We start from the raw sequence: 55070 nt of genomic DNA, 5'->3' as shown, positions 1-55070 counted from the left end.
AGCGCCCGTACCGCGGGTTTCAACACCATCGACATCGGCCTGATGACCCCGGCCGCCCTGCTGTTTCTGATGATGCTGATGTTCATCGGGGCGGGTGCCACCTCCACCGGTGGCGGTATCAAGGTGACCACCTTCGCGGTGGTGCTGCTGGCGACCAAGGCGTTTCTGACCAAGCGCCCTCATGTCACCGCCTTTGGCCGCACCCTCTCGTCCCAGATAGTGACCCGATCGCTGGCCATCATCATGGTCAGCACCATGGTGTTGATGCTGGCCATGTTCCTGCTGATGCTCACCGAGCAGTTGCCCTTCGACAAGATCATGTTCGAGACCATCTCGGCGTTTGCCACCGTGGGGCTCTCCACCGGCATCACCGCCACCCTGAGCGAGCCTGGCAAGCTCATCCTGGTGCTGGTGATGATCTGTGGCCGTCTCGGCCCGCTCACTCTGGCCTTCATGCTGGCTCGCCCGGTCGAAACCCGCATCAAGTACCCGGAAGAGACCGTCTACACCGGCTGATGACACCGGGGCCCGTCGCGGCCCCGGTCACTCGCGCTGCCGCGCCTTGAGCCAGCGCCCCGGGCTCATGCCAAACTCCCGCTCGAACGCCCGCCCGAAGGCTGTGCCCCCGCTGTAACCCGCCCCCAACGCCACCTGGGTAATGGACTCCCCCGCCAGCAGCAGCTGACTGGCCAGCACCATCCGCCAGCGCGTCAGATAGTCCAGCGGCGTCTGCCCGGTCAGCGCCTGAAAATGAGCGGCGAAGCGGGCGCGCGACATGCCCGCCTCCCGCGCCAGGGTCGCCACCGTCCAGGGCTCGTCCCCGCGCTGATGCATGACCGCAATGGCCCGTGCCAGTCGCGGGTCGGAGAGACCGGCCAACATCCCCTGCCGACAGAGCCCCTGTTCCACCAGATGGCGCAGCAAGAGGATCAGCAGCACTTCCAGCAGACGGGAGAGGATCGGCGGCTGACCGTAACGCTCGGCGAAGGCCTCCTCGAACAGCAGGGTCAGTACCGGCGCAATGGCCGGGATCGTCTGCAGCGGCAGCACCAAGGTATCCGGCAACGCCAGCTGCAGTGGTGAGTCTCCTGCCGGCCCGAACGACACGCTGGCACACACCAGGTCGCAGCCCGCCAGCTGGCGGGGTTCGAGCCTGTGAGCCTGCCCCCTGGCGTAGAGGATCAGGGTCGGCTCGGTCAGCAACAGGGGTTCACCCCCCTCTTCGCGCAGCAGCAGTTCGCCACGGCGCAACAAGTGCAGATGGCCGCCGGCGGGATAGTCGCTGCTGTGAGAGTGCTGACACAGGTTGCCGGCGAAAAAGAGACTGGCCTGGGGAGCGGCATGGGCCAGCAATATCGAGAGTGGATCCATATTTGAGACGCCTGGTAGTCAATGATGGACTCTGGGTGATAAACCGTACCATTAAAACCGGCATAGTGTCTCCCGTACCCAACCCAAACAGGAGCACATCATGAGTCGCATTCACGCCGTCGTGCAGCCCAAACCGGCAGCCGCCCCCACCTTCGCCGCTCTTAAAAGCAGCCTGGGCATGGTCCCCAACCTATACGCAACCCTGGCCCACTCACCGGCCCTGCTCAACGGTCTGCTCGGCTTTGCCGACGCGCTGGGCAAGGGTCGGCTCAGCGCCCGCCAACGGGAGCTGCTGGCACTGGCCATCGGTCAAGCCAACGCCTGCCAGTACTGCCTGTCGGCCCATACCCTGCTGGCTGGCCGGGCCGGTTTCGATGACGACGCCATCCGGGCTGCCCGTCTCGCTCAGGCGACGGATCCGCTCGATCACGCACTGTTGCAGCTGGCGGTCGCCCTGGTCACCCAGCGCGGTGTCATCAGTGATGCGCAACTGGCCGCCGCCCGGGCGGCGGGCGTGGATGATGAGCTGATGATGGAGGTGCTGGGGCAGGTGGTCATCAATACCCTGACCAACTACGGCAATCATCTGGCGGAAACCGACATCGACTTTCCGCCCGTCACGCTCACCCCATGACAGAGGAGCAAAAATGGAACGTCATGACCGAGGTTTTCTGATCGCCCTCGCGGGGGTGGTACTGACCCTGCTCTGGATCGGCGTGTTCAAGTTCACGCCGACCGAGGCGGCGGCCATCCGGCCGCTGGTGGCAAGCCACCCGCTGATGAGCTGGCTCTATGCCGTGCTCTCGGAGCAGGCAGTCTCCAATCTGATCGGGCTGGTCGAGATCCTGATCGCCGGCGGCCTGATTGCCGGTCTGTGGCGGCCACGTCTGGGCTACTGGAGCAGCCTAGGGGCCATCCTGACCTTCCTCGTGACCCTCAGCTTTCTGCTGACCCTGCCGGGCGTCTGGAAGCTGGTCGACGGGGTGCCGGTCACCGAGTTCTTTATTTTCAAGGATCTGGTGCTGCTCGGCGTTGCCTGGCACTACCTGAATTTGAGTCGCGCCAGACTGGCCGACGCCTGACGACAATGCCTTTTTGCGCCCCGCCAGGGGCGTTTTTTTTATCAGGCGGCCCTGGCTGGCCGCTTGCTCCCCCGCTTGCCAGCCCCTGTTGTGCCACCACTCGCCGGGCTGCGCTTGCGTTTGGTGAAGCGACGCTTGTCGGCCCCGGGCGCCGCCTTGGGCAGGGCGCTGAAGCTGGCCCCCGAATCCTGCCTGGCGCCGTCGATCAAACCGTTCAGCTGCTCGGTGAGCGGCCCCATGAACTGCTGATAGCTCGCCTGCCGCTCGGCAATCCGGCCGAGGTGCTGCTCCCACAGCGCCGTCATGTCCGGGGTGGTGGCCGTGGCCGGCAGGGCCTGGATCAACGCCCGCCCGGTCGGGGTCGCTTTGATGCTCTTGCCTTGACGCACCAGAAAGCGGCGCTTGAACAGCAGGTCGATGATGCCGGCCCGGGTCGCCTCGGTGCCGAGGCCGTCGGTTTCGCGCAGGGTCTTGCGGATCTCGGGATCCTGCACGTAGCGGGCGATGCCGGTCATGGCGGCCAGCAGGGTGGCATCGGTGAACGACTTGGGCGGCTGGGTCATCTTCTCCAGCAGCTCCCCCCGCTCGCACAGCAGCTGTTCGCCCTGACGCAGGGCCGGCAGGGTTCCCGCCTCCTCCTCGTCATCTTCCTCCACCCCCAGCAGCGCCTTCCAGCCCGCCTTGAGGATCCGCCGCGCCTTGGCCTGAAACTGCCCGCCGGCGATGCGCAGCAGCACCTTGCTGTCGTTGTACTCGAACGGCGGGTAGAACTGCAGCAGATACTGGCGGGCAATCAGGCCATACAGCCTGGCTTCATCGCCACTCAGGCTCCCCTCGTTGCCGTGCTTCTCGGTGGGGATGATGGCGTGGTGGGCATCCACCTTGCTGTCGTTCCACGCCTTGCTGCGGATCTTGCCGTCCGCCTCGCTCACCGCCCTGGCCAGCGCCGGCGCCGTGCTGGCGATGGCCTCCCGTACCTGGCCGGCTCGATTGAAGTGCTCGCTCGGCAGATGGCGGCTGTCGGATCTGGGGTAGGTGATGAGCTTGTGCCGTTCATAGAGGCTCTGGCAGACGTCCAGCACCCGCTTGGCGTCCATGCCGAACCGCTTGGCGGCATCGATCTGCAGGCTGGAGAGGTTGTAGGGCAGCGGCGCAGCCTGCTTGCGGGCCTGCTCCTCCACCTCTTCCACCAATGCGGGTTGACCCTGGATCCGCTCCACCACCTTGGCGGCCAGTGCCCGGTTGAGCACTCGCCCCTCCTCGTCCAGCCAGGGCAGACAGGCCTCGGAAGGCAGCCACTTGGCGCTGAAACGCTCGTTGCCCTCGGTCTGTAGATGGGCCAGCACCTCGAAGAAGGGTTTGGGCACGAAGGCTTCTATCTCGAGATCCCGCCGTACCACCAGCCCCAGCAGCGGTGTTTGTACCCGGCCGACCGAGAGAAGCTCGCTGCAACCCCCCTTGCGACCAAGCAGGGTATAGGCCCGGGTCATGTTGATGCCGTAGAGCCAGTCGGCCCGGCTGCGGGCCAGCGCCGACACCGCCAGCGGCACGAACTCCTTGTTGTCTCTGAGCTTGTCGAGGGCGCGGCGCACCGCCGGCGGGTTGAGATCGCTGATGAGACAGCGCAGCACCGGCCGGGTTTTGCCATAGCCGAGAAAATCGATCACCTCGTCCACCAGCAGCTGCCCCTCCCGATCCGGGTCACCTGCGTTGACCACGCAGTCGGCCTGCTTGAGCAGGCGCTTGATGACGGTGAGCTGGGTCTTGGTCTTCGGCTTGGCCACCAGCTGCCACTGGCTCGGGATGATGGGAAGGGATTCCATGCGCCACTGCTTGTAGGCGGCATCGTAGGCATCGGGCTCGGCCTGCTCCAGCAGGTGGCCGATGCACCAGGTCACCACATCCCCCTGCGCGGTTTCGATGAAGCCCTCCCCCTTCTTGTGGGGCTTGGGCAGCACGTCGGCAATGGCGCGCCCCAGACTGGGCTTCTCGGCGATGAAGAGTCGCATGGCAAATACCTGAACACTGTATATGCGAACAGTATATACCGGGCCCAAGGCAAAGCCCAAGCCCCTGCCAGGCGCGAGACGACAGGCTGCTGCACAGGCAAGAGAAGGGAGCAGGGAGTCATGGCCCAACGATAAAAAGTGGAGAGAAAGTGGCGCAGCGGCATCAATTACGCCTCAAACGAGGAGCAAAAAGACGGTAAAATCGCAGGATGTTAAATTAAATTCAGCTAAATGATAAATAACAAAATAATAATTGCATTTAAAATAACAATACAAAATATAAATCATGATAGAGGTCAATCAACTACCTCTCCATGGATACTACTATATTGGTAATATTTGAACGTAGGAAAACGCCGTCATGCTTGGAAAACTGTTGAGAAAAACCTGGTTCTGGCTACTGCTGCTCGGGGCCCTGCTGGGCGTTGCAGCGCTGGGGGTCACGGTGACCGTCATGCACAAGACCAGTTCCACCGAGTTCTGCGTCTCCTGCCACTCCATGCAGACCCCGCTGGCCGAGTATCAGGGCAGCGTCCACTTCCAAAACGTGAAGGGCATCCGCGCCGAGTGCGCCGACTGCCACATTCCGGGTGATCCCACCTCCTATCTGTGGACCAAGATCCGCGCCGTGAAGGACATCTATCACGAGGCGATCGGCACCCTCGACACGCCGGAGAAATACGAGGCCCACAAGCTGCGCATGGCGCAGTCGGTGTGGGACGAGCTGAAGGCCAACGACTCCGCCACCTGCCGCAGCTGCCACAGCTACGCGGCGATGGACATCCTGGCTCAGCGCCCCAACGCCCGCGCCGAGCACCCGGTCGCAATCAAGGAGGGCCAGACCTGCATCGACTGCCACCGCGGCGTCGCCCACATCATGCCCGACATGAGCGGCCTGGCCGCCGCCGGTGCCAGCGAGCTGGCGCAAGCCGCCGCCCAGACCCCGGCCAACGTCACCACCCGTTACGCCATCGCCACCACCCCGCTCTATCTGGATGCCAGCGCCAAGACCGACGAAGGCACCCTGATGCCCTCCACCCAGGTGGAAGTGCTGGCCAACGACAACGGCCGCGCCCAGGTGCGCATCGACGGCTGGCAGCAGGACGGGGTGAGCGAGGTGTTCTACGCCGCCCCCGGCAAGCGCATCCTGAGCACCCTGCTCGGCGACAAGGCCAAGGCACAGCTCACCACCGGCAAGAGCGAAACCGACAGCGCCACCAACCTCACCTGGCATCAGGTCAGCCTGACCGCCTGGGTGGATCAGAGCCAGCTCATCGGCGATCAGGGCAAGCTGTGGCAGTACGCCTCCACCCTGATGTCCAACAACTGTACCGGCTGCCACGGCCTCACCGCACTGGATCACTTCAACGCCAACCAGTGGATCGGCGTCATCAAGGGGATGGAATCACGCACCTCCCTGACCCCGGAACAGGCTCGCATGTTGACCCAATACGTCCAGAAACATGCCAGTGACATGAACGCGGCGCACTAAGGCTGGCACAGAGGAAATCGTCATGACTTTTTTTACCGATAAGCAAACCAATCTCTCCCGCCGCAATCTGCTCAAGGGGCTGGGCGCCTGCGCCGCCCTGCCGCTGCTGGCCGGCGTCTTCCCGAAAAGCGCGCTGGCCAAGGCCATCAGCACGGCACTTGAACAGTTCCCGACCCTGGTGCCCGCCCAGAAAGGCATCCTGACCGGCGCCCACTGGGGGGCCTTCGAGGCCATCGTCGAAGAGGGCCGCATGGTGCGGGTCCAGCCGGTGGCCGATGATCCGGCCCCCAACGATCTCATCGACATGGCGCCGTTCCAGGTCCACGCCAAGAACCGCATCAAGTACCCCATGGTGCGCAAGAGCTGGCTGGAGCAAGGCCCGGGGGCAAAACCCGAGCTGCGCGGCGCCGACGAGTGGGTGCGGGTGAGCTGGGAGAAGGCCATCGCCCTGGTGGCCGGCGAAATCAGCCGGGTGCAGAGCGACTTCGGCCCGCAGGCGATCCACGCCGGTTCCTACGGCTGGAAGAGTGTCGGCATGTTCCACAACAGCCGCACCCTGCTGCACCGCCTGATGAACCTGGCGGGCGGCTTCACCGGCTATGCCGGCGACTACTCCGCCGGCGCCGCCCAGGTGATCATGTCCCACGTGATGGGTTCAATCGAGGTATATGAGCAGCAGACCGCCTGGCCCAACGTCATCGAGCACGCCGAACTGGTGGTGCTGTGGGGGGTCAACGCCCAGGTCACCCTGAAGAACAGCTGGAACATGCCGGATCACGAAGGTCAGGCCGGCTTCAAAGCGCTGAAAGATAAAGGCACCCGCATCATCAGCATCGACCCTGTCTACAACGAAACCGCCAAGCTGGCCGGGGCCGAGTGGATTGCGCCGAACGCCTACACAGACGTGGCCATGATGCTGGGGGTGGCCCACACACTCTACAGCGAGCAGAAGCACGATCAGGCCTTCCTCGACCGCTACACCACCGGCTTCGACAAGTTCCTCGCCTATCTGCTCGGCAAGGAAGACGGCCAGCCGAAGAGCGCCGAGTGGGCGAGCAGCATCTGTGGCGTCGATGCCAAGGTGATCCGCCAGCTGGCCCTCGACATGGCGTCCAAGCGCACCATGATCATGGCGGGCTGGGGCATGCAGCGGCAGCAGCACGGTGAGCAGCCCAACTGGATGCTGGTCACCCTGGCCGCCATGCTGGGCCAGATCGGCCTGCCGGGCGGCGGTTACGGCTTCAGCTACCACTACTCTTCCGGTGGCAGCCCCACCGCCAAGGGCGGCATCCTGGCGGGCATCTCCGCCGGCAATGCGCCGAAGAACGGGCCGGCGCCGATCCCGGTGGCCCGCATCGCCGACTGTCTGGCCAACCCCGGCAAGACCATCGACTTCAACGGCCGCAAGGTGACCTACCCGGACATCAAGCTGGTCTACGTGGCGGGCGGCAACCCCTTCCACCACCACCAGGACACCAACAACCTGGTCAAGGCCTGGCGCAAGCCGCAGACCGTGATCGTGCACGAGCCCTACTGGACCGCCACCGCCAAGCACGCCGACATCGTCCTGCCGGCCACCACCAGCTACGAGCGCAACGATCTGGAGATGGGCGGCGACTACTCCCAGCGCTACGTCTTCCCGATGCACCAGTGCGTGCCGCCCCAGTTCGAGGCGCGCAACGACTTCGACATCTTCCGCGACGTGGCCGCCAAGCTGGGCCTGCAGGAGCAGTACACCGAAGGCAAGGACGAGATGCTGTGGCTCAAGCAGATGTACGACGGCATGGCCGCCCAGGCCCGCGGCGCCCGGGTGGCGCTGCCGCCGTTCAACATGTTCTGGGAGTCCAACAACTACATCCGCTTCCCGGTGCCCGAGGCGAACCGCCAGTGGATCCGTCACGCCGATTTCCGTGAGAACCCGCTGCTCAACCCGCTCGGGACCCCGTCCGGCAAGATCGAGATCTTCTCCAGCACGGTGGCCGGCATGGGCTATGCCGACTGCGCCGGCCATCCCAAGTGGTATGAACCCAAGGAGTGGATCAAGAGCAAGGAGGCGACCCGCTATCCACTGTCGCTCAACACCTCCCACCCGACCCAGCGGCTGCACTCCCAGCTCGACAACACCCCGCTGCGGGACAAGTTCGCCATCGCCGATCGCGAGGCGATCCTGATCCACCCGGACGACGCCAAGGCGCGCGGCATCCAGGATGGCGATCTGGTGCGGGCCTTCAACGACCGCGGCCAGATCCTGGTGGGGGCCCTGCTCTCGACCGACATCCGCCCGGGGGTGGTGCGGGTGTGCGAAGGGGCCTGGTTCGATCCGGCCAAACCGGGCGAGGCGGGAAGCCTGTGCAAGAACGGCAACGTCAACTGCCTCACCTTCGACGAGGGCACCTCCAGCCTGGCGCAGGGCAACTGCGGTCACATGGCCCAGCTGCAGATCGAGAAGTACCAGGGCCCGGCCCCGGTCAACACCGCCCATGCGGTGCCGGCCAACGCCTGAGCAGAGGACTGAGCAACAAAAGCGGCGCCATCAAGGCGCCGTTTTCTTATCGCGGTTTGTGGTGTGACTAAGAAGTCACTCTCAACCATCTACTCTTCCGCATACTCCACCCGCCTTGCAGCCAGAGCGCAGACCAGGTGGCTTAGAAGTCCCCTTCCACCATGTACTCTTCCGCACACTCCACCAGCTGGGGCCAGAGTTCTTCCGGCACCCAGGCATCCGGGTCATCTTCATCCCCGTCGTACTGGCTCCAGAAATAGCGGCGCAGGCCGGAGGCGAAGTCATCGCTCAGCTCGGCCAGCTCGGAGAGCGGCCCCAGCCAGGCGATGCGGCGCAGGCCGGAGGCGAGATCGTTGATGGCGTCCATCAGGCCGCGATCGTCGAAGCTCTGCTCCACCAGCAGGGTGAAGCGCTCGCGCGCCCGCTCGGTCTGATCCTCATCCAGCTCGCCCACGTCGGCCAACAGGTCGACGAAATCTTCCAGCAGGAAGGCAATCAGGCTGTCGCGATCCTCAAACCACTGGATCTGGGCCCCCTTGGTGCCCAGCACGGAGGCATCGAACGAATCGTCGAGGTGACACAGTGCCCATGGATCATCGGTCATGGTTCTCTTCCTCAGGCTAAAACAGGTGCCATATCTTATGCCTAGCTCTCCACTCTTGCCACCTTGGGCAGCGAGAGGGAAGCAGCCAGCCCGCCCAGTTCGGCGCGTCCCATGATGAGGCTGCCGCGGTAAGCTTCCGCCAGATCGGAGACGATGTTGAGACCCAGGCCCGAGCCCGGCACCTTCTCGTCGAGGCGCACCCCGCGCAGCACCGCCTTGGCGATCTGATCCTCGCTCATGCCGGGGCCGTCATCCTCGATGCGCAGGGTGATCCAGCCCCCCAGCTCGGCGCTGGAGATGCGCAGCCGGCCGGCCGACCACTTGAAGGCGTTCTCCAGCAGGTTGCCCACCATCTCGTCGAAGTCCTGCTCCTCCACCCCGACCGCCAGGGTGGCCGGCACCTGCAGGTCCACTTCCCGGCCCGGATAGAGGCGGGAGAAGGCGCGGCAGATGTACTCCACCCGCGCCCGCACCGGGGTCGACACCCCGAGGATCTTGGCGGCGCCGGTCACCCTCGCCTTGCCGAGGTGGTAGTCGATGTGGCGCTGGATCTGATCGAGCTGCTCGCCGAGGGCGGCCTGATCCTCCGGTGGCAGCTGGGCCACCTGATTGCGCATGATGCTGAGCGGCGTCTTGAGGGCGTGGGCCAGGTTGCCGGTGTGGGAGCGGGCCCGCTGCAGCAGCTCGCCGTAGTGGTGCAGCAGTCGGTTGATGTCCTCCACCAGCGGCTGGATCTCCAGCGGATAGCGCAGCCGGAACCCCTCCTGATGGCCCTGATGGACCCGGCTCAATTCGCGCCGCAACAGATGCAGCGGCCGCAGGCCGTAGACGATCTGGAACATGAAGCCGAGCACCAGCCCGGTCGCGGCAAAGCCGAGGCCGAGGAACAGGCTGATGCGGGTTTTCTTCAGGGTCTGGGTCAGGGCGCTGCTGTCCTTGGCCATCACCAGGGTGAACACCCGATCCGAACCGGGCAGCAGCACGGTTCGGGTCATGATCAGCAGTGGCTCCTTGTTGGGCCCCTTGCCGACGAACAGATCAGGGTCGCCGAAGGCCGACTTCAGGCCGTGCACGTCGAGGTGCACATCCCACAGGGAGCGGGAGCGGCTGACCACGCTCTCCCCCAGCTCCAGCTGCCAGTAGTAACCGGAGTAGGGCTGGCGGAAGCGGGGATCGGCCATGGGTTCGGTGACCACCGGCAGGCCATCCGGCTGGATCTCGAGGCGGGAGAGCAGATCGTAGAGCTGCAGACGCAGGCCGTCGGCCTCCGCCTCCTGCCAGTAGTTGCGCATCATGGTCTGCAGGCTGAAGCCGGTGGCAAACAGGAACAGGCCGCACCAGACCATGGCGATGACCACCAGCCGCCCCCGCAGGGTGCGCACCAGCCTCATTCAGCCACTCCTGCGCAAGGGGGCATCAAGTGCCGGCTCATTCGTTGATCCGGTAGCCAAGACCGCGCACCGTCTCGATGAGATCGGCGTGGGTCTTCTTGCGGATCCGGCCGATGAACACCTCCACCGTGTTGGAGTCGCGGTCGAAATCCTGGGCGTAGATGTGGTCGATCAGCTCGCTGCGCGACACCACCTTGCCCCTGTGCTGCATCAGATAGCCGAGCACCCGGAATTCGTGGGCGGTCAGCTTGATGGGGGTGCCTTCGTACCACACCTGGGAGGCCGCCATGTCGAGCCGCACCCCGCCGATCTCCAGGATCGAGCTGGCGTTGCCCGCCGCCCGCCGCACCAGGGCATGGACCCGGGCCACCAGCTCGGCCACCTGGAACGGCTTGGTGAGGTAGTCGTCGGCCCCGGCGTTGAGCCCCTCGATCTTCTCGTGCAGCTGGCCACGGGCGGTCAGCACCAGCACCGGGGTGTCGATCCCCTTGCTGCGCCACTCTTTCAGTACGCTCAGGCCGTCGCGGCCCGGCAGACCGAGATCCAGAATGATGGCGTCGTAGGGTTCGGTCTCGCCGAGAAAGCCGGCCTCGTTGCCGTCGTGGCAGAGGTCGGTCACGAAACCGGACAGGCGCAGCTGTTCCGCCAGCTGGCCAGCCAGGGTCTTCTCATCTTCAACTATCAGAATTCGCATAAATGGGTATCCAAAGCAGGGTTGTGCCGGTACCGGCGGCGGTTGGGGGGACGAACCGGACGGTGGGTTCGCGGGCTCACGCCGTTACTCCTCTTCCGGGGGCGGACGCGGTTCGAACAGCCGCTCCAGATGGTGACCCTTGAGCCACACCATCTCCAGGTTGTCGGCCCGATAGCCCACCTTGATGACGCTGTTCTCGCTGTCGATCAGCTTGAGTTCGTACAGCCAGATGCCGTCCTCCTCCCCCAGATCGACCCGCAGCACCCGTACCGGCAGGCGAGAAGCCACCTCCATCACCTCATGAAAGGGGCGCACCCGTCCCTCGCTGACCGCCTGCTGCAGCAAGGCCTCGTTCGGCGTGGCCGCCTGTGCCAGTGCCGGCAGCAGCAACCCAAGCAGAGACAGGGCTCTATTCATGGATGATTCATCTCCCAAAACCTAACATAATGCCGTTTATAGTCTGCCAGCCATGAATCCGGAATGAATATGATCCGACGCAGTTTCCTGCTGATCCTTTGCCTCTTCTCCACCCTCGGCTGGGCGGCCGAAAGCCGTCTCGACATGGCCGGTCTGGTCAAGCTGCTGGTGGCCCAAGGGTATCACGACATTCGGGAAGTGGAGCTGGAAGGGGACAAATTCGAGGTGGAAACCCTGGATGCCCAGGGGCAGCGGGTGCGACTCCTGGTGGACGCCCATACGGGTGACATCAAAAAAGAGGCCGACTAGGCCTCTTTTTTATGGCAGGTTGCCGGGGCGGCGCACTGCCGGCCTCATGCCTCCCTCAGTTTCTGCGGCCGAAGCCGGCGCCAGGGGCGCAGCAGCTTGTCACGGCGCGGCACCAGCAGGGCGCAGGCCAGCAGCAGATAGATGAGCGGCTCCTGCCAGCCGCTCTTGAGCGACCACCAGTAGTGCACCGGCACCAGCAGGGCCACCGCATAGATCCAGTTGTGCAGCTTCTGCCAGGCCGGCCCCATGCGCCGCAGCAGGGCCGGGATCGAGGTGAAGCTGAGCGCCAGCAGCAACAGCAGCGCCACCATCCCCACCACGATATAACTGCGCTTGACCAGCTCGCCGCCAATCAGCCGCCAGTCAAACTGCAGATCCAGCCCCAGCCAGACCATAAAGTGCAGACCGGCCCAGGCGGCGCACCAGAGCCCGAGCGGGCGGCGCAGCTTGATGATCTGCCCCTGCCGCCAGCGTTTGGCCAGCGGCGACACCAGCAGGGTGAGCAACAGCAGATTGAGCGCCCCCTTGCCCAGATAGTGGGTCAGTCCCTGTACCGGATCCCCTCCCAGCAGGCCGCCGGGCACGGCCACCAGCAGCCAGAGCAGAAATCCCAGCGAGGCGAGGTGTACCAGCGCCCGCAGCAAGGTGATGTGACGCGCCGTCAGTCGCAGAGTCATGATGTCAGCTCCTTTCGTCTCAATACCACTTGCGCAGATCCATGCCCTGATAGAGGGACGCCACCTCGTCGGCATAGCCATTGAACATCAGGGTCGGCTGGCGCTTGGCGCCGAAGATGCCCCCCTCGCCGATGAAGCGCTCGCTGGCCTGGCTCCAGCGCGGGTGATCCACCGCTGGATTGACGTTGGCGTAGAAGCCGTATTCGTTGGGGGCCAGCAGGTTCCAGGTGGTGGGTGGCATCTCCTCCACCAGCCGGATGGAGACGATGCTCTTGATGCTCTTGAAGCCGTACTTCCAGGGCACCACCAGCCGGATCGGCGCACCGTTCTGGGCCGGCAGCGCCTTGCCATAGAGCCCCATCGCCAGGAAGGAGAGCGGATGCATCGCCTCGTCGATACGCAGCCCCTCAACATAGGGATAGTCGATGCCACCGCCGAGGGAGCGGGAAGCCTGACCGGGCAGCTGCTCCGGATCATAGAGGGTCTCGAACGCCACGAACCTGGCGCGGCTGGTGGGCTCGGCCCGGCGAATAAGGTCCGCCAGCGCGATGCCGCTCCAGGGCAGCACCATGGACCAGGCCTCCACGCAGCGCAGCCGGTAGATGCGCTCCTCGAGCGTGCTCTTGTTGATGAGATCCCACACGTCCAGGGTAAATGGCTTGGCCACCTCCCCTTCCACCTTCAGGGTCCAAGGCTCGGGCTTGAGGTAGTGGCCGTTGCGGGCCGGATCCCCCTTGTCGGTGCCCAGCTCGTAGAAGTTGTTGTGGGTGGTGGCCTTCTCCTCCGGCGTGAGGATCAGCCCCTCCGGCCGGGCGGCAGCGTGGATGTTGAGCGCCCGGGTGGCGACCGGTGCCGGCTTGTCGCCAGAGAAGAGATCGAGCACCCCGGCCTGGGTCGGCAACGCCAGGGTGGCGGCGCCGAGCCCCAGCCCTTTCAGGATCAGGCGACGATCCTGATAGACGGCTTCCGGCGTGACGTCCTGTTCGATGAGGTGATGGGCAGAGCGGCGCTTGAGCAACATGGAAAAACTCCCGGGGCGATGAGGGTAACAATCATAAGACCCGCCCCGGCCGAGTTTTATTTCACGGAAAATTACATGAACTGATAGAGGGGCAGTGCCTTGGCCATGGTTCCGACCAGAAACAGCACTACGAACACCAGCAGGGGAACGATCACATTTGGCACCATCAGACTCACTCCATGAGCAGGACAGGGCCTCTAACTATGGTGCAGACTCGACCGCCTCACCATGAATTTTTTTCGCGAGCGCAAGCGTATTCCTGAGTTGAAATGAGTGATGCAGATCACACACAATTCCGCCCCTGCTTGCCGCCCCCCCTGCGCGGGGTAGGCTCCCCTTTTTCCGGATTTCACTACTGAAGAGTCACGCCATGAGCCCATTGATCGCCATCGCCATCACGACCGGGATCCTCTCCGCCGTCTGGGGCTGGGTCGCCGTCACCCTCGGCCTCATCTCCTGGGTCGGCTTCCTCGGCTGCACCAGCTACTTCGCCTCCAGCGGCGGCTACAAGGCGCTGCTGCAAACCCTGCTGTGCAATGCCAGCGGCATGCTGTGGGCCCTGCTGCTGATCCATGGCGACGCCTGGTGGGGCGCCGGGGTGGCGGGTTACCTGATGACCGGGGTGGTGGCGACCCTGATGTGCGTGCAGGCCAGGCAACAGTGGCTCTCCTACATTCCCGGCACCTTCGCCGGTTGCTGCGCGACCTTCGGGGCAGCGGGAGAGTGGCGGCTGATCCTGCCCTCCCTGGTGATAGGTGCGCTGTTCGGCTACCTGATGAAGGCGAGCGGCCTCTGGCTCTCCCATAAGACCCAGAAAACCCAGGCCACGGCTGGCGTCACCGACCCGGCTTGAGCCGGCCTAACGTGACCGATTCGGTCTAAAACCAGAGGGGCGGCCCCTCATCAACGGGCCGCCCCTCTGTCATTTATCCCTTCGACTTGAAGTTCGCTGCTTCTATGCCGTGCCGGTTCAACAGCTTGTAGAAGTCGGTGCGGTTTCTGCCCGCCATGCTGGCCGCCAGGGTGACATTGCCCTCGGTGGTGCGCAGCAGCCGGATCAGATACTCCTTCTCAAACTCGGCCCGCGCCTCGTTGAACGAGGGGATGCCACCACTGCCGCCACTCAGGGCAGACTCCACCATGGCGGCGCCGATCACCGGGCTGCAACAGAGGCTGGCCAGCTGCTCCACCACGCTGTAGAGCTGGCGCACGTTGCCGGGCCAGGCCGCCGCCGCCAGCAACGCCAGCGCCTCCGGCGAGAAGCCGAGGGCGGCGCATTCGCCGTGGCGGCTGCGATACTCGTCCAGCGCCTGCCTGGCCAGCAAGGGGATATCCTCGCTGCGGGCACTGAGGGGCGGCATTGTGATGTTGGCCACGTTGAGCCGATAGAAGAGATCTTCCCGAAAGCGCCCCTCCTCCATCGCCGCCACCAGATCCTGATGGCTGGAGCTGATGACCCGCACCTCAGGCGTGCCCTGGCCGTACTCCTGCAATACCTGCAGCAACTTGGCCTGCAGTGACTCCGACAGATCCCCTATCTCGTCGAGAAACAGGGTCGCCCCCTTGGCCTGCTCAAACAGGCCGGACTGGCCATCCTCGCCGAACAGCTGCAGATCCAGCGCCGCCCAGGGCAGCGCGGCACAGTTGATCACAAACAGCGGCTGATCACGCCGGCTGCTGGCCTGGTGCAGCGCCTGGGTCATCACCCCCTTGCCGGAACCGGAAGGGCCCATGATCAGCACCGGCACCTCCATGGTGGCGATGCTGCTGGCCTGGATCAGCAACTGCTCCATCTGCGGGTTGCGGGTCAGGATCAGCGACTGCCACTCCTGGCGCTGCTTTGGGCGCGTCAGGCTCAGCGCATGCTCTATGGTGGCGAACAGCTCGTCCTTGTCGATGGGCTTGGTCAGAAAGCTGAACACCCCGGAGCGGGTCGCCTGAATGGCGTCCGGGATGGTGCCGTGGGCAGTCATGATGATGACCGGCAGCCCCAGCCACTGGGACTGGATCCGCTCGAACAGTGCCAGCCCGTCCATGCCGGCCATGCGCAAGTCGCTCAGCACCAGATCGGCCCGTTGCTGACGCAGCCGGTCCAGCGCCCCCTCGGCGCTGTCGGCGGTATCCACCTCATAACCCTGGCTGCGCAGACGCATGCTCATCAGCTTGAGCAGGCTGGCATCATCATCAACCAGCAGGATGCGACTCATTTCAGCGCCTCGCCGTTGCCGTTCAGCTTGCGCTGATTGAGCTGTTCATCGATGGCGGAGAGCTGCTCGATCTGGCGGCGCAGACGCTGCACCTCCTGACTCTGATCGTCGCGCCGGCTGTCACGGGCCAGCAGCTCCTCGCCGAGGGCAATCCAGCTGCGCAGGAAGGCCTGGGCATCCAAGCCGAGCTCGGGCAGCAGGCTCTTGAGCTTGTCCAGACCGGCTCGCCGGCTGGCCACCGATTCGGACGGGTGGGTGTTGACCATGGCCAGGCTGACCCGGCTCTCGAGGTCGGTAGCCCCCTTGAGACGCTGGCGCTCCTGAGCCCGTTGCTGGGCATGGCTGGCCAGCAGCCAGTCCGAGTATTGCAGGCGCACCTGCATCTCCTTGTTGGCAAACTCCATCCGCTTGGCGAGGGCAAGATCCGGCGACGCCGCCGGATCACGCGCTGGCAGCAGGGAACAGCCTGTGAGCAGGCTCATCATCAATACCGGAACAACACATTGTTTCATCTTGGGCTTCACTTCAACGTCAACCGGAAACAGACATCCGCCTGTTCATCTTCAACCAATACCAACTCGCCGCCAAGGCTCATCGCCGATTCCCGGGCGATGGAGAGCCCCATTCCGGAGCCTTTCAGCAAGCCCTGGCGCACAATACTGCCCTGCTCGAAGGGTTCGAAGATCCGCTCCCGTTCGGCCACGGGAATGGCGGGCCCCTCGTTGGCCACCTCCAGCCAGCTGCCGTTGCCATCCTGCCCGGCACGGATCCAGATCTGTCCCCCCTTGGCGCCGTAGCTGACCGCATTGGAGAACAGATTATCGAGGATCAGCCGCAAGCGATATGGCTCCGCTTTCAGCGTGATCGGATCGGTCGGCAAGTGTACACTGATTTGTTTGGATTCCAGCGCCAGTCGGTATTCTGCAGATAATTCTGACAGCAGGGGCGCCAGCGCCACCGGCGTCAGGGTGAACACCTCCTGCTGGCTGAGCCGGTTGAAATCGAGCAGTCGCTCAATAAGGGTCTGCAGACGCCGGCTGTTCTCCTCCAGCATCTGGCAGATCTCCTGCTGATCCTGGGTGAGCGGCCCTACAAGCTGCTCGGAGAGCAGATCCGCCCCCTCCCGCAGCACTGCCAGCGGGGTCTTCAGCTCGTGGGAAACGTGGCGCAGGAACTGGTATTTCTGCTGCTCCAGCTCCTTCAGTTTGTCGTGCAGCCAGCCGATCCGCTCCCCCAGCAGCACCAGTTCGGCCGGCCCGTCCACCGGCCGCTTGTCCGGCTCCACACCGGCCCCCAGACTCAAGATCCGCGACTCAATCTGACGCACGGGGTGGATGATCAGGTAGGTAAACAGCAAGACCAGCAGCAGGCTGAGCACCGCCACGAAGCCGCTGACCCACCAGATCTCGGTCATCAGGGCGGCGATGGTGGCCCGCACCTTGCTGACGTGATCGTCTACCTGGCTGCGAGTGATGATCTCGAGCTGCTGGTTGGCCTCGTTGAACTCGTCAAACTTGGGACTGTTGGATTCGGCCTTGGCACGGGCGAGATCCTGCAGGCTGTCGAGCCAGACGAGGGCCTGCTCGATGCCGCCATAGGCCTCGGCGTCAGGAATGGAACTCTGGTGGGCGGCCAACTGGTCGCGGTAGCTCGCCAGCTGCTGCTGGTAACTGGTCAGGATGCGCTCATCCCCGAGCACCGCATAACGGCGCAGGGTGCGCTCAAGATCGATGGCCTGGGTGGTCAGCAGAGTGGCCCGGCGGGTATCGCGCACCGCCCGCTCCAGCTCGTCGCTGGTCAACTGGCTGAGGTGGTCGAGGGCCTGGCTGTCATGCCAGATCATGCCACCCAGCGGCATCAACACCAGGACGAACCCCATCAATACCACTTGCAGCAGGGAGCGTGGGCGTACCTTGGTCATCTTGTGCGGTCTCACTTCATCTGGGGTGGGTCAGCATATCCGCACTCCCCCAAAAAGCAAAACCGGCCAGAAGGCCGGTTCATGCTCTCTTCCGGGGTCATGCCAGACCCACGGATACCACACAGATAATCAGGATCATGGCCAACGCACCCGAGGCGGTCAGCAGTGCCCATTTCAGTTCCACACTCATGCAAATCTCCTTTCTTGCCAAGATGATAGAGCCTGATCACAACAGACGAACAGATGTTAATGCATAGTTAAGCCGATAACCGTGAGCTGTGTAAGAATTTCAGATGAGCCCTATCAAAGGACTGATGACATGTTCTATCTGTGTAGCATAGGGTCGAATCTTGACCCCCACCAGCATGTCGGCCAGGCGGTTGCCGAGCTGCTTGCCCACTTTGGCCGCCTGCGGCTCAGTTCGGTGATCCAGACCAAGCCGGTCGGCATGCATTCAAGCCATGACTTTCTCAACTGCCTGTTTGTCGCCGAGAGCGAGCTGGCTCAGCCCAGACTCAAGGCACACTTCGTCGCCATGGAGCTGGCCCACGGCCGGGATCGCAGCGATCCGCACTGCAAGGTGCGGGACCGCCCGCTGGACATCGACATCCTGGCCAGCAGCGAAGACGACGACTTCTCCGCCGCCCGGGTTGACGCCTACCTCGACGAGCTGTTGGCAGAACTCTACGGCAAAGGAGAGGTGCACGACCCCAAGGTGACCCTGCCGCTGCACACCCGGCTGATGGCGGGCAAGGTGATCGAGGAGGGGCAGGTCGGCCTGGCCCCCGTCGCCCTGCAGCGCGACATGGCCATCCCCTGTTGATGGCTAGATGACGGCCAGACCGCGGCCACCATCCACCCGGATGCTGGCCCCGGTCATGTAGTCGTTCTGCATCAGCAACTGCACCGCCTGCCAGATGGGCGCCAGCCCCCCTTCCCGCGCCAGCGGCGTCTTCGCCAGCACCTGTTCACGCCACTCATCCCCATGCTCGTCGAGAAACAGAATGGGGCCAGGCTCTATGGTGTTGACCCGGATGGCCGGCGCCAGCTCGCGGGCAAAGCTCATGGCGAGCGAATGGGCCCCCGCCTTGGTGGCCACATAGCTGGCGAACTGGGGCGCCGGGGCGTGGATATAGATGTCGGTGATGAGGATGATGCTGGCGTTGGGATGGCGCGCCAGCTGAGGGGCCAGCCCCCGGTTGAGCTGGAAGGGGGCCGCCATGTGCACCCGATAGAATTGATCAAACTGGGCCAGCTGCGCCGCCGGCTCGCTCGCCTGCGGCTCAAAGGCCGAGGCGTTGTGGATCACCAGCGCCAGATCCGGCTGGGAGGCCAGCACCTCGATGAGCCGGCCCACCTCTTGCTCCCGGTTGAAGTCGGCCTGCACCAGCGTCACCCCTAGCGCCCGCAACCGTGCCAGCTCCGGTCGCTCGCTGCGATAGCTGCCGGTTACCTGCCAGCCTGCCGCCACCAGCTGTTCACACAGATAGAAACCGAGCCGACGGCCACATCCTGTCACCAATGCACGCATAATCCCTCCTCTCTTATCCGCAGGAATGCCTATCGATCCCCACGGCACAAGCCATTGGCCGTTGCCGCCATCCGGCGGGCATAGTGGCCCCATCATCACCTTACGGAGCCACTTCCATGTTGCAGATCCGCGATCACATGAGCCGTCTGACCCACTCCCTCACCCCGCAGCTCGGCCTGGCCGAGGCGCTGGACCGACTGCATGACGCCGGCCTGAGCGGCCTGCCGGTGCTGGACCCGCAGCAGCGGCTGATCGGGTTTCTCTCCGAGCAGGATTGCATCCCGAGCCTGCTCACCGGCAGCTATCACTGCGATACCCGCACCCGGGTCGAGGATCTGATGAACCGGGCCCCGCTCTCGGTCAGCCCGGATGACAGCATACTGGAGCTGGCCCGCCAGATGACCGGGGCCAAACCCAAGGTCTATCCGGTGCTGGAGGGGAACCGGGTCGTTGGCATCATCAACCGCCGGCAGGTGATGCAGGCCCTCAACGCCCAGATGAAGGCCTGCCTGCCCACCTAAATCTGGTAACGCCCCTTGTCGCCGATATCGAAGTGCAGGGGCATCCGCCACTTGGCCAGCGCGAGCAGGCAGAGCAGCGCGCCACACACCAGCGCCACCAGGGCGGCGGCCCAGCCGATGCCGGTCAGCTCCAGCAGCCACAACAGGGGTAGCAGCAGGGACACCGCCCTGATCCCCGGAATGGCGAAACAGAACTGCTCCTTGAAGGCCAGCCCCGCCAGCGTGGCCAGGGCCGCTCCCAGCACCAGCACATCCGGCGCACCGCTCGCACTGAGCAACAGGGCGCCCCAGCCCAGCCCCTGCAGCAAGAAGCGAATGCGCTTGTCATAGACATGCAGGCACAGGCCGCATACCCCGCTGGCCACTGCCAGCGCTGTCAGCCACTGTGCCGGCGTCAAAAAATCCTGCCCGATCAGCAAGCTTGCCCCTCGACACAGCAGCAGCAAGGCTGCCAGACTCAAGCCCAGGCGATAGAGGCAGACCGACAGCCTGTCGATGCCGTCCAGCTCGCTTTCAATTTCAGGGTTTGCCATATACAGTCGCCTCTACGAATCAGGGGCAACCCAATATACTGGTATCAGGTGCCAAATAATCTTCAAATGGGTTCAGGAGAGGTAGTTTGCGTGTAATCCACCTGCTTTGGCTACTGTTCCCGCTCAGCCCCTTTGCCAGGGAGCTGATCGTCTGTGGCACGATGGAACCCCCGCTCAAATACCTCGATGCCGCTCAGCAGCCCAGAGGGCTCGATGTCGACATCGTCACCGCCATCTTCGGCAGACTCAAGATCCCCATCAAGATCGAGCTGGCCGATTCCGGTGCCCGTCTCACCCGCAACGCAGAGACCGGTGTCTGCGATCTGGTGATGACCCACTCCTACAAGGCGGAGCGGGAACGCTACCTCATCTACCCCCAACAGGCCCATATCCGCCACAGCTGGCACTTTTTCGTGCGCAAAGCCGACCTGCTGAAGATCCGCTACGAGACGCTGGCCGACCTCAAACCCTGGCGCATCGGGGTGACCAAGGATTTCTCCTACACCCCCGAGCTGGCCGCCGCCCTCACCGATCCCTCCTATCACTTCCAGGAGATCACCATGAACCAGCTGCAGCTGCGCAAGCTGCTGGCCGGACGGATCGATACGGTCCCCATGCCGCTGGTCACCGCCTTCGCCCAGATCAGGGAGGAGGGACTGGAGGGCAAGCTCGACTACCTGCCCAAACCGCTCAAGAGCAGCCCCTACTTCAACACCTGGGCCCGCGCCCGCGCCGACCAGAATACCTCGGCCCAGATGGCGGCCTATGACGCCGAGCTGCTGCGCATGAAACGCGACGGCCGGCTCAAGGCCCTCTACGACAAGTACGGCATCCCCTATATCGAACCCTGATCGGCCGGTCAGGGCTTCATAGCCCGCAAGCTCGAGTTTTGCAGCGAGACAAGCGTCTCGCACGGGAGTGGATCTCTACATCCCTCTCATGCAACCCGGCTCAAGGTTTCACATCCCGCAGGATCGGGTTCTGCAGCGAGATCAGCGTCTCGGTGGACTGTATCTCGTCGATGGTCTGGATCTTGTGGATCAGCACGGTCTGCAACTCGTCGATGGAGCGGGTCATCACCTTCATGAAGATGCTGTAGTGGCCCGTGGTGTAGTAGGCCTCCACCACCTCGTCCAGCGCCTGCAGCTTGGCCAGCGCCGACGGGTAGTCCTTGGCGCTCTTGAGGTTGATCCCGATGAAGCAGCAGACGTCGTAACCCAGCTTCTTCGGGTTCACCTGCACCCGCGTACCCTCGATGATCCCCGCCTGCTTCATCTTCTCCACCCGCACATGGATGGTGCCCGGGCTGACCAGCAGTTGTTTGGCCAGCTCGGCGTAAGGCAGCCGTGCATTCTCCATCAGGGCGGTGAGGATGGCCTGATCGAGATTATCGATCCGATAATTTTCCGGCACTTTTTTGCACTCCCTTTGATGATTCATCATTAATCACCCGTGTATTTTGAAGAAAAAAATACACAAAGCCTATTTCTATTATCGAATATTGAATTTAGTTGGCGATCTGTTGAAGAATCCTCACATCCAACGGGTTCAAGACAGGTATTCAGCATGAAACAGCACTACATTCGCAGCCAGCAACAGATCAGCTTCGTCAAAGAGATGTTCTCCCGCCAACTCGCCCAACAACTGGGTCTGATGGAGGTACAAGCCCCCATCCTGAGCCGGGTCGGTGATGGCACTCAAGACAACCTCTCTGGCCACGAGAATGCGGTGCAGGTCAAGGTGAAGACCCTGCCTGAGCACAGCTACGAAGTGGTGCACTCACTGGCCAAATGGAAGCGCCAGACCCTGGGCCGCTTTGGCTTCGGTCCGGGCGAAGGCATCTACACCCACATGAAGGCACTGCGTCCGGACGAGGATCGCCTCACCCCCATCCACTCCGTCTACGTGGATCAGTGGGACTGGGAGAAGGTGATGCCGAGCGAGCGCCGCGATCTGGCCTACCTGCAGGAGACGGTGCGTGGCATCTGGGCCGCCATCAAGGCCACCGAGCGCGCGGTTTGTGCCGAACATGAGCTGACCCCCTTCCTGCCGGCCGAAATCCAGTTCGTGCACAGCGAAGAGCTGCTGACCCGCTACCCGGATCTCGACGCCAAGGGGCGCGAGCGGGCCATCGCCAAGGAGCTGGGTGCCGTGTTCCTGATCGGTATCGGCGGTGCCCTCTCCCACGGCGAGCGCCACGACGTGCGTGCCCCGGACTACGACGACTGGAGCAGCCACAGCGAGCTGGGTCTGGCCGGTCTGAACGGTGACATCCTGGTGTGGAACCCGGTGCTGCAGGACAGCTTCGAGATCTCCTCCATGGGGATCCGGGTCGACGCCGAGGCGCTGCGCCGCCAGCTCGCCATCACAGGTGACGAGGATCGCCTGCAGTACGACTGGCACCAGGATCTGCTGGCCGCACGGATGCCGCAAACCATCGGCGGCGGCATCGGCCAATCCCGTCTGGCCATGCTGCTGCTGCAAAAAGAGCACATAGGTCAGGTCCAGGTCGGCGTCTGGCCGGCCGAGATGAAGGCCGCCGTGCAAGGCATGCTGTAACGAATGAAGGCCAGGCCGGCGCGATCGCCGCCGGCATGGCGACAAGCAAGTGGCCGTCGGGGTTGAGCGAGCGCAACCCCGGCAGGCTGTAAGAGGCAAGACCGGCAGCGGCCTTGCTTCGCCATCGGGGGCTTGCCCCTGCGACCCGCTCAACCCACGTCAGGTCGCTTCACTACATTCCTCCCGGCAATCTTCGGATTGCCGTTTTTTTTACGCCGAAAACCGGTATTCGAAACCGGCTCCGATCTGGCACTGGCGCGGCAAATCCGCTTTCCTGCTGCCGGTGCAGTGGCAGGCAAACAGCTTCTCCACCGCCTCCTCCTGCAGATAGGCGCCAAGCGCCGCCGCCCGCTGCGGACCGGAAAACTTCAGGTGCAGACCACCGATGACGGCGTGGATCCGCTCATCGCCACACACCTCCCTGGCCCGCTCGATAATGTTCTCGACCCCGGCGTGACCACAGCCGATAAAGACGATCAGCCCCTGCTCACTCTTGTAGGCCAGCGCCGAATCGTCGCTGATAAGGTCTTTCTCCACCCGTCCGTCCCGCATGATGTAGCCAAGCAGCGAGGGGGCGGCCTGGTCGCGCCGCGCAATGCTGCCGAGGAACACCAGACGCTCCGAGAGCCACACCGGCTCGGCCGAGCAGTGGGGGAGCAAGCCTCTGGCCGCCAGCGACTCCCGTTCCAGCACTCCCGACAGGCGATAGAGGTTGCGCCGCCAGAAGGGAAGCGGCAGGAAGTAGCCCCGCTCGCAGAACACGTCCGGGCAGGCGATGAGAGGAATGGGGGTCGGATAGACGGGCAGCGAGCCTACCCCGCCCACATGGTCGTAATGACCGTGAGAGAGCACCACATGGGTGAGCGAGGCGAGATCGATCCCCATCACGGCGGCGTTGTGGCGCAGCGCCCGGCCACGGCCGCTGTCGAACAGCACCCTGAGGCCGTCGCACTCCAGCAGCAGCGACAGCCCCTTCTCGGGCAGACAGCCAGGCAGATGGACATCGTCATCCACCAGTACGGAAAAGGTGAGCATGCAATTACCCCTCAAAAAAACGCAGGCTCGGGGCCTGCGTTTTTATCAGCGATCCAGTTATTGGGTCATGGTGAGGCCGTTGCTGTCGGCCCCCAGCAGCAGTTTCTTGCCGGGGACGATGCGGCCGGAGAGCAGCGCCTGCGCCAGCGGGTTCTCCACCTTGTGCTGGATCGCCCGCTTGAGGGGACGCGCACCGTAGACGGGGTCGAACCCGGCGTGCACCAGCTTGTTCAGCAGCGCTTCGCTCACCTCCACCTCGTAGCCCTGAGCCTCCAGCCGGCTCATCAGGCTCTTGAGCTGAATGCGGGCGATGGACTTGATGTGCTCCTCGCCGAGCGGGTGGAACACCACTGTCTCGTCGATCCGGTTGATGAACTCCGGCCGGAAACTGCGTGCCAGCACCTCCATCAACATGGCTTTCATCTCGTCGTAATCCTTCTCGGAGTGGTGCTCCTGAATGAGATCCGACCCCAGGTTGGAGGTCATGATGACCACGGTATTGCGAAAATCCACGGTGCGACCCTGACCATCGGTCAGGCGGCCGTCATCCAGCACCTGCAGCAGGATGTTGAACACATCGGGGTGGGCCTTCTCCACCTCGTCCAGCAGGATCACCGAGTAAGGGCGACGACGCACCGCCTCGGTCAGATAACCGCCTTCTTCATAACCCACGTAGCCGGGAGGCGCCCCCACCAGACGGGCCACGCTGTGTTTCTCCATGAACTCGGACATGTCGATCCGCACCATGGCGTCCTGGGTATCGAACAGGAACTCGGCCAGCGCCTTGCACAGCTCGGTCTTGCCCACCCCGGTGGGCCCGAGGAACAGGAAGGAGCCGATGGGGCGGTTCGGGTCAGAGAGCCCTGCGCGGGAGCGACGAATGGCGTTGGAGACCGCTTCGACCGCCTCCTCCTGGCCGATCACCCGACTATGCAGCTGATCTTCCATCCGCAGCAGCTTCTCGCGCTCCCCTTCTAGCATGCGGGCCACCGGAATACCGGTCCAGCGTGCCAGCACGTCTGCGATCTCCACGTCGGTGACCCGGTTGCGCAGCAGGCTGGTCTCCTGCATCTCGGCCTGGGTGGCGAGATCCAGCTGTTTCTCCAGCTCCGGAATGCGGCCGTACTGCAGCTCGGACATGCGGCCCAAGTCCCCTGCGCGGCGAGCCACGTCGAGATCCTGACGGGCCTGCTCCAGCGCCGCCTTGATGTGCTGGGTGCCGGCGAGGGCGGCCTTCTCGGCCTTCCACACCTCTTCCAGCTCGTTGTATTCCCGATCTTTTTCACCGATCTCCTGATTGATGAGCTCGAGCCGTTTGCGGCTGGCGTCGTCATCCTCCTTCATCAGCGCCTGCTGCTCGAGTTTCAGCTGGATGATGCGCCGCTCGAGCCGATCGAGGGACTCGGGCTTGGAGTCGATCTGCAGCCGGATGCTGGCCGCCGCCTCGTCGATGAGGTCGATGGCCTTGTCCGGCAGCTGACGATCCGCGATGTAGCGGTGCGACAGCTGGGCCGCCGCCACGATGGCGGGGTCGGTGATCTGCACGTGATGGTGCAGCTCGTAACGCTCCTTCAGGCCGCGCAGGATGGCGATGGTATCCTCCACGCTCGGCTCTTCCACCAGCACCTTCTGGAAGCGGCGCTCCAGCGCGGCATCCTTCTCGATGAACTGGCGATATTCATCGAGCGTGGTAGCCCCGACACAGTGCAGTTCGCCCCGCGCCAGCGCCGGTTTGAGCATGTTGCCCGCGTCCATGGCCCCCTCGCCCTTGCCGGCGCCGACCATGGTGTGCAGCTCGTCGATGAAGAGGATGACGTTGCCCTCCTCCTTGGCCAGATCGTTCAGCACCGCCTTGAGGCGCTCCTCGAACTCGCCGCGATACTTGGCACCGGCCACCAGGGCCCCCATGTCCAAGGAGAGCACCCGCTTGTTCTTGAGCCCCTCCGGCACCTCGCCGTTGATGATGCGCTGGGCCAGCCCCTCGACGATGGCGGTCTTGCCGACACCGGGGGCCCCGATCAGCACCGGGTTGTTCTTGGTGCGGCGTTGCAGCACCTGGATGGTGCGGCGGATCTCGTCATCCCGGCCGATCACCGGGTCGAGCTTGCCGATCTCGGCCCGCTCGGTCAGATCGATGGTGTACTTCTCCAGCGCCTGGCGATTCTCCTCGGCGTTGGCATCCTCCACCTTCTTGCCGCCACGCACCTTGTCGATGGCCGCTTCCAGTTTCTCCTTGGTCAGCCCCTGGGCACGCAGCAGCTCGCCCAGCGTCCCCTTCTCGTCGAGGGCCGCCAGCACGAACAGTTCGGAGGAGATGAACTGATCCTTGCGCTGCTGGGCCAGCTTGTCGCAGACGTTGAGCAGCCGGCCGAGGCCGTTGGAGAGCTGCACGTCCCCCTCCACACCGCTGACACGCGGCAGGCGGTCGAGTTCTTCGCCCAGGCGCGAACGCAGGGCATTGATGTCCAGCCCGGTCAGGGTCAACAACGGGCGAATGGAGCCGCCATCCTGATTGACCAGGGCGGTCATCAGGTGAACGGGCTCAATGAATTGGTGGTCACGACCCAGCGCAAGAGACTGGGCATCGGAAATAGCAATCTGGAATTTGCTGGTCAGGCGATCGAGGCGCATTGCACTCCCCCTTCAAACAGGCAGACGCCGCTTGCGCGGCAAACAACATAACTTTCTGAGATGAAAGATGAGGCCCGTACGGACTATTTCAAGGGGTGAGGCTGGTTATTTTTTCTGCAGATGCAGGCGTGATGGGATCACGGCCCCTTGGCAAACAAGGGGCCGCTCAGTGTTTATTCGGCCAGCCAGATGATGGAGGCCATGCGGCCGGTCTGGCCGTCGCGACGATAAGAGTAGAACTGCTCGCTGTCGCTGAAGGTGCAGTGCTCGCCGCCATGGACGGCGGTAATGCCGGCGCGGGCGAGGCGCAGCCGGGCCAGCTGGTAGATATCTGCCAGCCACTTGCCCTCATTGGGCGAAGGGACGAACGCGGCCGCCGCCTCGGCTTGCTCCGCCATAAAGGCCTCGCGCACCTCGCCACCCACCTCGAAGGCCTGCGGACCGATGGCCGGGCCAAGCCAAGCCAGGATCTCGCCCGGCTCGCAACCCATGGCGGCGATGCTCGCCTCCAGCACGCCCCCCTGCAGCCCGCGCCAACCGGCATGGGCGGCAGCCACCACAGTGCCCGCCCGATCGCAAAACAACACGGGAAGGCAGTCGGCAGTCATCACGATGCAGGCCTGCCCCACCTCATGGGCGCAAGCCGCATCGGCATCCGGCACGGCATCATACTGGTTGCTGACCGGATGCACTGCGGTGCCATGCACCTGATTGAGCCAGTTGAGGGGGCCGGGAATATCCGCAGCCTGTTGCAGCTGGGCACGATTGGCCTCGACCCGCGCCGCCGCGTCCCCCACATGGGCGCCCAGATTGAGGCCGGCGAAGACCCCTTCACTCTCGCCGCCATCCCGGGTGGTCGACAGGGCTCTGACACGAGCCGGTGCCGGCCAGTCGGGTTCGATCCATTTCATCTGTGGCTCCTTTCATTTATTCGTATAAAAACGGGGCTCCTTAGCTGTTGCCAGTCAAGGAGCCCCGTTTCAGGCCTGATTCAAGGGCAGGGCTACGGCAGGAATCGTCGCAAGCGTGTCCTATTTATTATCAGTTCCAGACCAGATCGTCCGGATTGGCCAGGGTATCGGCCCGCAGCACTTCCATCAGCTCCACCATGTCCTGGGGCGTAGGGGAGTGCCACTGCATCACTTCACCCGTGATGGGGTGCGCCAGTTGCAACATGGTCGCATGCAGCGCCTGACGGTTGAAGTTGCGCAGGGCCTGGGTCAGCTCGGGGGTCGCGTTGCGCAGCGGGCGCAGGCGACCGCCGTAGGCCGGATCACCCACCAGCGGGTGCTTGATGTGAGCCATGTGCACACGGATCTGGTGGGTACGACCGGTTTCCAGCCGCAGCCGCAGCCGGGTGTGGCCGCGGAACTTCTCGTGCACCCGGTAGTGGGTCACGGAAGGACGGCCATTGGGCACCACGGCCATGTGGGTACGCTGGGTCGGGTGACGGCCGATGGGGGCATCGACGGTGCCGCCGGCGGTCATGTGACCGATGGCGATCGCTTCGTACTCACGGGTGATCTGGCGCGCCTGCAGCGCTTCCACCAGATGGGTCTGGGCCGGCACAGTCTTGGCGACCACCATCAGACCTGTGGTGTCTTTATCCAGACGGTGCACGATACCAGCGCGGGGCACTTCGGCGATGTCCGGGTAGCGGTGCAGCAAGGCGTTGAGGATGGTGCCATCGGGCGTACCGGCGCCCGGGTGAACCACCAGACCGGCCGGCTTGTCGATCACCAGAATGTGTTCATCTTCGTAAACGATGTTGAGCTCGATATCCTGCGCATCGAAGCGGGTGTCATCTTCCAGCTCGACATCCACATGTACCTTCTGCCCGGCCAGCACCTTCTCGCGCGGGGTATTGGCAACCTGACCATCCAGGGTCACTCTGTCCTGTAAAATCCACTCCTTGATGCGGGTGCGGGAGTAGTCTGGAAACAATTCGGCCAGGGCCTGGTCGAGTCGCTGCCCGAATTGGTGATCCTGGAATTCGCCTGTCAGTTCAATATGCTGGCTCATGTATGGTCTCTTGAGCGGGGGGTATCAATTCGAAATAATCCGGGTATTCTAGCTTTTCTTTTAGCCAAGCATAACGGATACTTTGCCAATTTCGTGGAAATGGACCGGATGTTGTTGATGGGAAAGAAGTCTCACCTGCTGATGTCACTCGCCTTGGTCGCTACCTTGATCACAGGCTGTTCCAGCACCAAACCCAAGGTACCGGACGAACCGCCGGAGACCCTGTACCAGAAAGCACGCGTCAAGCTGGATGCCGGTAACTACCTGAATGCTATCGAGTTACTGGAAGCGCTGGATTCTCGCTATCCTTTCGGTGCCTACTCCAACCAGGTTCAGCTCGACCTCATTTACGCCTACTACAAGCAGGATGACACTGCCCAGGCGATCGCCAATATCGACCGTTTTATCCGCCTCAATCCGGCGCATAAAAATATCGATTACGTCTTCTATATGCGCGGTCTGACCAACATGGCCGGCGATTACAACTTCTTCCAGGACTTCCTGGGCATCGATCGGGACGACAAAGACCCCTCCTATGCCCGTCAGGCCTTCCAGGATTTCAAGACCCTGTTGCAGAACTACCCCAACAGCGTCTACGCCGCCGATGCTCGTGCCCGCATGATCGGTCTGAAGAACCGGCTCGCCCGCTACGATCTGAGCGTGGCCGAGTACTATGTGAAGCGTGATGCGCTGATCGCCGCCGCCAACCGGGCCAAGCTGATCGTCGAGACCTATCCCGACACGGCCGAAACCGAGAAGGCGCTGGAGATCATGATCAACTCCTACGACACCCTGAAGATGCCGACCCTGGCCCAGCACGCCCGCGAAGTGCTGGCCAAGAACTACCCGGACAATCGTCTCGGTCGCAGCTGATCGCTTGCCGCACCATAAAAAAACCGGAGCCAAGGCTCCGGTTTTTTTATGGGCGCTGTTCATGAACGACATGCCCCTTTACCACCCCGTGCCGGCGGCATGGGGAAAGACGGCGCACATCAGCCACGCCGTCATGCCTTGTATTACTTGGCGACGTTGCCTGCCACGTTGAGCACATCCCAGGTACGGGAGAAGGGCGGCGCGTAGGCAAAGTCCAGCATGCCGAGCTGCTCCGTGGTCACCCCCATGGTGATGGCGACCGCCAGCGCATCGATGCGGTGTACCGCCCCCTTGCGCCCGAGGATCTGACCACCCAGCAGCCGCTTGCTGCCCGCCTCATAGACCAGCTTGACGTGGATGTCTGACTGATCCGGGCAGTAGTTGGTGTGGCACTTGTCCTTGATCACCACGGTGCGATAGTCGAGGCCCATCGCCTTGGCCTCCTGCTCGGAGAGGCCGGTACGGCCCGCCTCCAGCCCCAGCACCTTGAGCGCGGCAGAACCCAGGGTGCCCGGGAACTCCTGCCCGGCGCCCGCCAGGTTCTCGCCCACCATGCGTCCCAGCTTGTTGGCAATGGTAGCGAGCGGCACATAGACCTGCTGCTGCTTCACGCCGTGCCAGACGCTGGCACAGTCACCGGCCGACCAGACATTGGCCAGCGAGCTGCGCCCCTGCCGGTCCACCTTGATGGCACCGTTGCCGAGCCGCTCGATGCCGGTATCGGCCAGGAACTCGGTATTGGGTTTGACCCCGGTGCAGATCACCACGATATCGGCCTCGTACTCGCCATGGCTGGTGCGCACGCCGGTCACCCGGCCCTCTCCCAGCAGGGCTTCTACCCGCTCGCCGAGATGGAGGGAGACTCCCTGCTCACGCAGCTCGGTCTCGATATGCTGGGTGATTTCGCTGTCGAACGCCTCCGGGATGACCCGCTCCGCCAGTTCGATCAGGCGCACCTCCTTGCCCTGATGGACCAGCGCCTCGACCACCTCCAGCCCGATAAAGCCGGAGCCGATCACCAGGGCTCGGCGGTTGGCCTTTTCCTGCACGGCGGCCTTGAGGGCCAGCCCGTCGGCCATCCGGCGCAGGCAGAATACCCCTTGCTGCTGCAGGCCCGGGATGGGCGGCATCACTTCGCGGGCGCCGGTGGCGATCATCAGCCGATCGTAGCGATCGGTGAAGGTGTCGCCGTTATGCTCGACCTTCAGCGTCTGGGCGGCGGCATCCAGGCTCAGCACCCGGTGGCCGGTCTTGACCTCGATCCCCTTGGCGGCGAACTGCGCCGGGGTGAACTCGGCCATGTAGCCGGGCTCCTGAAACTCGTCGCCAACGAAATAGGGCAGACCGCAGGCACCGAAGGAGATCACCTCGGACGCCTCATACACCACTATCTCAGCCTCTTTGGCCAGTCGGCGCGCCTTGGCGGCCGCACTCATGCCGGCGGCTTCGCCACCGATGATCACGATTCTCATACTTGCTCCTGTCAATGACGCAGGGAGGGCATGCCCTCCCTGTGGTTGATGGCGGAAGGGATCCCCTACCGCGGCGGATCAGATGGTGGACTCTTCGCCGTCCAGGCAGACTTCCTGCTCGCTGTTGAACACCGCCATGTCGGTCTCCCCCAACAGACGGCTGGTGACGGTACCGGCGGTGATGGAGCCGGAGACGTTCAACGCGGTACGGCCCATGTCGATCAGCGGCTCGATGGAGATGAGCAGACCGGCCAGCGCCACCGGGAAGTCCAGCGCGGAGAGCACGATCAAGGCGGCGAAGGTGGCACCGCCGCCAATGCCGGCTACCCCGAAGGAGCTGACGGTGATGATGGCGATCAGGGTCATGATGAAGCCCGGATCCATGGGATTGACCCCCACGGTCGGCGCAATCATGACCGCCAGCATGGCCGGATAGATGCCGGCGCAGCCGTTCTGGCCGATGGTCGAACCGAACGAGGCGGCGAAGTTGGCGATCCCCTCAGGAATGCCGAGCGCCTTGGTCTGGGTCTGCACGTTCATCGGGATGGAACCCGCGCTGGTGCGGGAGGTGAAGGCAAAGGCCAGAACCGGCATGATCTTCTTCAGGAAGCGGGCCGGGTTGATACCCACCAGCGCCACCAGCAGCAGGTGCACCGCAAACATGATGGCGATGGCACCGTAGGAGGCCAACACGAAGTTGAGCAGGTTGATGATGTCGGCGTAGTTGGAGCCGGACACCACCTTGGTCATCAGCGCCAGTACGCCGTAGGGGGTGAGGCGCAGCACCAGGGTCACCATCCGCATCACGATGACGTGGGCCACCTGCATGAAGTGGCCGAAGCTCGCGAAGATCTCCGGCTTCTTGCGGGCGATGCCGGTGGCGGAGAGGCCGATGAAGATGGAGAAGATCACCACGGCGATGGTGGAGGTCTTGCGCGCCCCCGTCATGTCGAGGAAGGGGTTGGCCGGGATGAACTCCAGCACCATCTTGGCAAAGGACATGCTCTCGACGCTGCCGAGGGTAGTCTGCAAGGCCGCCCCGCGGGCGGTTTCGGCGGCGCCGGCGGTGAGCCCCTCGGCGGTCAGACCGAACAGGTTGGACATCAGGATGCCCGCCCCGGCGGCAATCATGGTGGTGAAGATCAGCACCCCTATGGTCATGGCGCTGATCTTGCCGAGGGCGGTGCCACCGTTGAGCTTTAGGATGGCCCCAATGATGGAGACCATGATGAGCGGGATGATGATCATCTGCAGCAGCTTCACGTAGCCGCTGCCGACGATGTCCAGGTAGTCGCCGGTCTGCACCAGCACGTCGGAACCGGCCCCGTAGAGCAGCTGCAGGGCGGCACCGAACAGGATGCCCAGCCCCAGCCCCGAGAAGACCCGGCGGGTGAAGCTGACGTGGGTCTGCTGCAACCGATAGAGAAACAGCAGCAACATGGCCAGGATGGCCAGATTACCTATAACGCTAAGAGTCATGACGATATTCCCCAAAATGATCGGGCCAGGCCCGAAGTGTGCGGACGAGTGCCCAGTACGCACTCCTCCCTGAAACCTGCCGCGTCGTGGCGGCGCGCCCCCCGGTATGGCCGGGGTGGCGTCAACTGGCAGAAAAACGGAGGGTGGCCTGCGCCACCCTCTTGCATCACTCGGCCTTGCCTTGCTGCTTGGCCCGCATGATGTTGATGATCTCGATATCGGTATCCAGCATCCCCTGCTTGGAGAGGCGGCCCAGGTTGGCGATGGTCTGATCCACATCGTCGGAGACGATGCCTTCGCTCTGGGGGACCCGCAGATTGTTGATGGCCATCAGCGAGGATTTCACCGCCGCCGAGGTGGAGGTAGAGACCTTCATGGAACAGGCGCTGCCGGCACCATCGCAGATGATACCGGAAACGTCGCCAATCATGTTGTTGATGCAGTGACTAATTTGCTCGAACTGACCACCCAGCAGCCAGGTGATGGCGGCCCCCGCCCCCATGGCGGCGGTGCTGGCGGCACAGAGGGCCGACAGCTTGTTCTGGTAGGTCTTGATGTAGATGGCGACCAGGTGGCTCATCACCAGCGCCCGGGTCAGCTGCTCGTCGCTCGCCTTGAGGAAGCGGGCGGCGGCCACCACCGGCATGGTGGCGGCAATGCCCTGGTTGCCGGAGCCCGAGTTGGACATGGCGGGCAGCATGGCACCATCCATGCGCGCGTCGGAGGCGGCGGAAGAGAGGCGCATGGCCAGAGTCATCAGGTCATCGGAGAGCAGCTTGCGCTCCACCTGCTCGGTGAGGATCTTGCCGATGCGCAGGCCATAGCCCTGCAACCCTTCGTCCGCCAGCGCCTGGTTCATGGTGGCCGCCTCGCGGATGAAGTCGATCTCGGCCAGCGGCACCTGCAGGGCGAACTCCACGATCTCGCGCAGGGTCATGGCGGGCTTGCTGGCAGGCGCGGCCTGGATCTGCACGCCAGGGGCACTGTCCTGCGCCATCAGCACCTCGCCATCGCGCTCCATCAGAATGATGCGGGTATGGTCGGTACAGATCACCACCCGGGCGCTGTGGCCGTCCACTTCCGCCAGCACCTCGGCGTAGAGCACGTCCGGCACATCCTTCACGTCCACCTTGATGGCGGGCAGCAGCGCCTTGGCGGCTTCGACCTGATCCGGCGTGAGGGTCTTGAGCACCTCCAGCCCGGCATCCGGGTTGCCGCCGGTGATACCGACAGCGGCCGCCACCGGTAGCCCTATCATGCCGGTGCCCGGCACCCCGACCCCCATGCCGTTCTTGAACAGGTTGCCGCTGACCCAGACGCTGACGCGGGTCGGCACCAGCCCCAGCAGCTTGCGGCAGTTGGCCGCCGCCAGCGCCACCGACATGGGCTCGGTGCAGCCAAGGGCCGGCACCACTTCACGCTTGAGCAGGGTAATAAAGTCGGTCCATTGTGCGTTCATTGCGATGTGTCTCATGTTCATGGTGCCCGCATGGGGCGTGTATTGTGCTGTCCTGCCCGCCGTGCAACGGCGGAGCGACATATAACCAGTATGGCGGGAGATGCCGGGCTGGCGGCAGCCGAATGAGGGCCACGCCTATGATCGGAGCCGCTGCGGCGCTGGGCAATCCGATCAACTTTTGGTAACTCTAAAGCAATAGGACTCAAATAAAATTGAGCCGACTCGCTTTTTGCGCAGGCATTATGCCCCACTGGCGGTGAAGTGCCACAAAATGTGAACAGGCGCACAACAGGGCGATAGCGGTCCGGTACCGCCGGTTCAAGACGGGGTCAGAGCCCGTAGCGGGTCAGCAGGGCCTGATACTCGGGGGTCTGCTTGAAGGCCTTGAGGGCGAGGGAGAACTGATAGGCCAGCCGTTCGTTGCCGGGCCTGTGGGTAAAGGCGAGAAAGTTGCGGTTGCTCTCGGTCACCATCTTTTCGCTGTGACCTACCTGATCCTGCAGCCCCTGCCCCTTGAGCAGGTAACGGCCCACTATCTGGTTCATCACCACCGCATCCAGCCGGCCGGCCATCATCAGGTGCAGCTGCTTGATCATGTTGCTCTCCCCGGTCATGGGCACCCGGGTGAACAGGGCCGAGGTCAGGAAGGGCTCGCCATAGGCGTAATCTGCCTGGGTGCCGATACGCAGCCCTTTGAGGCTCTCCAGGCTCTGATAGTCGACAGGCTTGCTGAAGGGGAAGAAGATCACTTCGCCGCTCTGGGAGAGGGGTTCATCCGGATAGTGCAGCCACTCCAGCCGGCGCTCCTCGAAGAAGACGTCGACCACGGCATCGCCGCGCTGGAACCTGGCCTCCTGCAGCACCCGCTTCCAGGGCAGCACCTTGACCGTGGTCTGGTAGCCCATCCGTTTGAGCACGGTGCGGGCCAGCTCAAGATCAGCACCGCCCAGACTGCCGTCGTCGAGGCGCATCACATAGGGCGGCCACAGCTCGGTGAGCAGGGTCAGGGTCGGCGGCTCGGCAGCCTGCACCAGGCTCCCCCACCAGAGACAAAACAGGATCCATCCTTTCCGCCACACCATGCCGCGCTCTCCCTCTGTGCATTGGCTGAGGATATACCAAAAAGTAAGTAATAAAAAAGGAGGCCGCAGCCTCCTTTTTGCTTTCCTCTCCGGCGCTTACAGCGCTTTCAGGATGGCCTCGACGCTGGCCTTGGCATCGCCGAACAGCATCTGGGTGTTCTCTTTGAAGAACAGCGGGTTCTGCACACCGGCATAGCCAGTGTTCATGGAACGCTTGAAGCCGATGACGTTCTGCGCCTTCCACACTTCCAGCACCGGCATGCCGGCGATGGGGCTGCCCGGATCTTCCATGGCAGCCGGGTTGACGGTGTCGTTGGCACCGATAACCAGCACGGTGTCGGTATCGCTGAAGTCTTCGTTGATTTCGTCCATTTCCAGCACGATGTCGTACGGGACTTTCGCTTCCGCCAGCAGCACGTTCATGTGGCCAGGCAGACGACCGGCAACCGGGTGGATACCGAAGCGCACCTTGACGCCGCGGTCACGCAGCTTCTGGGTGATCTCGGCCACCGGATACTGGGCCTGTGCCACCGCCATGCCGTAGCCCGGGGTGATGATGACGGAGCTGGAGTTTTTCAGCAGCTCGGCCACGTCTTCGGCGCTGGTCTCGCGGTATTCGCCCATCTCCTGGTCGGCCGTGGAGGCCACACCGTCGGAGCCGAAGCCACCGGCGATCACAGAGATGAAGGAGCGGTTCATCGCCTTGCACATGATGTAGGAGAGGATCGCACCGGAAGAACCCACCAGGGCACCGGTGACGATCAGCAGGTCGTTGGAGAGCATGAAGCCCGCCGCTGCCGCCGCCCAACCGGAGTAGGAGTTCAGCATGGAGACCACCACCGGCATGTCGGCGCCGCCGATGGAGGCAACCAGGTGCCAGCCGAAGGCGAAGGCGATCAGGGTCATCACCAGCAGGGCGAAGGTGGAGCCACCGGCGTTGACGAAGTGGATCATCAGCGCGATGGAGACCACCACGGCCAGCAGGTTCAGCTTGTGGCGGTGCGGCAGCATCAGCGGCTTGGAAGAGATCAGGCCACGCAGCTTGCCGAACGCCACCACGGAACCGGTGAAGGTCACCGCACCGATGAAGACGCCCAGGAACACTTCCACCAGGTGGATGTTCAGCATGGCGCCGGTCAGGTGCTCGACCTGGGCGACACTGTTGGCCTGTTCGAAGGCGGCGCGGGCCGCGGCCAGAGTGGCATCCAGGTTGGAACCGACAGAGACCACCACTTCAGCCGGAGCAGACGGGTGCAGATCGATGAAGCTGTTGAAGCCCACCAGCACGGCCGCCATACCCACGAAGCTGTGCAGCACGGCCACCAGCTCGGGCATTTCGGTCATCTCGACCTTGAGCGCCAGACGCACGCCGATGGCACCGCCGATCACCATGGCCAGGATGATCCAGTGAACGCCACTGGTTTCCGGGTTGAATACGGTGGCGAGCAGGGCGATGGCCATACCCGCGATACCGAACAGGTTGCCATGTTTGGCCGTCTCTTGCTTCGACAGTCCCGCGAGACTGAGGATGAAGAGCACGGCGGCAACGATATAGGATGCTGTTACCAGTCCTTGAGACACGTTAAACCCCCTTAATCCTTACGGAACATCTTCAGCATGCGCTGAGTGACGGTGAAGCCGCCGAAGATGTTGATACTGGCAATCAGCACGGCGATGAAGGCCAATGCGGTGACCAGGGTCGACCCTTGCCCAATCTGCAGCAGGGCACCGACCACGATAATGCCGGAGATGGCATTGGTGACCGACATCAGCGGCGTGTGCAGGGCGTGAGAGACGTTCCACACCACGTAGTAACCGACCACACAGGCCAGGATGAATACGGTGAAGTGAGAGAGGAACGCGGCAGGCGCCACGGCAGCAACCCAGCCGAAGGCGGCGATGCCGAGGGCACCGAACACGAACTTCTTGTTGGAGGGTTTGGCCTCTTCTTTCTTGGCAGCCGGTTTGGCGGCGGCCGGGCTCGAAGGGGCGGCAGAGACGGAGATGGCGGGCGGCGGGAAGGTCACTTCACCGGCCTGGATCACCGTCATGTTGCGCTGCACCACGTCTTCGAAGTCGATGGCGACGTTGCCGTCCTTCTCCTTGCACATCAGCTTCATCAGGTTGACCAGGTTGGTACCGTAGAGCTGGGAGGATTGGGCAGGCAGACGACCCGGCAGATCGGTGTAACCGATCACCTTGACGCCGTTGGCGGTGACATGCAGTTCACTCGATACCGTGTATTCGCAGTTGCCGCCAGCCTGGGCAGCCATGTCCACGATGACGGAACCCGGCTTCATGCTGTCCACCATCTCTTTGGTGATCAGCTTGGGTGCCGGCTTGCCCGGGATCAGGGCGGTGGTGATGATGATGTCCACTTCCTTGGCCTGCTGGGCAAACAGCGCCATCTCAGCCGCGATGAACTCTTCGCTCATGACCTTGGCATAACCATCGGAGGAGGAACCATCCTCGCCGCCGAAGTCGAGCTTGAGGAATTCACCACCCATGGACTCGATCTGCTCGGCCACTTCCAGACGGGTATCGAACGCACGCACGATGGCACCGAGGGAACCGGCAGTACCGATGGCGGCCAGACCGGCGACACCGGCACCGATCACCAGCACCTTGGCGGGCGGCACTTTACCGGCGGCGGTGATCTGGCCGGTGAAGAAGCGACCAAACTGGTGCGCGGCTTCAACGACGGCGCGATAGCCACCGATGTTGGCCATGGAGGAGAGGGCATCGAGGGACTGGGCACGGGAGATCCGCGGCACCATGTCCATCGCCATCACATTGATGTTGCGCGCGGACAGCTTCTTGACCAGCTCAGGGTTCTGGGCGGGCCAGATGAAGCTCACCAGAGTGGCACCATCTTTAATTTGTGCGATCTCGGCATCGGTCGGCGCATTGACCTTGAAGATGAGGTCGGCTTGCCAGACGCTCGGCACCACGCTGGCACCGGCAGCCTCGAAGGCGGCATCATCGAAGCTGGCCAGCAGGCCGGCACCGGCCTCGATAGCGACCTCGAAGCCGAGCTTTTTCAGCTGCTCAACGGTGGCCGGGGTCGCTGCGACCCGGGTCTCACCGGCGAGACTCTCTCTCGGTATTCCAATCTGCATGACTATTCCCTGATGGTTAATAAACAATCGCTGCCCAGTGTCGCATTTCTGGCGAAACAAGACATGACCAAAGTGCAGGTCACGGGCCCTTTGTTATGAAAATCAGTAGGCTTTACCTCAACCTCCTGTCATGGTCAGGCCCCCGCTTTTCAGGCGCGAAGGTGATTAGTATCAAATTTTGGAGTTTTATTACAACCGCAGTCCCGGCAGCGCGCGTACAGAATTCAGCCCGTCCCGGACCATGATTTAAAAAAACAAACCAAATTAGCGACTTATACCAGTAAAAAGCGCTGGAAAAAGTGATCCAACCAGTCAAAAAAAATGTTTTACCGGCCCTCTATCTTAGCGCTTTTTGTTCTTACGAAATCCGCACGGATCACAGATATCAGGCCGAAAACGAAAAAAGTAACTGTTTTGTAACAGACAAGGGGCCGTCTACCCGCCAAATAGGCGGATCCGGCCCCTGTTATTTAATCGTTTCGATGGTGACTGACCGGTGTGCCCGGCTTACCAGGCCGCCTCATAAATATGCTGGCTCTGCACCAGGTCGATATCGCCGTGCTCGCCGATGGCGGTCATGCCGTGTTCCGCCAGCTTGCCGAGCAGGGTATCAATTCCTGCGTCCGCCACGCCGTAATCCCGCAGCCGGGTCTTGATCCCCATCCGCTCGAAGAAGTCGCGGGTGGCGGCGATGGCGCCGTCGATGCGCTCAGCCTCGCTGCCACTGCGCAGATCCCACACCCGCTCGGCGTATTGCAGCAGCTTGGCGTGTTTCTGCTGGCGCTTGGCCTGCAGCAGGGCCGGCAGCACCACCGCCAGGGTCTGGGCGTGGTCGAGGCCGTGCAGGGCGGTGATCTCGTGGCCCAGCATGTGGGTGGCCCAGTCCTGCGGTACACCGGCTCCGATCAGGCCGTTCAGCGCCAGGGTGGCACTCCACATGATGTTGGCGCGCACCTCGTAGTTTTCCGGTTCCACCAGTGCCTTGGGGCCCTCTTCCAGCAGGGTCAGCAGCAGGCCCTCGGCGAAGCGATCCTGCACCTTGGCGTTGACCGGGTAGGTGAGGTACTGCTCCAGGATGTGCACGAAGGCATCCACCACCCCGTTGGCCACCTGACGGGCCGGCAGGGTGTAGGTGAGCACGGGGTCGAGCACGGCGAAGCGCGGCATCACGAACGGCGAGAAGAAGTGCACCTTGTCGCCGGTGCTGCGCCGTGTCACCACGGCGCCCATGTTCATCTCGGAACCGGTGGCCGGCAGGGTCAGCACGGCGCCGAGCGGGATGGCGGAGCGCACTTCGTTGCCCACGGTCTCGAGGATGTGCCAGGGATCCCGGGCCGGATCATAATGGGCAGCCGCGGCGATGAACTTGGTGCCGTCCAGCACGGAGCCGCCGCCGACAGCCAGCAGGAAGTCGACCCGCTCGGCGCGGGCCAGCTCGACCGCCCCCATCAGGGTTTCATAGGTGGGGTTGGGCTCGATGCCACCGAATTCAAACAGGGTCATGCCGGCCAGTTCGCTGCGGATCTGGGCCAGCAGGCCGCTGCGCACCACGCTGCCGCCACCGTAGGTGATGAGGATGCGGGCATCGCGCGGCAGCTGTTCACGCAGCTGGGCGACCTGGCCCTTGCCGAACAGGATCTTGGTCGGGGTATGCAGGGTGAAGTTGTTCATCGACATTGCCTCTTTAGTCTCTGGCGGCCAGGCCGCAAAAATGTGATTGCATTTTTCTCCAGACAACCAATACCATCAAGACAACATCCTGCTAGTTCTTTGCCTATTTCTACAAAGCAGCCAGAACAGACTCCAAGAGCATACCATGCAGACACGCTACACCGACCTCGCCGCCAAGCTGGCTCGCCACGTCACCGCTCCCGGCATCACTCCCTCGCCGGTGGATCAGGTGAGCCTCATCTACACCACCGAATACCACGGCCGCACCCCTGTGCTCTACCAGCCGCGGATGATAGTGATCCTGCAGGGACACAAGGTGGGCTATCTGGCGGACCAGGTGTTTCGCTACGACCCCAACCACTACCTGCTGATGACCCTGCCGCTGCCCTGCGAGTGCGAGTGCTTCGCCTCCCCCGAGCAGCCCCTCATCGGCTTCTCCCTCGAGATCAACCTGGTGACCCTGCAGGAGCTGTTGCTGGAGCTGGGGGATGCCCTGCCCGCCCCCGCTCCGCAAAAGAGCGGCGTGCACTCGGTGCCCCTGTCGGAGGCCATGTTCTGCGCCGCCGAGCGGCTGATCGAGCTGATGGACAAACCCCACCACGCCCGGGTGCTGGGGCCGCAGACGGTGCGGGAGATGCTGTTTTACGCCCTGCACGAGGGGGGCGGCCCGGCGCTGCAGGCGCTCGCCAACCGCCACAACCATGTGGGCCAGATCGCCCGGGTGCTGCGTATGATAGAGCAGCGTTTCGCCGACAACCTGACCATGGAGGAGCTGGCGCAGGAGGTGAACATGAGCGTCTCCGCCTTCCACCACCACTTCAAGGCGGTCACCGCTACCTCGCCGTTGCAGTACATCAAGTCGTTTCGCCTCCACAAGGCGCGGATGATGATGCTGCACGACGGCATCAAGGCGGGCACCGCGGCGGCTAGGGTCGGCTACGAGAGCAACTCCCAGTTCAGCCGGGAGTACAAGCGCTTCTTCGGCAGCACGCCGACGGATCAGGCCTCCCGCTTCCGGGAAGGCCAGCTGCGCATCATAGAGGGATAACCAGAGAGGAATTGTTCATGCGTACACTGCTTTGCCTGCTGACCGCCTGCCTGCTGACGGCCTGTACCGGCCTCGCCGACGGCATCCGCCCCGTTACCGGCTTCCAGCTCGACCGCTACCTCGGCACCTGGTACGAGATAGCCCGCCTCGACCATAGCTTTGAGCGCGGACTGGAGCAGGTGAGCGCCACCTACAGCCTGCGCGACGACGGCGGGGTCAGGGTGCTCAATCGCGGCAAGCAGAGTGACGGCAGCTGGCGCGAGGCAGAGGGCAAGGCCTACTTCGTCGCCAAACCGGACGAGGCACGGCTCAAGGTGAGCTTCTTCGGCCCCTTCTACGGCGGCTACAACGTCATCGAACTGGATCCCGATTACCAGCTCTCGCTGGTAACCAGCTACAACCACGACTATCTCTGGATCCTCGCCCGTTCCCCCAATCCGCCCAAGGCCAACGTGGATGCACTGGTCGCCAAGGCCAAGGGGCTGGGCTTTGCCACCGATCAGCTGATCTGGGTCACGCAGACCCCTGAGCCTGTCGTGAAATAAGCAAGGGCAGCCCGCGGGCTGCCCTTTTTCATGGACGTTCGAGCGATGATCAGAGCCGGAAGCGGCCAATCTCCTGCTCCAGCCGCTCGGTCAGCCCCTTCAGCTCGGCCGCCTGCGCCGCCTCCTGATTGGCCTGCTCGGCCAGCTCCTGGGAGACGTGGCGGATGTTCTCGGTGTTGCGGCTGATCTCGCTGGTGACCGAGGTCTGCTCTTCGGCCGCCGCCGCAATCTGGGTCGCCATGTCGCTGATGGAACCGATCGCCTCGTTGATCCGGGCCAGGCTCTGGTTGGCGGACTCCGCGTCCTCCACGCTGGTGCCCGCCAGCTGGCGGCTGGTCTCCATGCCGCTCACCGCCCGGCGGGTTGTCTGCTGCAGGGTCTCGATCATCTGCTGGATCTCGTCGGTGGAGTCGTGGGTGCGGCGCGACAGCACCCGCACCTCGTCCGCCACCACCGCAAAGCCGCGGCCCTGCTCGCCGGCCCTGGCCGCCTCGATGGCGGCGTTGAGCGCCAGCAGGTTGGTCTGCTCGGCGATGCCGCTGATGGTGGCCAGAATGCCGCTGATCTTCTGGGCATGGGCATCCAGCTCCACAATGATCTGGCTGGCGTCGGCCACTTCGTCTGCCAGCCCCGTGATGCTGCGCTGACTCTGACCGACCTGCGACTGGCCGGATACCGCCAGCTTGACCGCATCGCCCGAGGTGGTGGCGGCAAACTCGGCGTTGCCGGCGATCTCCTGGGTGGCGGAGGCCATCTCGGTCACCGCGGTCGCCACCATCACGATCTCGTCCTGCTGCTGGCGCACCCGCTGGCTGCGGGACTGGGCCCCGGCCGCCTGGGCGCGGGACTGGGCCGCCAACTCGACGGTGACATCGCGCAGCCGGCTGACGATACCGTGCAGCCGCGCCACGAACTGGTTGAAGCTCTCCGCCAGCTGACCCACCTCGTCCCTGCTGCGGGTGTTGATGTGGACCGTGAGGTCCCCCTCGCCGTGGGCGATGTCGTGCAGCGCACCAGCGACCCGACCCAGATCGGCAAACAGGTACTTGAACATGGCGGTGAGCAGGGCACTGAACACCAGCATCAGCACCAGAGTCAGCCCCACCAGCTGCCACAGCAGGGTGGCGAGCGGTGCCTCCAGCACGTCGCGATACATCACCATGGCCAGCAGCCAGTCGGTGCCCGCCACCGGCTGCACCGCCAGCAGCACGTCGCGCCCGTCGAGGGTGGCGGCGTGCAGTTCGTTGTTCTCACGCCCCCACTGCTGGAAGGTGGCCGCCGACAGCTCGGGAGATAGCTCGCCAATCTGCTTGAGCGCCAGCTCCTTGTTGGGGTGACCGACGATGAGGCCGCTGCTGTCGAGCAGCATGGCGTACCCATCCCCCTGCACCTGCATCGCCAGCACCTCGTCGATCAGCTTGTCGAGCGCCAGGTTGGCCCCCACGGCGCCGACCAGCTCGCCCTGATGGCGTACCGGCTCGGAGAGGGTGACCACCAGCTTCTGCATGGTGACGCTGACATAGGGGGCGGTGACAATAAGCTGCCCCGCCTTCACCGCGTCCTGATACCAGGGGCGCTCGCGCGGGTCATAGTTGCCGGTATTGAGGGAGGGGTCCTGGCGGGTCATCACCCCCTGGGTGGAACCAAAGTAGGTAAGCCCGAAGCCACCCGAGGTGTAGGCCTGCTTCAGGTGGGGCACCAGCTCGGCCTGCGGGTTGTCGGCGATCAGGTTAACCAGCGCGTGCACCGTGTTCTTGCGATCCGCCATCCAGTCGCCGATGGCGACCGAGTAGGCGTGGCCATAGTTGACCGCCTCGCTCTGGATGGCGCTCATGGTGCGGGATTTGAGGGTGTGAAAGGCAACGATGCCGAGCAGTGAGGCCATCAGCAGCACCACCCCCAGACTGGTGGCCAGCAGCTTGCCGCGCAACGAAAGTGTCATGACTACGGATCCTTGTTGTTGTGACGGGCCAGGGAGAGACCCTTGTTTAATCAAGGCTATCGGCCACATGCTGAACAGACTTTAGTGAATCCTGTCGATTTATCATGACTCGGCAACAGGTTGTGCCACAGCTCACGAAAAACCACCCACTCTTCGACCGATATCCGTCTCGACAAATGGCTATGCAGGACGCAATCCGTGCTAGGTTGGACTCCTTCAACCCCTGATGGATAAGCCTGCCATGCCCCGAAATATCGAGATCAAAGCCAGCATAGAGCGGATAGATGACCTGCTCCCCAAGGCACTCGCCATCGCCGATCAGGGCCCCGTCGAGATCGAGCAGGATGACACCTTCTTTCGCTGTGACGCCGGTCGTCTGAAGCTGCGAACCTTGTCCCCCTCGGCCGGCGAGCTCATCTTCTACCGCCGCGCCGATCAACAAGGCCCCAAGGAGAGCTTCTATCAGCTGACCCCGACACATGAACCGGATCGCCTGCGGGAGACCCTCAGCCTGGCCTGGGGCCAGATCGGCAGGGTGCAGAAGAAGCGCACCCTGTTGCTGGTCGGCAGAACCCGGATCCACCTAGATCGGGTGCTGGGGCTCGGCCATTTCCTCGAACTGGAGGTGGTGCTGGAGGAAGACGAGCCGCTTGAGGCGGGGATGCAGGAAGCCAACGACATCATGGCGCAGCTTGGAGTTGAGCCCTCCCGGCTGATAGAAGGCGCCTATCTGGATCTGCTTCTCCGGCAGCAGGCCTGAATGCAACAAGGCCGCCCGCAGGCGGCCTCCCATACTCTGCCCGGCAGGGCTACTTGACCCGTGCGATGGCGGTATTGAGCCGCATATTGGTCGCATCCAGCCCTGGGGTCTGGCCATGGAAGTCGAACTCCAGCCTGACGCCGGGGCGGAACAGCAGACAGTGGGTGGAGCCGCCGAAGTGGAACATGCCGAGCGGATCCCCCTTCTTCACCCTGTCCCCCGCCTGCACCGTGATCTCGCAGCTCGACACCTCGGCCATCCCCACCGGCACCACGCACATCAGACCGATTTTGGGGTTGTCCGCCTCGATGAAGATGAGTGCCCGGGTCGCCACCGAGGTGAGGAAGGGCTGGGAGTTGTTGGGGGCGCTGGGATCTGCCCCCTGCGGGTCGGCAAAGCCTTCGAACTGGTTCTCCAGATAGTAGGTGCCGTTGACGACGCGCACCTTTCGGATGGTGCCGCTCACCGGGCTGTGCCAGCGGTGGTAGCTGAGCGCGCTGAGGAAGGCCTGATAGACGGTGCCGCCCTCGAAACGGGGGGCCAGATCGTCAAAATCGAGCATGTTCTCCAGCGAATAGGGCTGCCCCTTGAGCCAGAACTGATCGCTGCGGCTCACCTCCTTGCGCACCTGCAGCGGCGCCGATTCGCAGGCGTTGACGATGACATTGTCATCCGTCGGCGCCGAGACCGGCCGCACCCCGGCCCGAAAACGCCGGGTGAAGAAGTCGTCCCAGCAGCCGAAGCCGTGGTATTCGGCGGCCGGCTCGCACTCGAAGATCTGCTCGAAACTGCCCGGCGTGGGGTTGGGCCCCTCCCCGACCGCTTCGTTCGCCACCTGCACCATCTCGGCCTTGGCTGCCTTGCCGAGCCAAGGCACCACCAGGGTCTCGCGATCCAGCCGGCTTACCGGCTCGGTCAGCACATAGCGGGAAGCCGGGCTTTGCAGGAACTGGGCCCAGTAGTCGAGGATCTTCTTGAACTGCTGGTTGACCAGGGCATTGGCAAAAAACTGGTAGCCGGAGCGGGTGGCCATGGGCCAGTCGAGCAGGGCATTGATGGGAAAGCCGATGAGGCCGGACGGTTCCTGGCTGGGGATGTCCTGATAGGCCTCGGGGGCCGTGGTCATGATGCCATTGAGCAGACCGAGGAACTCCTCGAACGAACGCACCTCAGGCTGACCGAGCGGGGTCTGGTGCTTGTGGCGCCAGGCCTCCTTGAACATGGCCTCGGCCTGGGCATGCAGCGCCGGGTCGGCATTGACCAGATCCCGCAGCTCGGCGATGGGGGGGACCAGCGCCCTCGGCTGCTGGTTCACGTAGTGCTTGATCCGCCGGATCCAGCGCTCGACATGGGCCCCATCCTGGGGGATCCAGCCGCCAGGTCGGGACTTGTTCAATCGGGTTTCCACTGCCTTGTTCATGGTTCGCTCTCCTCAGCTGATGTTCACGCCCACAATCCACGGCTTGAGCATTGAGTGCCGGCCTGCCAGCGGCATGCCAGGGCACCGACCCTGTTATGTAGCACAGGGGGCCCGGCAGCACGATTGCCAGAAACGACAGGGCAGAGTGGCGTAATAACGACTAGCGGTTGGGAGATGCGGGTATGGGGAGAGCAACCAGGCCAGGAGAGCAGGCGGCACAGGGGGATGTGCAAAAGGAGAGTGGCAGGCCCGGAAAAGCGAAAAGCCAGCTCAATGAGCTGGCTTTTCTGAAAATGGCAGGGGCGGCAGGACTCGAACCCGCAACCATCGGTTTTGGAGACCGCTGTTCTACCAATTGGAACTACGCCCCTGCAACAAACGAGGCGTAGTATACAAAGCGGGTTTCAAAGGTAAAGGCTTTTTTCTCACTTTCGGTGCGATTGCGCAAAGGACGAGCAGATCCCGCCAATTTATGCAGCTCCAATGGGTAACCTGCTGTATTTACAGCCTTGTTTGGGTAGGAAACTGACCGCAATGGGGGTAGGGTTAAAGTTGGAGCCAGGCAAGAAGGGGGCTGCACATGCTCAATTACCGGTTACTGCAACAACTTGCACCGCTCAACTTCAGGGATGAAAACAAAACCGAGACGCTGCCCGACTATCTGGCACGGGTCGCCCCGCTGGTGCCCTTCATTCCCGAAAATGTGCTCATCCAGTGGATTTATCGCCATTGGCGCGGTTTTGAGTCCAACTGGAGCTTTATCGATCTCGCCCGCCATCAGTTCGAGTGCGAGAGCTGGCCCACCGCACGGATCATCGACCAGATAGACTCCCGCCATATGGAGGTGATCGAACGCTGGGGCGAGATGTTGCGCAGCAACCGCTACGTGCGCAGCTCCTGGCTCGGGGAGAGGATGTTGCGCGAAGGGAGCTGGCCAGAACCCATCATAGTGCTGGCATCGACGGCAGGGGACAGCTACCCGAACGGACAACCCCTGCCCCACCCCTACTGTCTGCTGGAAGGGCACCACAGGCTCGGCTATCTGCGCGCCATGGTGCATGATGATGAGCCACTGCAGCCCCAGCATCAGGTGTGGGTTTGCCGACCTGTTCGCGGCACTTAAACGTTTTTTTGCGCAAATCTTGCCTTTGAAATAAATTTTTGACAATTCAAAATGCGACTCTATAATCTGTCCGGTTTGAAAAAAGGTCAGGACAGGACGATGCAGTTTTTGATGAAAAAAACAGCCTTGCAGACGGGTGGAGCGCACCAGAGCGGCCCCGTTGTTTCCGGTTCCCGACCCACAGATCCCCAATTGTTTTCAAAAAAAGCCCCTGTTTCAGGGGCTTTTTTTTGTGCCCGAAAAACCTTCATTGATGTCAAAGGGAATGCAGACGATGACCAATCCACTCTATAAGAAACATGTCATCTCCATCACGGACCTGACCCGGTCTGAAATGGAACTGGTAGTCTCAACCGCACAACGGTTGAAGGCCGAGCCCGACACCCGCTTGCTGAAAGACAAGCTGGTCGCCAGCTGCTTCTTCGAAGCCTCTACCCGCACCCGCCTCTCCTTCGAGACCGCGGTGCAGCGCCTGGGCGGCAACATCATCGGCTTCGCCGACGGTGGCAACACCAGTGCCAAGAAGGGTGAAACCCTGGCCGACTCCATCAAGATCATCGGCTCCTACACGGATGCGGTGGTGATGCGTCATCCGAAAGAGGGGGCGGCCCGCCTCGCCTCCGAATTCTCCCGCGTGCCAGTCATCAACGGCGGCGACGGCTCCAACCAGCATCCGACCCAGACCCTGCTCGACCTCTTCTCCATCCGCGAGACCCAGGGCAAACTGGACGGCCTCAACGTCGCCTTCGTCGGTGACCTCAAGTACGGCCGCACCGTGCACTCCCTGGCCCAGGCCCTCAGCCTGTTCAACTGCCGCTTCTTCTTCATCTCGCCGGAAGCGCTGGCGATGCCGGACTACATCTGCGAAGAGCTGGAAGAGAAGGGCATCCAGTTCAGCGTGCATGAAACCATGGAAGAGGTGATGCCTGAGCTCGACATCCTCTACATGACCCGGGTCCAGAAAGAGCGCTTCGACGAGACCGAGTACAAGCACATGGCCGCCAAGTTCGTGCTGGAACTGGCCACCCTGGAAGGGGCCAAGCCCACCATGAAGATCCTGCATCCCCTGCCCCGCGTCGACGAGATCGACGTCGCGGTCGACAAGACGCCCCACGCCTACTACTTCCAGCAGGCGGAGAACGGGGTCTATGCGCGCCAGGCACTGCTGGCTCTGGTACTGAACGAAACTGTCTAACGGAAAGGGGAACATCATGTCTGACAAGAACCAACTGCAAGTCGAAGCCATCCGTCACGGCTCCGTCATCGACCACGTCCCCGCCGGCCAGGGCATCAAGATCCTCAAGCTGTTCCAGCTGGTAGAGACCCAGGAGCGGATCACCGTCGGCTTCAACCTCAAATCCGGCGCCCTCGGCAAAAAGGATCTCATCAAGATCGAGAACACCCGCCTGACCGAGCAGCAGGCCAACCAGCTGGCGCTGTTCGCCCCCAAGGCGACCGTCAACATCATCGAAGACTTCGCCGTGGTGAAGAAGCACCAGCTCAAGCTGCCGGAGTTCATCGCCGGGGTGTTCCACTGCCCCAACTCCAACTGCATCTCCCACAACGAGCCGGTGGAGAGCTACTTCCGGGTGCGCGAGGTGAAAGGCGCGGTACGGATGAAGTGCAAATACTGCGAGAAGTCCTTCACCCAGGACATCGTCAGCGAACGCTACTGAGAACCAGACTCAAAAAGATATCCAGGTGGGCCCCAAGGGGCCCATTTTTGACCCCTGTCACATCACCAAATAACCAGTTGGTTATAATTTGCCATCCAAAGAGAGCTATTCCCGCTCATTTCCTGCCAGTGCATTGATTGCCAGTATTTTTTGCTGATATTCAGCAAATGCGGCAGATATCGAGCGTTTACCGTCGGTCATCATCAAAGGAATTCGCCGTGGTCAAAACCCTCAGCCGTCCCGTTGCCCAAGAGCCCGACCTGGCCCAGCTGGATGCCTGTCGCCAGATCATCGGCCAGCACTGCTACAGCACTCAGGAAGAGATCCGCCGCGAGCTGTCGGAGCGCGGCTTCGCCGACATCAGCCAGTCCACCATCTCCCGCCTGCTGCGCCGTCTCGGCGTCGCCAAGGCGCAGAATGCCAACGGCAAGAAGGTCTACACCCTGGTGGACGAACAGCTGGAACCCGCCGGCAGTACCCGCTCCATTCACGACATGGTGCGCGCAGTGGTGCACAACCAGCAGATGGTGCTGATCCATACCACGCCAGGAGCCGCCACCGTGGTGGCCCGTCTGCTGGATCGCAACGCCAATCCCGAGATCATGGGGGCCGTCGCCGGCAACGACGTGGTGCTGGTCGCCCCGCGCCACATCAGCCGCACCCGTCAGGCCCACGCCGCCGTGGTGCGCACCCTGGAGCAGGCGCGCTAGCCTTCCCCCAATGCAGCAAGGCGACCCAGGGTCGCCTTTTTGTTGTCTGCCAATCGGCTTTTTATCCCATCTGTGCGCTGCGCCTCGTGGTCGGCCATAAAAAACGGGAGCCAGCGGCTCCCGTTTTTACGGCTATGTCTGTCGGTGTTTATGCCAGCACGGCACCCAGGCTCAGGCAGACCACGATCAGCACGGTCAGCAGGCCGAGCAGCGGGGCTACCCATTTCAGCCAACGTACATAGGGTACCTTGGCGATGGCCAGGCCACCCATGACCACGGCGGAGGTCGGGGTCACCAGGTTCACCAGACCGGAGGCTGACTGATAGGCGGTGACCACCAGCTCGCGACCCACGTTGGCGAAGTCGGCCAGCGGCGCCATGATCGGCATGGTCAGCACGGCCAGGCCGGAGGAGGACGGCACCAGGAAGGAGAGCACCACTTCCAGCACGAACATCACGTTGATGAACACTACTGTGGAGAGGCCGGTCACTATCCCTTCTGCACTGTGCAGTATGGTGTGGGTGATCATGCCGTTGTCCATCACCACCACGATACCGCGGGCGATACCGATGATCAGGGCCACGCCGAGCAGGTCGCGGGCACCGTCGATGAAGTTGGAGGTCAGCTCCTCCTCGCTCATGCGGGAGATGACACCGACTATGATGGCGGCAGCCAGGAACACACCGGAGATCTGCGCCATCCACCAGCCCAGCACGGCCACACCGTAGATCATCACGGCGAAGGCGGCGACGAAGATGCCCAGCACTATCTTGCGAGTAAGAGTGAACTCCAGCATCTGGTCGCTCTTGTTGCCGAGGAAGTGGGCACGGTTCTCTTCCCACTTGTCAGCCACCAGGGATTTGCTGGGGTCGCTGCGCACCATCTTGGCGTAGCGCATCACATAGGCCACGCAGAGCAGCCAGCCGGCCACCAGCATGGCGACGCGCAGCCAGATGCCATCGGTAAAGGAGATGCCGGCGGCGTTGGCGGCGATCACGGTGGCAAACGGGTTGATGGTGGAACCCAGAGTACCGATACCGGCCCCCAGCAGCACGGTGGCGGCGGCGACGACCGGGTCGAAGCGGGCGGCCATCATCACAGGTACCAGCAGGGTGTAGAACGGCAGGGACTCTTCCGCCATGCCGTAGATGGTGCCCCCTGCGGCGAACAGCGCCATCAGGATCGGGATCATCCACTCTTCACGGCCGCGCAGGCGGTCGGTCACCCGTTCGATACCGGCATCGATGGCACCGGTCTTGGTCACTATGCCAAGAAAACCACCGATGATCAGGATGAAGAGGGAGACGTCGATGGCGCCTGCCTCGTAGGTGTCATGGTTGTAGAGACCATCGATCGGCGCCAGCAGCACGTCGACGATCCCCTGGGGATTGCCCTCTACCAGCTTGTAGGTACCGGCCACCGGCACTTCCTTGCCGAGGGCTTCGTTCATGGTCATTTCGTATTTGCCGGCCGGCACTATCCAGCTCAGGGCGGCCACCAGGGCGATCAGCACGAACAATATCGTGTAGGCTGACGGGAACTTGAATTTGGTCATGGTCCAGCTTCCTTCTGTGGGTGTGGTATCCATGCAGGCTGCGGGTCGTAGGGTTGGAGGTATTATGCCGCTGTCACATGGTCGAAAAGCCGGGGGTCACCCCCCGGCACCACTACTGCGACCTTAGTCGCCCAGCGTAGCAACCATCACTGCCTTGATGGTGTGCATCCGGTTTTCGGCCTCGTCGAACACGATGCTGTGCTCGGATTCGAACACGTCCTCGGTCACTTCCAGGCCTTTCATGCCGTATTTGTCAGCCACTTCCTTGCCCATGGTAGTTTCATCGTTGTGGAACGCCGGCAGGCAGTGCATGAACTTCACATCCGGGTTCTTGGTGGCGTTGATGACGTCCATGTTGACCTGATACGGGGTCATCAGTTTGACGCGCTGATCCCAGGCTTCTTTCGCTTCACCCATGGAAACCCAGACGTCGGTGTAGAGGAAGTCGGTACCCAGCACACCCTCTTTCACATCTTCGGTCAGGGTGATGCGTGCGCCTGTCTCTTCGGCGATCAGGCGGCACTTGGCAACCAGCTCTTCTTCCGGCCAGAAGGCTTTCGGTGCGACCAGGCGGATGTCCATGCCCATCTTGGCGGCGCCGACCATCAGGGAGTTACCCATGTTGTTGCGGGCGTCACCCAGGTAGGCGAACTTGATTTGATCCAGGCGTTTGCCCTTGCCGTGCTCCAGCATGGTCATGAAGTCGGCCAGGATCTGGGTCGGGTGGAATTCGTTGGTCAGACCGTTCCAGACCGGGACACCGGCGTGGGCACCCAGCTCTTCCACGATCTCCTGGCCATAGCCACGGTATTCGATGCCGTCATACATGCGGCCCAGCACCCGGGCGGTGTCTTTCATGGACTCCTTGTGGCCGATCTGGGAACCGCTCGGGCCGAGGTAGGAGACCTGGGCGCCCTGGTCGAAGGCCGCCACTTCAAACGCACAACGGGTACGGGTGGAGGTCTTCTCGAAGATCAGGGCGATGTTCTTGCCGGTCAGGTGTTTACGCTCATAGCCACCGTATTTGGCTTTCTTCAGGTCGATGGCCAGATCGATCATGTATTGGATTTCGCGCGGGGTGAAGTCCAGCAGTTTCAGGAAGTTACGGTTACGCAGATTAAAAGCCATGATGAGTTCTCTCTATATTTGTTTCAGACCAATTCAGGCAGTAGTGTTGACTACGCATTCTCAGTACAGATGTCGGTAATTACGCATTCACGGTACGGGTGGCGACGATATTGGTGCCGGCTTCGCCCTTGAGGATGGCCAGGCCATCGTCCAGTGCACCTATGCCGACCATGCCGCCGGTCGCCTTGACGAATTCACAGGAGGCTTCGACTTTCGGCCCCATGGAGCCTGCGTCGAACTTGACGCCGGCCAGCTCGTCCGGGCTGGTGATCCGCAGCGGACGCTGGGTCGGTTTGCCCCAGTCCAGGTAGACGGCATCGGCATCGGTCAGGATCAGCAGGGCGTCGGCCTTGATCTGCTTGGCCAGGTAGGCGGCAGACATGTCCTTGTCGATGACGGCTTCGATGCCGGTCAGGCTCTGGCCATCCCAGGTCACCGGGATGCCACCACCACCGGTACAGATGATGAGGTGGCCCTGGGCGATCAGGGTTTCGATGGCGTCGCCTTCGACGATGCGCTGGGGCAGTGGAGACGGCACCACGCGGCGGAAGAACTTGCCGTCAGCCTTGACCACCCACTGCTTCTCTGCAGCCAGGGCGCGGGCTTCAGCCTCTTCGTAGACGGGGCCGATAAATTTGGTCGGATTGACGAAGGCCGGATCTTGCGGGTCAACCTGCACCTGGGTCAGCAGCGCGGTGACGTTGCGGCTCGGCATCAGGTTCTTCAATTCCTGGATCAGCATGTAGCCGATCATGCCCTGGGACTCGGCACCCAGCACATCCAGCGGATAGGGGGATACCTTGGTGTAGGCACTGTTCTGCAGAGCCAGCAGGCCGACTTGCGGGCCGTTGCCATGCACCAGCACCACGTTGTACTCCTGAGCGATCAGGGCGATGGTCTTGGCGGCGGTGGCGATGTTCTTGCGCTGGATATCTGCTTCAAGCGGCTCGCCACGACGGAGCAGAGCATTGCCACCCAGGGCGACGACGACAGTTGGTTTTTTCATGAGTGTTACTCTCGAGTTTGGTGCTGTGTGGCGCCAGCCTCTGCCGGCGCCACGCCGTCTTGTTAGATGCCGTCGCGTTCCATCGGGCAGCTCATGCAGCGGGCGCCGCCGCGGCCACGTCCCAGCTCTTCACCCGGGATGGGCAGCACAGTGATGCCGGCCTTGTCGTACTTCTCGTTGGTGTAGGTATTGCGCTCGTAACCCACCACCACGCCGGGGCGCACGGTCAGCACGTTGTTGGCATCGTTCCACTGCTCGCGCTCGGCCTCGAAGGTGTCGCCACCTGTGGTGATGAGCTTGAGCTGATCGACACCCAGTGCCTTCTCGATGGCGGTGACGAAGTAACCCTCTTCCTTGATGTTCATGCCGGTGGCACCGCCCGGAGTCAGGCTCCAGCAGTTCACATCCTTGCGGATGACTTCCGGATAGACGGAGAAGGTGTCTATGTCCATGTGGGTCATGACGGTATCCAGGTGCATGCAGCTGCGGTGTTTAGGCAGTTGCATGGCGATGACCTGTTTGGCCTGGCCGTGCTTGAACAGGCCGCGAGCCAGGTGCTCGACCCCTTGCGGTGTGGTGCGCTCGGACATGCCGATGAGCACGGCGCCACGACCGATGACCAGTACGTCGCCCCCTTCGATGGTGGAGTTGTCGTAGTCGCGATCCTCGTCACCGAAGTATTTGATGAAGTCCTGACCGGCAAACTGCGGGTGCCAGCGATAGATGGCCTTCACGTGGTTGGTTTCGCGACGGCGGGCCGGTTTGGCCATCGGGTTGATGGAGACGCCACCATAGACCCAGCAGGAGGTATCACGGGTAAAGAGGTGGTTGGGCAGCGGCTCGATGATGAAGTCGGTCGGTGCGTGCATGCCCACTACCATGTTGACGCCGCTGTAGGGCATCTCGGAGTAGGTCAGGCCACCGGAGAGAATGCGGGCCAGCTCGCGGTGCGGCATGTCGGCCAGGAAGCAGCGTACGTCGTTGGCAAAAGAAGTGCCGAGGCGATAGTCGGAGACCTGATGTTGCAGCAGCCAGGTTTTGGCTTCCGGCACGTCCAAGGTTTCCGCCAGCAGATTGGTCAGCAGGAAAACTTCGACATTCTGATCGCGCAGTACCTGAGCGAATTTGTCGTGCTCCTGACCGGCACGTTCAACGGACAGGACGTCATCGAACAACAGATCCTGGCAGTTGGAAGGAGTCAGACGCTTCAGACTGAGGTTGGGGCGGTGCAACATGACACGGCGCAATTGGCCAACTTCAGAACCTACATAAAATTTGCTCATGATTATATTCCGTCTAGCAGTGGTCCCTGCGAGTGATTGAATAGATTCCTTCTATTCATGCTCGTGGCTAAGGCGGGATATTCTTTATGTAGGGTAATCGGCTTGTGTTCTATCCTGCCCTTGCCTTTCGAGACCGAGGTTAGACCTGCCAATCACGATAAACTTAGACATTGATCACATTCACCCAGAACTGAATAAATTCACGGTTTATTCTTTGATAGGGGTAACAGAACTGACAATCTCCCATTCACCCATCCCGTTTAAATACGCACTTTCTTCGGCACATATTTCATATTTTACCTTGTTTCATTCACGCCAAATATCTACAAAGGGATAAACGTAAAAACAAAAAACCTTTAATTTCATGAAGATAAAAATACAACCACCACAGAATGAATTTTATATGCAGATATTTGAATTTTCCGCGCTCTTTACGAGGCGCTCGCAGCAAATAAAAAGTCACGGCCAGGCTCCGCGCTGAATAATCTTTTTGTTGTTCCAGATCATGGAATCGCGTCTGTTCCGCTTGCCGGGCCAGACTACAGGCAGTGTTGCCTCTTCACCTCTTATATGGATATGCACGAATTGCGCATCTTGGCCGGCCAATTTTCAACTGGCCGGCACTGGGGCTTTTTCAAACTTTTTTCATTAGTTGAATTTATTTCAGCAACTTGCGTCACAAGCCGGCTCGGCTTAACTCAGAAAGTGATCAGGATCACACCTGTTATGTCACCAAGGAGATAGCCATGAAGATGAAGTCACTGCTGCTGCTTTCCACTCTGCTGCTGCCCATGACCCCGGCACTGGTCCATGCGGAGGGTGCCCCTGCCATGCCATTGGTGGTGTGCCATGTCGATCAGGCCCCCCAGATGCTGGTACCCGCCTACGTGTGTCAGTGGCATGGCGGCAGCCAGCACTACTGAGCGAAACCCCGGGAGGAGGTCTTCTCCTCCTGGCTTGTCATGGCCCAACCCCCTCCTATACTCAATGCAGCTGTTTTTCATAGGGATAGGAGACGGTCATGATCCTGCTGGTCGGTGGTGAGAAAGGAGGGAGCGGCAAGAGTTGTCTGGCCCAGAATCTGGCGGTCTACCTCAGAACCCAGTTTCACGGCGAAGTACTTTTGGTGGACTGCGATCCGCAGCGCACCACCTCGGACTGGATCCAGGAGCGCAACGACAATCCGGAC

General features: G+C 62.6%; 54 protein-coding genes and 1 tRNA gene (2 of these 55 only partly in view). 22 read left to right on the top strand and 33 right to left on the bottom strand.

The genetic code is table 11. The features are described from left to right. Positions 1-516, top strand: the 3' end of a protein-coding gene (locus AB5Y81_RS18735) for a TrkH family potassium uptake protein (protein ID WP_005306341.1). Its footprint begins 840 nt before the window's first position; only the last 516 of its 1356 coding nucleotides appear in the window; the start codon falls outside the window, past its left edge; its stop codon occupies positions 514-516. Between the two features lie 27 nt (positions 517-543). On the opposite strand, the gene AB5Y81_RS18730 is transcribed toward AB5Y81_RS18735, so the two are convergent. Then, positions 544-1371 carry an AraC family transcriptional regulator gene (locus tag AB5Y81_RS18730; RefSeq protein ID WP_279485178.1) on the bottom strand — a complete coding sequence of 276 codons (828 nt, stop codon included), beginning with the start codon at positions 1369-1371 and terminating at the stop codon, positions 544-546. 100 nt (positions 1372-1471) lie between these two features. Between AB5Y81_RS18730 and AB5Y81_RS18725 the strand changes: the two genes are divergently transcribed. Together AB5Y81_RS18725 and AB5Y81_RS18720 are read left to right on the top strand one after the other, a co-directional pair. Beyond that, complete coding sequence (locus AB5Y81_RS18725; protein WP_005306347.1) at positions 1472-2005, top strand: carboxymuconolactone decarboxylase family protein; 534 nt, start codon at positions 1472-1474, stop codon at positions 2003-2005. Between the two features lie 13 nt (positions 2006-2018). Further along, positions 2019-2453, top strand: a complete 435-nt coding sequence (locus AB5Y81_RS18720) for a DUF417 family protein (RefSeq protein ID WP_017409799.1) — start codon at positions 2019-2021, stop codon at positions 2451-2453. Positions 2454-2494: 41 nt separating this feature from the next. On the opposite strand, the gene AB5Y81_RS18715 is transcribed toward AB5Y81_RS18720, so the two are convergent. Beyond that, entirely contained in the window at positions 2495-4462 is a 1968-nt protein-coding gene (locus AB5Y81_RS18715) for a DNA topoisomerase III (RefSeq protein ID WP_279485177.1), read from the bottom strand. A gap of 361 nt (positions 4463-4823) precedes the next feature. On the opposite strand from AB5Y81_RS18715, the gene AB5Y81_RS18710 reads away from it, so the two are divergent. Next, positions 4824-5954, top strand: coding sequence for a NapC/NirT family cytochrome c (locus tag AB5Y81_RS18710; protein ID WP_005306356.1), 1131 nt, complete (start codon positions 4824-4826; stop codon positions 5952-5954). A 22-nt stretch (positions 5955-5976) separates the two neighbouring features. Beyond that, a complete protein-coding gene (gene torA / locus AB5Y81_RS18705; RefSeq protein WP_005306358.1) occupies positions 5977-8457 on the top strand; it encodes a trimethylamine-N-oxide reductase TorA in 2481 nt (826 codons plus the stop codon). 142 nt (positions 8458-8599) lie between these two features. Here torA and AB5Y81_RS18700 read toward each other — a convergent pair whose 3' ends face one another. From AB5Y81_RS18700 to AB5Y81_RS18685, 4 genes are all read right to left on the bottom strand, one after another. Beyond that, positions 8600-9061 carry a hypothetical protein gene (locus AB5Y81_RS18700; RefSeq protein ID WP_010635837.1) on the bottom strand — a complete coding sequence of 154 codons (462 nt, stop codon included), beginning with the start codon at positions 9059-9061 and terminating at the stop codon, positions 8600-8602. Positions 9062-9102: 41 nt separating this feature from the next. Then, positions 9103-10452: a sensor histidine kinase gene (locus AB5Y81_RS18695; protein WP_005306363.1), complete on the bottom strand. Its 1350-nt coding sequence runs from the start codon at positions 10450-10452 to the stop codon at positions 9103-9105. A 37-nt stretch (positions 10453-10489) separates the two neighbouring features. Then, positions 10490-11146 (bottom strand): response regulator transcription factor, encoded by a 657-nt coding sequence (locus tag AB5Y81_RS18690; protein WP_005306366.1) that lies wholly within the window; start codon positions 11144-11146, stop codon positions 10490-10492. 84 nt (positions 11147-11230) lie between these two features. After that, positions 11231-11563, bottom strand: a complete 333-nt coding sequence (locus AB5Y81_RS18685) for a PepSY domain-containing protein (protein WP_011707718.1) — start codon at positions 11561-11563, stop codon at positions 11231-11233. Between the two features lie 63 nt (positions 11564-11626). On the opposite strand from AB5Y81_RS18685, the gene AB5Y81_RS18680 reads away from it, so the two are divergent. Next, positions 11627-11872, top strand: coding sequence for a PepSY domain-containing protein (locus tag AB5Y81_RS18680; protein ID WP_010635834.1), 246 nt, complete (start codon positions 11627-11629; stop codon positions 11870-11872). Positions 11873-11916: 44 nt separating this feature from the next. Here the strand turns inward: AB5Y81_RS18680 and msrQ are convergent, their stop codons facing one another. Further along, complete coding sequence (gene msrQ / locus AB5Y81_RS18675) at positions 11917-12549, bottom strand: protein-methionine-sulfoxide reductase heme-binding subunit MsrQ (RefSeq protein ID WP_201885267.1); 633 nt, start codon at positions 12547-12549, stop codon at positions 11917-11919. 19 nt (positions 12550-12568) lie between these two features. Next, complete coding sequence (gene msrP / locus AB5Y81_RS18670) at positions 12569-13570, bottom strand: protein-methionine-sulfoxide reductase catalytic subunit MsrP (protein WP_117405880.1); 1002 nt, start codon at positions 13568-13570, stop codon at positions 12569-12571. A 370-nt stretch (positions 13571-13940) separates the two neighbouring features. Here msrP and AB5Y81_RS18665 point away from each other — a divergent pair, with 370 nt between their 5' ends. Continuing rightward, positions 13941-14423, top strand: coding sequence for a DUF1097 domain-containing protein (locus AB5Y81_RS18665; RefSeq protein WP_005306399.1), 483 nt, complete (start codon positions 13941-13943; stop codon positions 14421-14423). Between the two features lie 73 nt (positions 14424-14496). On the opposite strand, the gene AB5Y81_RS18660 is transcribed toward AB5Y81_RS18665, so the two are convergent. From AB5Y81_RS18660 to AB5Y81_RS18645, 4 genes are all read right to left on the bottom strand, one after another. Continuing rightward, positions 14497-15777 (bottom strand): sigma 54-interacting transcriptional regulator, encoded by a 1281-nt coding sequence (locus AB5Y81_RS18660; protein ID WP_279485176.1) that lies wholly within the window; start codon positions 15775-15777, stop codon positions 14497-14499. Further along, entirely contained in the window at positions 15774-16289 is a 516-nt protein-coding gene (locus AB5Y81_RS18655) for a hypothetical protein (protein WP_017764803.1), read from the bottom strand. The genes AB5Y81_RS18660 and AB5Y81_RS18655 overlap by 4 nt, the downstream gene beginning before the upstream one ends. 8 nt (positions 16290-16297) lie before the next feature. Continuing rightward, positions 16298-17698, bottom strand: a complete 1401-nt coding sequence (locus tag AB5Y81_RS18650) for a HAMP domain-containing sensor histidine kinase (RefSeq protein WP_017785623.1) — start codon at positions 17696-17698, stop codon at positions 16298-16300. 97 nt (positions 17699-17795) lie between these two features. Next, positions 17796-17888 carry a YnhF family membrane protein gene (locus tag AB5Y81_RS18645; protein WP_005306410.1) on the bottom strand — a complete coding sequence of 31 codons (93 nt, stop codon included), beginning with the start codon at positions 17886-17888 and terminating at the stop codon, positions 17796-17798. Positions 17889-18017: 129 nt separating this feature from the next. Between AB5Y81_RS18645 and AB5Y81_RS18640 the strand changes: the two genes are divergently transcribed. Then, entirely contained in the window at positions 18018-18521 is a 504-nt protein-coding gene (locus tag AB5Y81_RS18640) for a 2-amino-4-hydroxy-6-hydroxymethyldihydropteridine diphosphokinase (protein ID WP_010635829.1), read from the top strand. 3 nt (positions 18522-18524) lie between these two features. On the opposite strand, the gene AB5Y81_RS18635 is transcribed toward AB5Y81_RS18640, so the two are convergent. After that, positions 18525-19229 (bottom strand): SDR family oxidoreductase, encoded by a 705-nt coding sequence (locus AB5Y81_RS18635; RefSeq protein WP_279485175.1) that lies wholly within the window; start codon positions 19227-19229, stop codon positions 18525-18527. A gap of 116 nt (positions 19230-19345) precedes the next feature. On the opposite strand from AB5Y81_RS18635, the gene AB5Y81_RS18630 reads away from it, so the two are divergent. Beyond that, positions 19346-19750 carry a CBS domain-containing protein gene (locus AB5Y81_RS18630; protein WP_126880699.1) on the top strand — a complete coding sequence of 135 codons (405 nt, stop codon included), beginning with the start codon at positions 19346-19348 and terminating at the stop codon, positions 19748-19750. On the opposite strand, the gene AB5Y81_RS18625 is transcribed toward AB5Y81_RS18630, so the two are convergent. Beyond that, positions 19747-20283, bottom strand: coding sequence for a DUF2301 domain-containing membrane protein (locus AB5Y81_RS18625; RefSeq protein WP_095591606.1), 537 nt, complete (start codon positions 20281-20283; stop codon positions 19747-19749). The genes AB5Y81_RS18630 and AB5Y81_RS18625 overlap by 4 nt on opposite strands. 86 nt (positions 20284-20369) lie before the next feature. Between AB5Y81_RS18625 and AB5Y81_RS18620 the strand changes: the two genes are divergently transcribed. Then, positions 20370-21134 carry an ABC transporter substrate-binding protein gene (locus tag AB5Y81_RS18620; RefSeq protein ID WP_017779304.1) on the top strand — a complete coding sequence of 255 codons (765 nt, stop codon included), beginning with the start codon at positions 20370-20372 and terminating at the stop codon, positions 21132-21134. A gap of 100 nt (positions 21135-21234) precedes the next feature. On the opposite strand, the gene asnC is transcribed toward AB5Y81_RS18620, so the two are convergent. Next, a complete protein-coding gene (asnC, locus tag AB5Y81_RS18615; RefSeq protein WP_005306422.1) occupies positions 21235-21696 on the bottom strand; it encodes a transcriptional regulator AsnC in 462 nt (153 codons plus the stop codon). Between the two features lie 153 nt (positions 21697-21849). Between asnC and asnA the strand changes: the two genes are divergently transcribed. Further along, positions 21850-22842, top strand: coding sequence for an aspartate--ammonia ligase (gene asnA, locus AB5Y81_RS18610; RefSeq protein ID WP_024942111.1), 993 nt, complete (start codon positions 21850-21852; stop codon positions 22840-22842). 210 nt (positions 22843-23052) lie between these two features. Here asnA and AB5Y81_RS18605 read toward each other — a convergent pair whose 3' ends face one another. The 4 genes from AB5Y81_RS18605 to rluD all read right to left on the bottom strand — a co-directional run bounded on the left by AB5Y81_RS18605 (position 23053) and on the right by rluD (position 28530). Then, positions 23053-23877, bottom strand: a complete 825-nt coding sequence (locus AB5Y81_RS18605; protein WP_017779302.1) for an MBL fold metallo-hydrolase — start codon at positions 23875-23877, stop codon at positions 23053-23055. A gap of 57 nt (positions 23878-23934) precedes the next feature. Next, a complete protein-coding gene (gene clpB, locus AB5Y81_RS18600) occupies positions 23935-26508 on the bottom strand; it encodes an ATP-dependent chaperone ClpB (RefSeq protein ID WP_010635822.1) in 2574 nt (857 codons plus the stop codon). Between the two features lie 173 nt (positions 26509-26681). Then, entirely contained in the window at positions 26682-27419 is a 738-nt protein-coding gene (gene pgeF / locus AB5Y81_RS18595; protein WP_279485172.1) for a peptidoglycan editing factor PgeF, read from the bottom strand. Between the two features lie 130 nt (positions 27420-27549). Then, on the bottom strand, positions 27550-28530 hold the full coding sequence (gene rluD, locus AB5Y81_RS18590) for a 23S rRNA pseudouridine(1911/1915/1917) synthase RluD (RefSeq protein WP_279485171.1): 981 nt from the start codon (positions 28528-28530) through the stop codon (positions 27550-27552). Positions 28531-28647: 117 nt separating this feature from the next. Here rluD and AB5Y81_RS18585 point away from each other — a divergent pair, with 117 nt between their 5' ends. Next, on the top strand, positions 28648-29403 hold the full coding sequence (locus AB5Y81_RS18585; protein ID WP_005306434.1) for an outer membrane protein assembly factor BamD: 756 nt from the start codon (positions 28648-28650) through the stop codon (positions 29401-29403). A 143-nt stretch (positions 29404-29546) separates the two neighbouring features. Here AB5Y81_RS18585 and AB5Y81_RS18580 read toward each other — a convergent pair whose 3' ends face one another. The 7 genes from AB5Y81_RS18580 to yqhD form a co-directional block, all read right to left on the bottom strand. After that, positions 29547-30875 (bottom strand): CoA-disulfide reductase, encoded by a 1329-nt coding sequence (locus tag AB5Y81_RS18580; protein ID WP_279485170.1) that lies wholly within the window; start codon positions 30873-30875, stop codon positions 29547-29549. A gap of 78 nt (positions 30876-30953) precedes the next feature. After that, a complete protein-coding gene (locus AB5Y81_RS18575; RefSeq protein WP_017779299.1) occupies positions 30954-32354 on the bottom strand; it encodes an L-cystine transporter in 1401 nt (466 codons plus the stop codon). A 166-nt stretch (positions 32355-32520) separates the two neighbouring features. Then, on the bottom strand, positions 32521-33828 hold the full coding sequence (locus AB5Y81_RS18570; protein ID WP_279485169.1) for a serine dehydratase subunit alpha family protein: 1308 nt from the start codon (positions 33826-33828) through the stop codon (positions 32521-32523). A gap of 314 nt (positions 33829-34142) precedes the next feature. Further along, positions 34143-34895 carry an ABC transporter substrate-binding protein gene (locus AB5Y81_RS18565; RefSeq protein WP_017781197.1) on the bottom strand — a complete coding sequence of 251 codons (753 nt, stop codon included), beginning with the start codon at positions 34893-34895 and terminating at the stop codon, positions 34143-34145. Positions 34896-34991: 96 nt separating this feature from the next. After that, positions 34992-36476, bottom strand: coding sequence for a Re/Si-specific NAD(P)(+) transhydrogenase subunit beta (gene pntB, locus AB5Y81_RS18560; RefSeq protein WP_005306445.1), 1485 nt, complete (start codon positions 36474-36476; stop codon positions 34992-34994). Between the two features lie 11 nt (positions 36477-36487). After that, complete coding sequence (pntA, locus tag AB5Y81_RS18555; protein WP_279485168.1) at positions 36488-38014, bottom strand: Re/Si-specific NAD(P)(+) transhydrogenase subunit alpha; 1527 nt, start codon at positions 38012-38014, stop codon at positions 36488-36490. Between the two features lie 507 nt (positions 38015-38521). Beyond that, positions 38522-39685, bottom strand: a complete 1164-nt coding sequence (yqhD, locus tag AB5Y81_RS18550; RefSeq protein ID WP_005306449.1) for an alcohol dehydrogenase — start codon at positions 39683-39685, stop codon at positions 38522-38524. Positions 39686-39830: 145 nt separating this feature from the next. Between yqhD and AB5Y81_RS18545 the strand changes: the two genes are divergently transcribed. Both AB5Y81_RS18545 and AB5Y81_RS18540 read left to right on the top strand, forming a co-directional pair. Continuing rightward, a complete protein-coding gene (locus AB5Y81_RS18545) occupies positions 39831-40733 on the top strand; it encodes an AraC family transcriptional regulator (protein WP_279485167.1) in 903 nt (300 codons plus the stop codon). A 17-nt stretch (positions 40734-40750) separates the two neighbouring features. Beyond that, entirely contained in the window at positions 40751-41278 is a 528-nt protein-coding gene (locus AB5Y81_RS18540) for a lipocalin family protein (RefSeq protein WP_117405344.1), read from the top strand. A gap of 49 nt (positions 41279-41327) precedes the next feature. On the opposite strand, the gene AB5Y81_RS18535 is transcribed toward AB5Y81_RS18540, so the two are convergent. Beyond that, entirely contained in the window at positions 41328-43220 is a 1893-nt protein-coding gene (locus tag AB5Y81_RS18535) for a methyl-accepting chemotaxis protein (protein WP_117405345.1), read from the bottom strand. 241 nt (positions 43221-43461) lie between these two features. Here AB5Y81_RS18535 and AB5Y81_RS18530 point away from each other — a divergent pair, with 241 nt between their 5' ends. Beyond that, positions 43462-43980: a class IV adenylate cyclase gene (locus AB5Y81_RS18530; protein WP_279485165.1), complete on the top strand. Its 519-nt coding sequence runs from the start codon at positions 43462-43464 to the stop codon at positions 43978-43980. Positions 43981-44029: 49 nt separating this feature from the next. On the opposite strand, the gene AB5Y81_RS18525 is transcribed toward AB5Y81_RS18530, so the two are convergent. Further along, positions 44030-45400 carry a phosphatidylserine decarboxylase family protein gene (locus tag AB5Y81_RS18525; protein WP_216988889.1) on the bottom strand — a complete coding sequence of 457 codons (1371 nt, stop codon included), beginning with the start codon at positions 45398-45400 and terminating at the stop codon, positions 44030-44032. A gap of 294 nt (positions 45401-45694) precedes the next feature. Beyond that, positions 45695-45771, bottom strand: a tRNA-Trp gene (locus AB5Y81_RS18520). Between the two features lie 209 nt (positions 45772-45980). Between AB5Y81_RS18520 and AB5Y81_RS18515 the strand changes: the two genes are divergently transcribed. The 5 genes from AB5Y81_RS18515 to AB5Y81_RS18495 all read left to right on the top strand — a co-directional run bounded on the left by AB5Y81_RS18515 (position 45981) and on the right by AB5Y81_RS18495 (position 48909). Beyond that, on the top strand, positions 45981-46523 hold the full coding sequence (locus AB5Y81_RS18515; protein ID WP_065018507.1) for a hypothetical protein: 543 nt from the start codon (positions 45981-45983) through the stop codon (positions 46521-46523). Between the two features lie 99 nt (positions 46524-46622). Continuing rightward, a complete protein-coding gene (locus tag AB5Y81_RS18510; RefSeq protein ID WP_139431056.1) occupies positions 46623-46817 on the top strand; it encodes a hypothetical protein in 195 nt (64 codons plus the stop codon). Continuing rightward, complete coding sequence (gene pyrB / locus AB5Y81_RS18505) at positions 46798-47718, top strand: aspartate carbamoyltransferase (RefSeq protein ID WP_005306463.1); 921 nt, start codon at positions 46798-46800, stop codon at positions 47716-47718. Before AB5Y81_RS18510 ends, pyrB begins: the two co-directional genes overlap by 20 nt. A gap of 16 nt (positions 47719-47734) precedes the next feature. Beyond that, positions 47735-48199, top strand: a complete 465-nt coding sequence (gene pyrI, locus AB5Y81_RS18500) for an aspartate carbamoyltransferase regulatory subunit (RefSeq protein WP_005306465.1) — start codon at positions 47735-47737, stop codon at positions 48197-48199. A gap of 218 nt (positions 48200-48417) precedes the next feature. Beyond that, positions 48418-48909, top strand: coding sequence for an arginine repressor (locus tag AB5Y81_RS18495; RefSeq protein ID WP_005306467.1), 492 nt, complete (start codon positions 48418-48420; stop codon positions 48907-48909). 148 nt (positions 48910-49057) lie between these two features. Here the strand turns inward: AB5Y81_RS18495 and AB5Y81_RS18490 are convergent, their stop codons facing one another. The 4 genes from AB5Y81_RS18490 to arcA all read right to left on the bottom strand — a co-directional run bounded on the left by AB5Y81_RS18490 (position 49058) and on the right by arcA (position 53881). Continuing rightward, positions 49058-50464, bottom strand: coding sequence for a YfcC family protein (locus AB5Y81_RS18490; RefSeq protein ID WP_005306469.1), 1407 nt, complete (start codon positions 50462-50464; stop codon positions 49058-49060). Positions 50465-50587: 123 nt separating this feature from the next. Continuing rightward, a complete protein-coding gene (gene argF / locus AB5Y81_RS18485) occupies positions 50588-51592 on the bottom strand; it encodes an ornithine carbamoyltransferase (protein ID WP_005306471.1) in 1005 nt (334 codons plus the stop codon). A 79-nt stretch (positions 51593-51671) separates the two neighbouring features. Further along, positions 51672-52598, bottom strand: a complete 927-nt coding sequence (gene arcC, locus AB5Y81_RS18480) for a carbamate kinase (protein ID WP_010635806.1) — start codon at positions 52596-52598, stop codon at positions 51672-51674. Between the two features lie 62 nt (positions 52599-52660). Next, positions 52661-53881, bottom strand: a complete 1221-nt coding sequence (gene arcA, locus AB5Y81_RS18475; RefSeq protein ID WP_017764826.1) for an arginine deiminase — start codon at positions 53879-53881, stop codon at positions 52661-52663. 746 nt (positions 53882-54627) lie between these two features. Here arcA and AB5Y81_RS18470 point away from each other — a divergent pair. Further along, positions 54628-54804 (top strand): hypothetical protein, encoded by a 177-nt coding sequence (locus tag AB5Y81_RS18470; RefSeq protein ID WP_010635804.1) that lies wholly within the window; start codon positions 54628-54630, stop codon positions 54802-54804. Between the two features lie 98 nt (positions 54805-54902). After that, on the top strand, positions 54903-55070 hold the 5' end (the start) of the coding sequence (locus tag AB5Y81_RS18465) for an AAA family ATPase (protein WP_005306480.1). 480 nt of this gene lie beyond the right edge of the window; the window shows 168 of its 648 coding nt (coding positions 1-168); its start codon is at positions 54903-54905; its stop codon lies off the right edge, out of view.

Origin of the sequence: Aeromonas sp. s2 (assembly GCF_040907935.1) — a bacterium.
In the GTDB taxonomy this organism is placed as follows: Bacteria; Pseudomonadota; Gammaproteobacteria; order Enterobacterales; family Aeromonadaceae; genus Aeromonas; species Aeromonas dhakensis.
This window is presented reverse-complemented; position numbering and strand designations above follow the sequence as displayed.

Bases quoted from the DNA above. Each gene is read 5' to 3' on its own strand.
- AB5Y81_RS18655 (WP_017764803.1), bottom strand. From the start codon at position 16,289: ATGAAACAATGTGTTGTTCCGGTATTGATGATGAGCCTGCTCACAGGC.
- yqhD (WP_005306449.1), bottom strand. From the start codon at position 39,685: ATGAACAACTTCACCCTGCATACCCCGACCAAGATCCTGTTCGGCAAG.
- AB5Y81_RS18525 (WP_216988889.1), bottom strand. From the start codon at position 45,400: ATGAACAAGGCAGTGGAAACCCGATTGAACAAGTCCCGACCTGGCGGC.
- AB5Y81_RS18660 (WP_279485176.1), bottom strand. From the start codon at position 15,777: ATGAGTCGCATCCTGCTGGTTGATGATGATGCCAGCCTGCTCAAGCTG.
- AB5Y81_RS18510 (WP_139431056.1), top strand. From the start codon at position 46,623: ATGCAGTTTTTGATGAAAAAAACAGCCTTGCAGACGGGTGGAGCGCAC.
- AB5Y81_RS18540 (WP_117405344.1), top strand. From the start codon at position 40,751: ATGCGTACACTGCTTTGCCTGCTGACCGCCTGCCTGCTGACGGCCTGT.
- AB5Y81_RS18630 (WP_126880699.1), top strand. From the start codon at position 19,346: ATGTTGCAGATCCGCGATCACATGAGCCGTCTGACCCACTCCCTCACC.
- AB5Y81_RS18665 (WP_005306399.1), top strand. From the start codon at position 13,941: ATGAGCCCATTGATCGCCATCGCCATCACGACCGGGATCCTCTCCGCC.
- AB5Y81_RS18710 (WP_005306356.1), top strand. From the start codon at position 4,824: ATGCTTGGAAAACTGTTGAGAAAAACCTGGTTCTGGCTACTGCTGCTC.
- torA (WP_005306358.1), top strand. From the start codon at position 5,977: ATGACTTTTTTTACCGATAAGCAAACCAATCTCTCCCGCCGCAATCTG.
- AB5Y81_RS18575 (WP_017779299.1), bottom strand. From the start codon at position 32,354: ATGACTCTTAGCGTTATAGGTAATCTGGCCATCCTGGCCATGTTGCTG.
- AB5Y81_RS18650 (WP_017785623.1), bottom strand. From the start codon at position 17,698: ATGACCAAGGTACGCCCACGCTCCCTGCTGCAAGTGGTATTGATGGGG.
- argF (WP_005306471.1), bottom strand. From the start codon at position 51,592: ATGGCTTTTAATCTGCGTAACCGTAACTTCCTGAAACTGCTGGACTTC.
- msrP (WP_117405880.1), bottom strand. From the start codon at position 13,570: ATGTTGCTCAAGCGCCGCTCTGCCCATCACCTCATCGAACAGGACGTC.
- AB5Y81_RS18690 (WP_005306366.1), bottom strand. From the start codon at position 11,146: ATGCGAATTCTGATAGTTGAAGATGAGAAGACCCTGGCTGGCCAGCTG.
- AB5Y81_RS18535 (WP_117405345.1), bottom strand. From the start codon at position 43,220: ATGACACTTTCGTTGCGCGGCAAGCTGCTGGCCACCAGTCTGGGGGTG.
- AB5Y81_RS18570 (WP_279485169.1), bottom strand. From the start codon at position 33,828: ATGAGACACATCGCAATGAACGCACAATGGACCGACTTTATTACCCTG.
- asnA (WP_024942111.1), top strand. From the start codon at position 21,850: ATGAAACAGCACTACATTCGCAGCCAGCAACAGATCAGCTTCGTCAAA.
- AB5Y81_RS18645 (WP_005306410.1), bottom strand. From the start codon at position 17,888: ATGAGTGTGGAACTGAAATGGGCACTGCTGACCGCCTCGGGTGCGTTG.
- AB5Y81_RS18605 (WP_017779302.1), bottom strand. From the start codon at position 23,877: ATGCTCACCTTTTCCGTACTGGTGGATGACGATGTCCATCTGCCTGGC.
- pgeF (WP_279485172.1), bottom strand. From the start codon at position 27,419: ATGAAATGGATCGAACCCGACTGGCCGGCACCGGCTCGTGTCAGAGCC.
- AB5Y81_RS18470 (WP_010635804.1), top strand. From the start codon at position 54,628: ATGAAGATGAAGTCACTGCTGCTGCTTTCCACTCTGCTGCTGCCCATG.
- AB5Y81_RS18515 (WP_065018507.1), top strand. From the start codon at position 45,981: ATGCTCAATTACCGGTTACTGCAACAACTTGCACCGCTCAACTTCAGG.
- clpB (WP_010635822.1), bottom strand. From the start codon at position 26,508: ATGCGCCTCGATCGCCTGACCAGCAAATTCCAGATTGCTATTTCCGAT.
- AB5Y81_RS18490 (WP_005306469.1), bottom strand. From the start codon at position 50,464: ATGACCAAATTCAAGTTCCCGTCAGCCTACACGATATTGTTCGTGCTG.
- AB5Y81_RS18545 (WP_279485167.1), top strand. From the start codon at position 39,831: ATGCAGACACGCTACACCGACCTCGCCGCCAAGCTGGCTCGCCACGTC.
- arcC (WP_010635806.1), bottom strand. From the start codon at position 52,598: ATGAAAAAACCAACTGTCGTCGTCGCCCTGGGTGGCAATGCTCTGCTC.
- AB5Y81_RS18700 (WP_010635837.1), bottom strand. From the start codon at position 9,061: ATGACCGATGATCCATGGGCACTGTGTCACCTCGACGATTCGTTCGAT.
- AB5Y81_RS18685 (WP_011707718.1), bottom strand. From the start codon at position 11,563: ATGAATAGAGCCCTGTCTCTGCTTGGGTTGCTGCTGCCGGCACTGGCA.
- pntA (WP_279485168.1), bottom strand. From the start codon at position 38,014: ATGCAGATTGGAATACCGAGAGAGAGTCTCGCCGGTGAGACCCGGGTC.
- msrQ (WP_201885267.1), bottom strand. From the start codon at position 12,549: ATGACTCTGCGACTGACGGCGCGTCACATCACCTTGCTGCGGGCGCTG.
- AB5Y81_RS18715 (WP_279485177.1), bottom strand. From the start codon at position 4,462: ATGCGACTCTTCATCGCCGAGAAGCCCAGTCTGGGGCGCGCCATTGCC.
- AB5Y81_RS18580 (WP_279485170.1), bottom strand. From the start codon at position 30,875: ATGAGAATCGTGATCATCGGTGGCGAAGCCGCCGGCATGAGTGCGGCC.
- AB5Y81_RS18625 (WP_095591606.1), bottom strand. From the start codon at position 20,283: ATGGCAAACCCTGAAATTGAAAGCGAGCTGGACGGCATCGACAGGCTG.
- pyrI (WP_005306465.1), top strand. From the start codon at position 47,735: ATGTCTGACAAGAACCAACTGCAAGTCGAAGCCATCCGTCACGGCTCC.
- pyrB (WP_005306463.1), top strand. From the start codon at position 46,798: ATGACCAATCCACTCTATAAGAAACATGTCATCTCCATCACGGACCTG.
- AB5Y81_RS18725 (WP_005306347.1), top strand. From the start codon at position 1,472: ATGAGTCGCATTCACGCCGTCGTGCAGCCCAAACCGGCAGCCGCCCCC.
- AB5Y81_RS18530 (WP_279485165.1), top strand. From the start codon at position 43,462: ATGCCCCGAAATATCGAGATCAAAGCCAGCATAGAGCGGATAGATGAC.
- AB5Y81_RS18635 (WP_279485175.1), bottom strand. From the start codon at position 19,229: ATGCGTGCATTGGTGACAGGATGTGGCCGTCGGCTCGGTTTCTATCTG.
- AB5Y81_RS18565 (WP_017781197.1), bottom strand. From the start codon at position 34,895: ATGGTGTGGCGGAAAGGATGGATCCTGTTTTGTCTCTGGTGGGGGAGC.
- AB5Y81_RS18680 (WP_010635834.1), top strand. From the start codon at position 11,627: ATGAATATGATCCGACGCAGTTTCCTGCTGATCCTTTGCCTCTTCTCC.
- AB5Y81_RS18695 (WP_005306363.1), bottom strand. From the start codon at position 10,452: ATGAGGCTGGTGCGCACCCTGCGGGGGCGGCTGGTGGTCATCGCCATG.
- arcA (WP_017764826.1), bottom strand. From the start codon at position 53,881: ATGAGCAAATTTTATGTAGGTTCTGAAGTTGGCCAATTGCGCCGTGTC.
- AB5Y81_RS18720 (WP_017409799.1), top strand. From the start codon at position 2,019: ATGGAACGTCATGACCGAGGTTTTCTGATCGCCCTCGCGGGGGTGGTA.
- AB5Y81_RS18640 (WP_010635829.1), top strand. From the start codon at position 18,018: ATGTTCTATCTGTGTAGCATAGGGTCGAATCTTGACCCCCACCAGCAT.
- AB5Y81_RS18585 (WP_005306434.1), top strand. From the start codon at position 28,648: ATGGGAAAGAAGTCTCACCTGCTGATGTCACTCGCCTTGGTCGCTACC.
- AB5Y81_RS18730 (WP_279485178.1), bottom strand. From the start codon at position 1,371: ATGGATCCACTCTCGATATTGCTGGCCCATGCCGCTCCCCAGGCCAGT.
- rluD (WP_279485171.1), bottom strand. From the start codon at position 28,530: ATGAGCCAGCATATTGAACTGACAGGCGAATTCCAGGATCACCAATTC.